44 protein-coding genes and 2 pseudogenes are annotated in these 46,186 nt (G+C 41.8%); 15 read left to right on the top strand and 31 right to left on the bottom strand.

Annotated features, from left to right (window positions below):
- Positions 1–53: 53 nt before the first annotated feature.
- From APA_RS00235 to APA_RS00220, 4 genes are all read right to left on the bottom strand, one after another.
- Positions 54–233 (bottom strand): hypothetical protein, encoded by a 180-nt coding sequence (locus APA_RS00235; protein WP_201320314.1) that lies wholly within the window; start codon positions 231–233, stop codon positions 54–56.
- A 579-nt stretch (positions 234–812) separates the two neighbouring features.
- Positions 813–1,493, bottom strand: a complete 681-nt coding sequence (locus tag APA_RS00230) for a DUF1345 domain-containing protein (protein ID WP_236579337.1) — start codon at positions 1,491–1,493, stop codon at positions 813–815.
- Positions 1,494–1,498: 5 nt separating this feature from the next.
- Entirely contained in the window at positions 1,499–2,416 is a 918-nt protein-coding gene (locus tag APA_RS00225; RefSeq protein WP_201320313.1) for a diguanylate cyclase domain-containing protein, read from the bottom strand.
- A 231-nt stretch (positions 2,417–2,647) separates the two neighbouring features.
- Entirely contained in the window at positions 2,648–2,920 is a 273-nt protein-coding gene (locus tag APA_RS00220; RefSeq protein WP_201320312.1) for a hypothetical protein, read from the bottom strand.
- Positions 2,921–3,019: 99 nt separating this feature from the next.
- Here APA_RS00220 and APA_RS00215 point away from each other — a divergent pair, with 99 nt between their 5' ends.
- Positions 3,020–3,985, top strand: coding sequence for a hypothetical protein (locus APA_RS00215; RefSeq protein WP_307837144.1), 966 nt, complete (start codon positions 3,020–3,022; stop codon positions 3,983–3,985).
- Between the two features lie 220 nt (positions 3,986–4,205).
- Here APA_RS00215 and APA_RS00210 read toward each other — a convergent pair whose 3' ends face one another.
- The 13 genes and pseudogenes from APA_RS00210 to APA_RS25625 form a co-directional block, all read right to left on the bottom strand.
- Positions 4,206–4,790, bottom strand: coding sequence for a hypothetical protein (locus tag APA_RS00210; RefSeq protein ID WP_201320311.1), 585 nt, complete (start codon positions 4,788–4,790; stop codon positions 4,206–4,208).
- A gap of 25 nt (positions 4,791–4,815) precedes the next feature.
- On the bottom strand, positions 4,816–5,304 hold the full coding sequence (locus tag APA_RS00205; protein ID WP_201320310.1) for a hypothetical protein: 489 nt from the start codon (positions 5,302–5,304) through the stop codon (positions 4,816–4,818).
- An 88-nt stretch (positions 5,305–5,392) separates the two neighbouring features.
- The gene (locus APA_RS00200) at positions 5,393–6,265 is read right to left on the bottom strand and encodes a DUF6544 family protein (RefSeq protein ID WP_201320309.1); all 873 of its coding nucleotides are present in this window, start codon (positions 6,263–6,265) and stop codon (positions 5,393–5,395) included.
- A 65-nt stretch (positions 6,266–6,330) separates the two neighbouring features.
- Positions 6,331–6,996 (bottom strand): GIN domain-containing protein, encoded by a 666-nt coding sequence (locus APA_RS00195; protein WP_201320308.1) that lies wholly within the window; start codon positions 6,994–6,996, stop codon positions 6,331–6,333.
- A gap of 58 nt (positions 6,997–7,054) precedes the next feature.
- Complete coding sequence (locus APA_RS00190) at positions 7,055–7,405, bottom strand: hypothetical protein (protein WP_201320307.1); 351 nt, start codon at positions 7,403–7,405, stop codon at positions 7,055–7,057.
- A gap of 11 nt (positions 7,406–7,416) precedes the next feature.
- Positions 7,417–7,848, bottom strand: coding sequence for a hypothetical protein (locus APA_RS00185; protein ID WP_201320306.1), 432 nt, complete (start codon positions 7,846–7,848; stop codon positions 7,417–7,419).
- Between the two features lie 5 nt (positions 7,849–7,853).
- A complete protein-coding gene (locus tag APA_RS00180; RefSeq protein ID WP_201320305.1) occupies positions 7,854–8,375 on the bottom strand; it encodes a DUF3122 domain-containing protein in 522 nt (173 codons plus the stop codon).
- A 104-nt stretch (positions 8,376–8,479) separates the two neighbouring features.
- Positions 8,480–9,166, bottom strand: coding sequence for a hypothetical protein (locus APA_RS00175; protein ID WP_201320304.1), 687 nt, complete (start codon positions 9,164–9,166; stop codon positions 8,480–8,482).
- A gap of 108 nt (positions 9,167–9,274) precedes the next feature.
- Positions 9,275–9,526 (bottom strand): hypothetical protein, encoded by a 252-nt coding sequence (locus APA_RS00170; protein ID WP_201320303.1) that lies wholly within the window; start codon positions 9,524–9,526, stop codon positions 9,275–9,277.
- Between the two features lie 255 nt (positions 9,527–9,781).
- Complete coding sequence (locus tag APA_RS00165; protein WP_201320302.1) at positions 9,782–12,721, bottom strand: cation-transporting P-type ATPase; 2,940 nt, start codon at positions 12,719–12,721, stop codon at positions 9,782–9,784.
- Positions 12,722–12,728: 7 nt separating this feature from the next.
- Complete coding sequence (locus APA_RS00160; RefSeq protein WP_201320301.1) at positions 12,729–13,727, bottom strand: permease; 999 nt, start codon at positions 13,725–13,727, stop codon at positions 12,729–12,731.
- 12 nt (positions 13,728–13,739) lie between these two features.
- Positions 13,740–13,982 (bottom strand): thioredoxin family protein, encoded by a 243-nt coding sequence (locus APA_RS00155; RefSeq protein ID WP_201320300.1) that lies wholly within the window; start codon positions 13,980–13,982, stop codon positions 13,740–13,742.
- Between the two features lie 105 nt (positions 13,983–14,087).
- Positions 14,088–14,420 (bottom strand): annotated as a pseudogene (locus APA_RS25625) (DsbA family protein); the annotation flags it as partial.
- A 280-nt stretch (positions 14,421–14,700) separates the two neighbouring features.
- On the opposite strand from APA_RS25625, the gene APA_RS00145 reads away from it, so the two are divergent.
- From APA_RS00145 to APA_RS00135, 3 genes are read left to right on the top strand one after another with little or no spacing between them, the layout of a single operon-like run.
- Positions 14,701–16,452, top strand: a complete 1,752-nt coding sequence (locus tag APA_RS00145) for a VWA domain-containing protein (RefSeq protein ID WP_201320299.1) — start codon at positions 14,701–14,703, stop codon at positions 16,450–16,452.
- Entirely contained in the window at positions 16,452–17,192 is a 741-nt protein-coding gene (locus APA_RS00140) for a hypothetical protein (RefSeq protein ID WP_236579334.1), read from the top strand. Before APA_RS00145 ends, APA_RS00140 begins: the two co-directional genes overlap by 1 nt.
- Before the next feature lie 30 nt (positions 17,193–17,222).
- Positions 17,223–18,368, top strand: a complete 1,146-nt coding sequence (locus APA_RS00135) for a substrate-binding domain-containing protein (protein WP_201320298.1) — start codon at positions 17,223–17,225, stop codon at positions 18,366–18,368.
- A gap of 27 nt (positions 18,369–18,395) precedes the next feature.
- On the opposite strand, the gene APA_RS00130 is transcribed toward APA_RS00135, so the two are convergent.
- The 4 genes from APA_RS00130 to APA_RS00115 all read right to left on the bottom strand — a co-directional run bounded on the left by APA_RS00130 (position 18,396) and on the right by APA_RS00115 (position 23,824).
- Positions 18,396–19,070, bottom strand: a complete 675-nt coding sequence (locus tag APA_RS00130; RefSeq protein WP_201320297.1) for a DsbA family protein — start codon at positions 19,068–19,070, stop codon at positions 18,396–18,398.
- Positions 19,067–19,618, bottom strand: a complete 552-nt coding sequence (locus APA_RS00125) for a rhodanese-like domain-containing protein (RefSeq protein WP_201320296.1) — start codon at positions 19,616–19,618, stop codon at positions 19,067–19,069. The genes APA_RS00130 and APA_RS00125 overlap by 4 nt, the downstream gene beginning before the upstream one ends.
- A 151-nt stretch (positions 19,619–19,769) precedes the next feature.
- On the bottom strand, positions 19,770–20,201 hold the full coding sequence (locus tag APA_RS00120) for a hypothetical protein (protein ID WP_201320295.1): 432 nt from the start codon (positions 20,199–20,201) through the stop codon (positions 19,770–19,772).
- A 137-nt stretch (positions 20,202–20,338) separates the two neighbouring features.
- On the bottom strand, positions 20,339–23,824 hold the full coding sequence (locus tag APA_RS00115) for a PAS domain S-box protein (protein WP_201320294.1): 3,486 nt from the start codon (positions 23,822–23,824) through the stop codon (positions 20,339–20,341).
- A gap of 216 nt (positions 23,825–24,040) precedes the next feature.
- On the opposite strand from APA_RS00115, the gene APA_RS00110 reads away from it, so the two are divergent.
- Entirely contained in the window at positions 24,041–26,236 is a 2,196-nt protein-coding gene (locus APA_RS00110) for an EAL domain-containing protein (protein ID WP_201320293.1), read from the top strand.
- The gene (locus tag APA_RS00105) at positions 26,190–27,377 is read left to right on the top strand and encodes a DNA double-strand break repair nuclease NurA (protein ID WP_201320292.1); all 1,188 of its coding nucleotides are present in this window, start codon (positions 26,190–26,192) and stop codon (positions 27,375–27,377) included. Before APA_RS00110 ends, APA_RS00105 begins: the two co-directional genes overlap by 47 nt.
- 73 nt (positions 27,378–27,450) lie before the next feature.
- Here the strand turns inward: APA_RS00105 and APA_RS00100 are convergent, their stop codons facing one another.
- The 3 genes from APA_RS00100 to APA_RS00085 all read right to left on the bottom strand — a co-directional run bounded on the left by APA_RS00100 (position 27,451) and on the right by APA_RS00085 (position 29,584).
- The gene (locus APA_RS00100) at positions 27,451–27,855 is read right to left on the bottom strand and encodes a type II toxin-antitoxin system HigA family antitoxin (RefSeq protein WP_201320291.1); all 405 of its coding nucleotides are present in this window, start codon (positions 27,853–27,855) and stop codon (positions 27,451–27,453) included.
- On the bottom strand, positions 27,836–28,138 hold the full coding sequence (locus APA_RS00095; RefSeq protein ID WP_201320290.1) for a type II toxin-antitoxin system HigB family toxin: 303 nt from the start codon (positions 28,136–28,138) through the stop codon (positions 27,836–27,838). Before APA_RS00095 ends, APA_RS00100 begins: the two co-directional genes overlap by 20 nt.
- A 378-nt stretch (positions 28,139–28,516) precedes the next feature.
- A complete protein-coding gene (locus APA_RS00085; protein ID WP_201320288.1) occupies positions 28,517–29,584 on the bottom strand; it encodes a D-alanine--D-alanine ligase family protein in 1,068 nt (355 codons plus the stop codon).
- 243 nt (positions 29,585–29,827) lie between these two features.
- Between APA_RS00085 and APA_RS00080 the strand changes: the two genes are divergently transcribed.
- From APA_RS00080 to APA_RS00070, 3 genes are all read left to right on the top strand, one after another.
- Positions 29,828–30,979 carry an ABC transporter substrate-binding protein gene (locus APA_RS00080; protein WP_201320287.1) on the top strand — a complete coding sequence of 384 codons (1,152 nt, stop codon included), beginning with the start codon at positions 29,828–29,830 and terminating at the stop codon, positions 30,977–30,979.
- A gap of 101 nt (positions 30,980–31,080) precedes the next feature.
- Entirely contained in the window at positions 31,081–31,905 is an 825-nt protein-coding gene (locus tag APA_RS00075; protein ID WP_201320286.1) for an ABC transporter ATP-binding protein, read from the top strand.
- A gap of 68 nt (positions 31,906–31,973) precedes the next feature.
- Complete coding sequence (locus APA_RS00070; protein ID WP_201320285.1) at positions 31,974–32,783, top strand: ABC transporter permease; 810 nt, start codon at positions 31,974–31,976, stop codon at positions 32,781–32,783.
- A 61-nt stretch (positions 32,784–32,844) separates the two neighbouring features.
- Here APA_RS00070 and APA_RS00065 read toward each other — a convergent pair whose 3' ends face one another.
- From APA_RS00065 to uraH, 3 genes are all read right to left on the bottom strand, one after another.
- Complete coding sequence (locus APA_RS00065; protein ID WP_201320284.1) at positions 32,845–32,994, bottom strand: hypothetical protein; 150 nt, start codon at positions 32,992–32,994, stop codon at positions 32,845–32,847.
- 264 nt (positions 32,995–33,258) lie between these two features.
- Complete coding sequence (locus APA_RS00060) at positions 33,259–35,139, bottom strand: iron uptake porin (protein WP_236579333.1); 1,881 nt, start codon at positions 35,137–35,139, stop codon at positions 33,259–33,261.
- 197 nt (positions 35,140–35,336) lie between these two features.
- Positions 35,337–35,696 carry a hydroxyisourate hydrolase gene (uraH, locus tag APA_RS00055; protein ID WP_201320283.1) on the bottom strand — a complete coding sequence of 120 codons (360 nt, stop codon included), beginning with the start codon at positions 35,694–35,696 and terminating at the stop codon, positions 35,337–35,339.
- A gap of 205 nt (positions 35,697–35,901) precedes the next feature.
- Between uraH and APA_RS00050 the strand changes: the two genes are divergently transcribed.
- On the top strand, positions 35,902–36,294 hold the full coding sequence (locus APA_RS00050; protein ID WP_201320282.1) for a gamma-glutamylcyclotransferase family protein: 393 nt from the start codon (positions 35,902–35,904) through the stop codon (positions 36,292–36,294).
- Positions 36,295–36,434: 140 nt separating this feature from the next.
- On the opposite strand, the gene APA_RS00045 is transcribed toward APA_RS00050, so the two are convergent.
- Positions 36,435–38,447 (bottom strand): NAD(P)H-quinone oxidoreductase subunit 5, encoded by a 2,013-nt coding sequence (locus tag APA_RS00045; RefSeq protein WP_201320281.1) that lies wholly within the window; start codon positions 38,445–38,447, stop codon positions 36,435–36,437.
- A gap of 218 nt (positions 38,448–38,665) precedes the next feature.
- Here APA_RS00045 and APA_RS00040 point away from each other — a divergent pair, with 218 nt between their 5' ends.
- From APA_RS00040 to arsS, 3 genes are all read left to right on the top strand, one after another.
- Positions 38,666–39,823: a pyridoxal phosphate-dependent aminotransferase gene (locus APA_RS00040; protein ID WP_201320280.1), complete on the top strand. Its 1,158-nt coding sequence runs from the start codon at positions 38,666–38,668 to the stop codon at positions 39,821–39,823.
- A gap of 214 nt (positions 39,824–40,037) precedes the next feature.
- Positions 40,038–40,469: an Hpt domain-containing protein gene (locus APA_RS00035; protein ID WP_201320279.1), complete on the top strand. Its 432-nt coding sequence runs from the start codon at positions 40,038–40,040 to the stop codon at positions 40,467–40,469.
- Positions 40,470–40,495: 26 nt separating this feature from the next.
- Positions 40,496–41,488, top strand: a complete 993-nt coding sequence (gene arsS / locus APA_RS00030) for an arsenosugar biosynthesis radical SAM (seleno)protein ArsS (RefSeq protein WP_201320278.1) — start codon at positions 40,496–40,498, stop codon at positions 41,486–41,488.
- A gap of 150 nt (positions 41,489–41,638) precedes the next feature.
- Here arsS and argJ read toward each other — a convergent pair whose 3' ends face one another.
- The 3 genes from argJ to APA_RS00015 form a co-directional block, all read right to left on the bottom strand.
- Positions 41,639–42,850 carry a bifunctional ornithine acetyltransferase/N-acetylglutamate synthase gene (argJ, locus tag APA_RS00025; protein ID WP_201320277.1) on the bottom strand — a complete coding sequence of 404 codons (1,212 nt, stop codon included), beginning with the start codon at positions 42,848–42,850 and terminating at the stop codon, positions 41,639–41,641.
- Between the two features lie 69 nt (positions 42,851–42,919).
- Positions 42,920–43,402 (bottom strand): thioesterase family protein, encoded by a 483-nt coding sequence (locus APA_RS00020; protein WP_201320276.1) that lies wholly within the window; start codon positions 43,400–43,402, stop codon positions 42,920–42,922.
- Between the two features lie 31 nt (positions 43,403–43,433).
- Positions 43,434–43,811: a DUF3110 domain-containing protein gene (locus tag APA_RS00015; RefSeq protein WP_201320275.1), complete on the bottom strand. Its 378-nt coding sequence runs from the start codon at positions 43,809–43,811 to the stop codon at positions 43,434–43,436.
- Positions 43,812–43,899: 88 nt separating this feature from the next.
- On the opposite strand from APA_RS00015, the gene APA_RS00010 reads away from it, so the two are divergent.
- Both APA_RS00010 and APA_RS00005 read left to right on the top strand, forming a co-directional pair.
- Positions 43,900–45,648, top strand: a complete 1,749-nt coding sequence (locus APA_RS00010) for a carbamoyltransferase C-terminal domain-containing protein (protein ID WP_201320274.1) — start codon at positions 43,900–43,902, stop codon at positions 45,646–45,648.
- A 383-nt stretch (positions 45,649–46,031) separates the two neighbouring features.
- Positions 46,032–46,186, top strand: a pseudogene (locus tag APA_RS00005) (SAM-dependent methyltransferase); the annotation flags it as partial.

Genomic DNA, 46,186 nt, shown 5'->3' with positions numbered 1-46,186 from the left:
GCCCGCCGCAACATTTTTGGTTTTTATTATTTTGTGTAAGTCCCTAAAGCAATCTAGCTAACGCGCTCCATGAAACCATCTTGCTTAACAAGCATTGTAAACATCGCTTGCTGTCCTAAGTAGAGCAGATGTAAATCGGCTAACAATTTTTTAGCGGTATCTATGTCAATATTTTCAACCTGTTGGCAAAACATGGCATGGGAAAATTGTTTTTCAAAAGTTAAGTCACTCATTTATTTAATCCTCATAACTTGCTACAAAGTGTAAAGTAAGTAGGTAAGCACAATTAAATATAAAATCTTGAACCCATACCTCCTGCTGTGCGGCAGCATAAGTTTTGAATCTGGGTTTTAATTGCGCCAAGGTACTTATTGATGATTTTTCGTTGCAGACTGAATACTATCCTTTTAAAGATATAAATATTTTGCAGAATCTTCAATCACTTCTAAATTATCAAGAAGTAGTTTAGTAAAGCTGTCAACTGGTGTATTCATAATGCCTCCCTGTAATTACGCTGAGCCTCTATTGCTCTTTTCAAGTAAGCGAGGTACTTCAGTTTGTTTTCTTACCTTCTGCTGGGAAAGAAACCTGCACTTCAACGCTGTATATTTATCTTGACATCTTACGGTTTTAGATAGTGTTTAACCATCGTATAAATTGAATGGATTGTACTAGAATCATACAAGTCTTTACAATTAACTATATAGCTATAGCTGGCGCTATTAGGGCAAAGCCAAAAACCAAAAGAGAGTTACGGTGCAAAGCACCGTAACTCTCTTTTGGTTTTTATATCTTGACTTGATTGGCTATAGTTACTGAGTTAGTCCAGCAATAATATTAATACTCATTGCCACAATTGCAGTATTGAAGAAAAAAGAGAGCACACTATGCAATAAAGATAAACGCCTCAGCGATCGCGAAGTAATCTGGACATCTGAAACTTGACTAGTCATACCGATCACAAAAGAGAAATATAAAAAATCCCAATAATCTGGCTCAATATCCTCAGGGAAAGCTAGTCCTCCTGCTTTACATTCACTTTGAGTTTGGTGATCCTGATAATATTCATGAGCATAGTGCATTGCAAAAATCGTGTGAACGAGTAACCATGAGCCAATAATTGTGACCACGGCAAGAATTAGATGGGGAATTAAGATACTTATATCTTTTCCTTTTGTTTCTTTTAAGATAAATGCGATCGCAAATATGCTGGCACATGAAGCAGTGGTAACTATGCTCAAGATTACTAATCGTCCTTCATCTTGGCTTTGAGCATTACGGCGCATTGTTTTTGGCTTTGCTTGCACCATTAACGCCCAAGTTGCGGCTAAAAAACTGATCATCCCCGCATCCCATACACAGAGAATCTTTGTGGACAGGCTAAACCAAGATGGAAGTAAAACTAACACGATTAAAGCAACAAGGATGGATAAAATTAAGCGCGATCGCACTCTCCATCTGTGAGAAAGTTTATCTTTGACTATACTATCCAAAGTATTTATCCATCGTCAGGACTATCTAAAATAGATGCGTTAAACAGCATTACTCGCTGATCTGTGCCTTTAGATTTATACATAGCTCTGTCAACCTGTTTAAAAAGAATTTCAGCCGTTTCTCCATCTCTAGGACATATGGCAATTCCAATAGTGGCACTTATTGAAAGAACAATTCCGTCAAACTCACAAGTCTCAGAAATCCGATTAACCATCTTTTCAGCAAGACTAATCACATCGGATTCAAGATTGATATTTAATAAAACGCACACAAACTCATCTCCTCCCCATCGACTAACGATATCTTCTCCCCTAATAAAAGCTTGTAAACGTTTTGCCACAGTAATTAGGACTCTATCCCCAATGGCATGACCATAGGAATCATTAATGTTCTTAAATTTATCTAAGTCAATAAACATGAGGGCAAGCTTTCTATCATACCGTCTTGATTGAGTCAATCCATGCTCGAGACGCTGTTCTAGTAACAAACGATTTGGAAGTCCCGTTAGTGGATCGTGAAGTGCAATATGTATTGCACCTTTCTCTTTTTCTTGGGATTTTGATAAATCTGCACGTACCTCAAGTAGGTCATTTTTTGTTTCCCGCAGTTCAGATTCGATGTTGATTCTCTCAGCCACTTGCTTGGTGAGTTCGGCATTAACCTGTTGCAGATCTTCCGCAGCTTTTACTACCTTTTTCTCGGCTTCTTCGTTCTGAGCGATCACCTCATCGATAGTCGGAAATGGGGGCATGACCTTAGCATCATTTGTAAGGACTGCATTCACCGAACCAATTTGCCCAGCAGCCTCCTCTACATTTGCTTTGATTTCTTCGCTTTGATCGAGTACATTTTTAAGAGGAACTGCTTTGGCACTTATTGAATTATCTAATGCATCTGAACTAGCTTTAATCTCTTTATCCATATTGATTTTCCTATGCTAATAAAATTAAAGTAGATCTTCTGAGATTCCTACTAAGTCTCATTTACAACTACTATCGTAGTTATTCTGTTGTTTAAAATCGTGGTTTAGTTCCGTATAAATTGTATAAGTTGCATGAAAACATAACAAATATTTACAGTAAAAACAATCGGCTATGCAAAGCACAGCTAATCATTTCTTTTTTTTCGTGTCGAGATCGCTAGTCTCGCCAAGCTACTGAATTTTTGACACAATCAGACCAATAAGCACCAAAAGCCCTAATGCTCTCCGAAAGTAATTAACTCCTTGAAATAATTCTTCCCAAGCCCAAGTAAACAGAGAGCCAAAAGCGATCGCTTCTAATCCAATATTAACTTTGCCTGTTGTAAAAACTAGACGCAATAAACTAGCCACAATCCAAACTATGAGAGGTAAGTTGGGCATCTGAGCGAGAACGACTTTGCCTTCGCGATCGCGGAATATTTTATCGAGCAATGTGTTTTCCAAGTGTTTGATTTTGTTAAAAAAATATATATATTGAATCACTAAAGCATTAATTAGAGATAATATAATATGAAAACGAGTTATAAATAGGAACTTACTACTATCTCTAAGCGATCCCTACATGCATCACCAGCAGGAATTAAACAAGCCAAGCAGCAGTTTAATAGTAAAGGTTGGACTCAAGAGTATCTTGCCATTGAAGTCGGTATAAAAACACGTCAACCGATTTATCGTTTTTTTGCAGGGAAAGCAGTTGAGCGGTTTACCTTTTTTGAAATTTGTGCAAAATTAGATTTAGATTGGCGAGAGATTGCTTCCAATCCACCAGCAGAACCTAAAGATACTACTGCTGATGAACTTACGGTAGCTTCTAAGAGTTCTAATCTTGCTACAGTCCCTTCACTTCCTATCGTTCCTGTAGATGTTGATCAACGACATTTTGGACTTAATGAAAGCGTTCACCAGTATTGCGCTGAACGAGCTGCCCAAATCTTAGAGCGCAATCTCAACGAACTGCGTCTGATTACTTGCAATTTAGACGGTGGTTGTTCTCTTGCCGCAATCCACAATGGTCAGATCATTGATACGGCTAAAGGATTCACGCCTTTAGAAGGTTTGATGATTGATTATAGCTCTGGCTCAATTGACCCAAGTGTTTTGAGTGAAATGATGCGGCAAGATAACAACAAAGATGATTCTTCAAAGCGAGAAGTGGTTAAAGAATCGAATTTAATGGATGTTGCTCAAGCGTCAGAAGACCCGCGATCGGTAGCATCTGAGATTGAAACGGATAATTCTAGAGCAAAACAAGCCTTGGATATTTACATTCAGCGTTTGCGATCGTGCCTTGGTTCCATGTTGATGAGTTTAGGTGGTATGGATGGTTTGGTATTTACAGCTGAATTAAGTGAGAATACAGAGATCATCCGCGAACTTATTTGCCAATCCCTGAATTTTCTGGGATTAAGACTTGACTTAGAACAAAATCAAAACGATCCAACAGATTTAGATATTGCCACAACTAATTCTAAAGTCCGCGTGTTGGTGATTCAGCCTCAAGGAACTTAGAGCTTTTCCGCTCATTTTTACCCCGTAAAACTTCGCAAACATACTTTTAACTTCAACTTTATCTTCGCGATCGCCAAATATTTTATCAATCAACTTGAAAAATTCTGTTTGTTCTTAATGTGCATTGTGGAGACTCCTGTATCGTAAATAGACAAAATCAACAATCATTAGATGGGTAAGGCAAGACGGTATGCGGATATTGTTCCTATCCTGAAAAAAACTATCTTAGTGATAGCCATCGAGAGATGATAGATAAGCAATACAAAGGCTTACTAATACAGTAAGAACGAGATATTTTTTGATCGTAATAATTGATCGCATCGGGATTAATTGGAGCAATATATTTTAAATTGGCTCTCACATAGCATTCTCCTAAATCATCGAAAGTTAGAGGTCGGACGGGATAAGCTAACTCCTCTCTTGTGCCGATTACCCGCAACCAAGGTGAGCCATTATTATCTAAAACAATGGCATCATCGGCTGAGGTATGCGGATTGGGTACGCGACCATTTGCAGTTTGATTAAAAACAGCCGTAAGAATAGCCCCTCTAGGAATGCGCGACCTTATCTCTCCATTCGGGGTGTATCGACAATTTACAACGCCACCATTCATTTCTGATTCTACAAACTGAATAACTAGCCATTTTTTAACAGCATAATAACCACGATTTCCTTGTAAAAATATGCTATTAAAGTCTCCGTTACCATTAGGTTTCGGCACATCGGCTTCTTGTGCGATCGCCTTATCTTTAAAAATAAGCAAAGAAGAAATAATCGCTACTAACAAAATTGGTAGTTTGTACAAATTTAATTTTATGCTTCTTCTTCCTTTATTCATGTGCATTGGGGTGACTCTTATATTGCAAATAGACAAAATTAACAAGCATCAGGAATGTAGGAGCAGCAAGCCATAACCAAAAACCAAGTAACAACTTAGTTAATAGAATTTGACTATCAGGGCTACTTCCATTAGGTAAAGCAAACCAATATGCAGATATTGTTCCTATAAATCCGAGGATAGTTGCGGTAAGGGCAGCAGCTATAGCAAACTGATATTTCTTCTTTACAAAAAATACGCAGGAAAGCCAATAGAGTGGATTTGCTAACCAGCCGATCGCGGGTATTTGCAGAAATAACAATCCGAGTACACCCCAAGCGGTAACTTCAATCCCTCTCATATCAATCATGACACCTGAATGTGATGTTTTGTAATTGACGATCTCAAAGGCAAGTGCTGGGAAAATTAGTCCCATTATATATAGCGATAAAGATACTCCTAATAGAAATAAACGATGCTTGAAAAAAGGTGTTTTTTTCATAAAATGTAACCTAATTAGAATCTTCTAAACTATGCTGTGTGGGAGGGGCAGCGCGAAGCGCTGCCCCTCCCACACTCTAGATCAATACCTACGCTGCAAATTCATAGCTAATCTTGGTGATTTCCCCCTTAAAATAGAGTCGAAGCCCTTCTGGATGCTCCCAGCCCACTTCACCTTCTAAGGGAATCCGCATTCCATTACGAACAGAATATTCCCTGAAATTACCTACCCAAGGCATAAACATCAATTTGTCACCAACTACACTATAACAACGGGATTCAGCTCGCATACTGGTAATTAACCCTTCAGCATCAAACTGAAACACGACCGAGGCAGTTGTTTTGCCATCGGTCAAAGTGGCTCGGCTAGAATGCTGATCGATCGCTTCCCAGACCACACCCTGACTAGGCAGCAACGATGTCGGATACCAAACTGCTTCCGCAAAGAAACGCAATAATTCGCCTTGGTTTAATTCAGGAGTATTGTGCATTTTGGCAACCGTGAAAAGACCAAGTACTGAAGCTTGCAGAGTTCCTTCTCCTAGCAGATATGTATCATGGACAAATACCTTTATGAATGGAATCATCTGAATTTTTGCATCCCAGTCAAAGCCTAGTCTTTGTGTAATCACAAGTTGCGTAGCAGTAAACTTATGCCATTTATCTTCTGTTTCATTCATATGAAACTGTCCATGCTGAGAGAGTTCAACCTTTGCTACGATCGCTTGTCCAGCCTGAAGAACAGCTTTAAAAAATCGCTGTACAGGCTCTGGTAGACCTGTAATCTCTTTTGGATCGTAGGTTTTGGGCTGAATCGGTTGCTGTCCATTTGTCATTTTGACTCGTAATTTATCAGTCTCAGACTGCCAGCGATCGCTACCGTACATCGCAACGATCGCCAACAAAGCGACGATCAAGACGAGACCAATGACTATTGGTGGTAATTTCAACGAATAGCTCATAAACAGACCTAAGCTTATGCTAAATCCAGCTAGTATGAGGACTACAAATTTCCATGTGATTGATATCATTTTTTCTTAATCACTCCCATTCCTTTAACAGATTCTTTGACTTGGGGAGAACCGATATATTCTATCGACCCTATTCCTGATGCAGATGCATCTAACTGTTCACTCGCATTTACTACAACGCTGCCTACTCCTTTATTGCGAACTCTAGCCTCTTTTGTTTTTAAATCCACACCATTAAAGCTTCCTACTCCAGAAAGTTCGAGATCTAATACATCAACATTTCCTGCGATCGTTACATTGCCCACGCCATCAAGCGAAACCGCCAAACTTTTACCTTGAATCCCATTGACTTCGATGCTACCAACCGCTTTTGCGGACAATCTCTCTAGATTCTTAACCTCTACAACAAACTCAATAGGCTTAGTCGGATCGATGCTTGACTTGTTCTGATTGTTAATATACAGAGTTTTGTCAGACACGCGACTCTCTAGCATTGGCAGGATATTTTCCTCGGCAACGATCGTAAGAGACTCTTTTCCATTCTGTATCACCTTAAGCTTGCCTACGGATTCAAAGGAAATAGACGAGAACGTAGTTACTTCTCTAGACTCAGTTTTGAAGACCCCATCTCCTCTAATTCCAAACAAGCTAAAAGAGCAGCCTGTAAATACAATTAAAGATACTAAAAATAAAGTCAAACGGTAAATCAACTTGTTTTTCATTGAATTTCTCGATTAGTAACCATAATGAATTGATGTGTTTCTATAAGTGTCATGTTTCTCAATTTAGAAGTTGATAGAAGGTGATGGTGATAACAATCACAAAAATAGTTGTGTAGATTAATTTCGTGTACTTGGCTAGCCAATCTGGCAGATAAATATCGAAATTGACATTTGTTGAACTTGTGTACTTTCGTGCCATCAGATTTAATGGGCAGTGGGATTTAAATGCGAGTAAGATTAGCCCTTCTAGAAATACAAAGCCATAACTAATCCAGAGCCAGATATCGAGCTTATTTGCGATCGCGGCATAAAGCATATAGAAAATTACAAAGTTAAAGAATATCCAGATTGCAGTGTGAATGATTTTAATCAACGCTAATTTAGTCTGAATCAACGTTCCAAACACCATGATTTTCAATCTTAAATTTTGTCTTTTATTCTTGTACCTAATATTATTAATCCGACATAAATAATTATTGCAATTAGATCGGACAAAGTATCTGTGAGACTGTTTATATTTTTAGATAATGTGCTCCCAAAAATGACTCCCCAGCGAGCAATGATTATGACTGCGATGAACCAAGCCGTAAATTTTACTTTTGATAAATCTTTGTAAAATGCCATCACAAGAAATGAGACACCAAAAATAAAATTTTCAGCCGTAAGAATATGCCAAACATAAAAAATCGTCGTTTTTGTAGCCAGATCAATATTGCTTACATTAACTATAGGCAAAACAGTAGTTTGTCCATTCCATGCATGTGTGAAAGAGAAAAGAACTGAGAGAATCCCCACTATTAGATAGTAGTAGTTTTTAATCATCGACAATATTGATTTATTTCTACTTTCCATTTGATTTATCTATAGTTACCAACTGTTTGCCATTCTTCGACAAAAGAGGGTGGCACAGATAAGCTAATAGCTTCATCCCCAATAATCGGCAGTGATAATTTTAACGGTATTTCGGCTTGCAACTGCGATAAAAGGGGCTGGAGATTATACTGTCCGACATTAGGCTGAGGCTCGAATGAATCAGTAAAAATATCATTGGAAGAGTCGCTAGCTGTGAGGATTTTTCCGAGTGAATCAGTCAGTGTAAGCGGTTGACTGCGATCTATCTCAGCTACGTTAGGAAATCCCACCAAGCGCAGAAAAATGCTTGTTTCCCCATCATTTCTGATGCGTTTAAAGGCGATCGCTTGCCAATTATTTCCATGCTGATCTTTAAGGTTTTGCCGAGATTGATAGACTATCTGTTCAGGTGCTTCCTCTAGTTGTCGAATGGCGGCTAGACTTTGGCTTTGATCAATACCAATCAAGAGACAGAAACATATAGCTAATCCCAGCAATATTCTTTGAATTATATTTCTGAATATCATAGATCTCTCCATGCAAAGCTTTAACTGTGACAGGCGATCGCTTGACTTCCTGAATGAGTTGATTGAATTGATTGAAAACGATACAAAATGCAACCTGAGATGCTTTATTTTAGATATTTACGGAAGAAAATACTTAGCAAAATTGTGGAGATCGGAAAGGCGAGAGACCACAGTCCCAATCCTGCAAATATGAGATATGGCTGGTTAAATGGAGCAACTAATACGCCAAAGATTCCCACCGCCCCACTTACGATAAATAGCGATCGTATCCAAATCTCTAATTTTCCACTAGTAAAAACCAAACTGATAAATATGGTTGCCAAACTTAGAAACCCATAACCAAGAGTCTCTAAGGCAAAAAATATGGAATGTAAGTTGGGCTGAGCGAGGATGCTTAATCCTCCCAATGTGCCGCTTTGCAGGTTCAGGCGCACTACAAATATCTGGAGGTAGTAATTGGTCGGGATAATAGCGGCATAGACGATCGCAAATGCTAAACCGATTTGGCTAAAAATCTTCTTCGATTCAGGTGCGATCGCGTTGATACAAGCTATCAAGATGACCATAGTCGGGGCAAGAAAGAAGGCGGGGATAAAGCTTGCCATATCGAACAAGTTAAAATTCTCGGCATAAGTTTGTATTCCATTCCATGCTTTCATTGGGAACATGAGGCTCGTCCCGACAGCAATCAAGACAAATAAAATCGTAAACACACTTGCAAATATTGCCGACCAAAAGCCCAATGAGATCGCTGTTTGTCGAGTTATGGGTGAGTTGAGTGTCGCGTTCATTTTTAATCTCCATTTTTAATCTCCATTTTTAATCTCCATTTTTAATCTCCTAATGGGTTGTCGGTTAGATCGCTTCCGCATTGATTATCTGTTGGCTCACCAGACACCTCATTGCGTGGCTGGAATATGCATCAGAACCTCATTTACCATCACATCAATGAATTTGGCTGACTCATTCACCCAAGGACTCTGACCTGAATGTTCAAACCAAATCAATTCTTTGTGGGGTGAAGTCAGGAGATTAAAATACTCCTCGGCATGATAAATCTCACTATTTGGACAAACGCTACTGTTTCTTGACCCGCACCACGCTTTCCACAGATTCTTTAACTCGATGTGAGCCAATATACTCAATTGCATCTATTTGACTCTAGCAAGCGATCGCTTGATTTCGAGAATGATTTGATTGAGTTGTTTGAATACGATATATAACGTGATTGAAACCTTATTGATTTTCAATGTTTTTTACATCATGTGTGGCAAAGATAGAGATGCTACTACCATCGCGAAGGATAGCACCGTTCCCAAAGGTATTATCTTATTTACTAAAGCATCTCCAATGGGAAGTACTGCCGCAACATTTGGATAGAATGGTACGCAAATCAAGTAAAAAATTTATTTAGCATTGCCTCGTCTCCGATTACGAAGTAGTAGCTTGCGAAGCTCTTCTAAACCAATCAAGATCGGCGGACACGCTAGCAAAAACAACCAATGCCAATTGGCTAATGAGGCAGTTCCAAATACTTGTCTGAAGGGAGGGAAATCGATGAAGGCGAAGAGAGCCACCCATTCCACAGTGATTCCTAACCAGATCAAACTGTTATTTGATAAGGACTGACGGAATATGGAACCCCAAGATGAACGACAGGCGAATAAATTGCCGACTTGACAAGCGACGATCGCGGCTAGAGTCATGGTTGTTGCTTGGCGATAGATGCCCGTCACCGTGGGATCGGCAGTATGATTGAGAATCATCGGTGTCACTTGTTGCAAATCTGCTAACGAGTAACCATAGCTCCACCAAACGATAAAGAATCCCAACATTGATAGAACTGACTCAATTACACCTAGAAATAGATAGGCGCGAATTAGTACGGGGACATTGAGCAGAAATTCCTGCTTAGGACGGGGTGGACGATCCATAATCCCTGCTTCGGGAGTTTCCGCTCCTAATGCTAGCGCGGGAACCATATCAGTTCCCAAATCCACCGCCAGAATTTGCATAATCGTTAGCGCAGGCGGAATCTTGAAAGCAACCATTCCTAAAAACGGCACAATTTCTGGGGTATTTGAGGCAAGGATATAGGTCATGAACTTACGAATATTTTGATAAATTGTGCGACCCTGCTCGATCGCTACCACAATCGTGGCAAAGTTATCATCGGTCAGCACGATATCCGCCGCTTCCCGTGCGACATCCGTACCGTTCTGTCCCATTGCAATACCGATATTCGCAGCCCGTAAGGCGGGGGCATCATTTACACCATCCCCTGTCACCGCCACAATTTCACCAACATCTTTGTACGCTTGCACCAATCGCAATTTATGCTCAGGCGACATCCTTGCAAATACTAAACCAAAGCGATATTTCACCACTTGCTTTAATTGTGCGTCCGAGAGATGTTCCATACCTTCACCCGTGACCACCCGCACCTTGTCGCTGACTAATCCGATCTGACGGGCGATCGCTTCCGCAGTTAGTCCATAGTCTCCTGTAACCATTGTGACTTTGATGCCAGCTTGATGACATTGGGCGATCGCCTTGGGTACTTCCTCACGCGGTGGATCGAACATGGCAACTAATCCGATGAAGATCAGATCCTGTTCTAAATCCTGAGCCTTGAGATCGAGAAGTTCCTGTCCGCCTTGCCGCGCCGCCAGCCCTAACACTCGAAACCCTTGCCTTGCCAAGTCATCATTGGCTTTGACAACTTCATCCCAATAGTCATGGGTTAACTCTTGAGATTTGCCATCGAGTAAAATCCAATGGCAATGTTTGAGAACTTCTAATGGTGCGCCTTTAGTGAAAGCAAGATTAGGGGATGGACTTGACCATAGTTCTGAATCTTGCCAATTCAAAACCACTGTCATCATTAATCGGCGTGAGTCAAAGGGAAGTTCGCGTAAGCGTGGATATTGCTTTTGAAGATCTTCTAAATTCAATTCTGCTTTTCCTGCCGCCACTAGGAGCGCCGCCTCGGTGGGATCGCCAATTTCTTGCCAACGACTTGGAGAATTAAGATGCACTAATTTAGCATTAGAACAAAGCGCCGAACCAATTAGTAAAACTTTGGCTTTCCAAGCAGTTTCCGAATCGTGAGGAATATTTACCTTGCCGCTACTAGGATCGTAACCAGCACCTGTAACTTCAATTAGCCTGTTTGTTAGGACATCATTAGCGCCATTAGGCTTGGGATTTGGATTGTCAGATTGCGTTGGCGCGGTAGGTAGCCAGAGATAGCGCACGGTCATTTCATTTTTAGTTAATGTGCCAGTCTTGTCAGTGCAAATTACGGTAGTCGCGCTCAGAGTTTCCACTGCCGATAGCCGTCTCACAAGGGCATTACGTCGCGCCATCCTCTTTACGCCGAGGGCTAGAGCTAGGGTTACAGTCGGCAATAAACCTTCAGGGACATTCGCCACAATAATCCCGATCGCAAAAATAAAGCTCTCGGTCACATTCATTCCAATCAGCAAGTAGCTGAGTGCAAATACTGTTGCTCCCATACCGAGGGCGATCGCTGTAATTAGCCGCACAATCCGCGCTACTTGGATTTCTAACGTACTGGGTTCGCGCTTTACCACCGTAGTTAAATGTGCCACCTGTCCAAACTCAGTTTCAGAACCCGTCGCATAGACCACCGCGACAGCCCGACCTGCGGCTACGGTCGAACCTGCTAAGACAAGATTAGCGATTTCCGATGGATTCACCTTTTCTTGCATCGGTTGTTCGCCTTGACGCAGCATAGTTTTACCGCCACGTACTGAAACCGCTTCACGCAGGCGCACAGGGTAAGGACTGCGGGCTACAGGTAAAGATTCCCCTGTCATCACGGAGACATCAAGATATAAACTTTCTGCTGATATCAACCTTGCATCTGCGGAAATGCGATCGCCTTCTTCCAATTGCATGACATCGCCGCGCACCAATTCTCTCGCAGGAATTTGCTTTAATTCTCCATCTCGATACACTTTCACCTGCATCGGCAAAACTTTCTTTAAAGCTGACAGAGCTTTCTCTGCTTGAAACTCTTGCCAAAAGCTAAAGATGGCATTAATCCAGATTACTGCCCAGACTGCCCACCCCAGTTCAGGGGTACGGGAAATAAACGCAAGAATCCCTGCTACCCAAAGCAACAGAGCCATAAAATGCGTCAATTGATCGGCAAATCTTAGCCACAACGGGCGCTGCACAGGTTCTGGCAATTCATTTGCGCCAAACTTCTCTAATCTCTGTTGAGCTTCATTTTGTGATAATCCTTTGGCAGTAGTACCTAAAGATTCATAAACCTCTTCAAAGGTCAAAGCCCATAGTGGTTGGTGTGATTGTGGCATCTTTTTTTTACAGTAAAATCGCGTTGAAGATGTAACCAATACTAATTATGCCAACTGTCATTAGTCCAACAAATACGGCTAATAGTTGAGGACGCAGCACTTTTTTGAGAATTACCATTTCAGGGAGAGATAGAGCAGTTACAGCCATCGTGAAGGCTAAAACTGTACCCATAGGCATTCCTTTATTAACTAAGGCTTCAGTAATAGGCATTACCCCCGCAATGTTGGCATAAAGTGGTACACCCAAAATTACGGCGATCGGAACTGCTAAAGGATTATTTGCACCTGCATATTTAATAATGAAATCGGTGGGCACATAACCATGAATTCCAGCACCGATCGCAATACCAACCACAACATACAGCCATACTGATCGCACAATTTCGCAGGATTGATATTTACCTTGCTCAAACCTTTGATTCCATGTAATTGCCACAGGTTCTAGGTTATCTTCATTTTCTAAAGGCAATTCTTGACGAGATTTTTGTAGTTCCCAAACAAATGGTTCTACCCATTTTTCTAATTTTAGTAGTCCGATGATGTATCCAGAAGCAATCGCTAAGCTCACACCAAAACCGATGTAAATTAGCGTTACTTTAATTCCAAATAATCCCCATAGCAAAATCACCGCGACTTCATTCACCATTGGCGCAGCTATTAGATAAGAAAAGGTCACACCTAAAGGAACACCTGCCTCTAAAAATCCAATAAACAAGGGAACTGCCGAGCAGGAACAAAATGGAGTGACAATTCCCACCATTGCCGCCAAGACATTTCCTGCAAAGGTGCGCTTTCCTTCTAATAATGAACGCACTCGCTCTGGTTCTAAAAAGCTCTGCAATGTGCCAACAATAAAGCTAATCACAATTAGCAATGTTAAGACTTTTGGTACATCGTAAAGAAAAAAGTGCAGACTCGATCCTAAATGTGAGGCGATTTCTAATCCCAAAAGTTTTGTAACAATTTGAGTGGCTAACCAATCAAAGGGATAAAAGGGATCGAACATAGCTTTGTCCCTTTAACGTTGTAATAGTGGCTGAATTTGCTCTGTACTGATTAATTGACCTTTACTGACAACCCTGCCATTGATCGCCATTGCAGGAGTAGACATCACCCCCTTTTTAGCAATTTCAATGGGATCGGTGATATGTGAAACCTCTGCACTTAAATTGAGATTTGCGACGGCTTCTCTAGCATTTTCTTCTAACTGTTGGCATTTTTTGCAGCCTGTACCCATGATTTCAATTTTGATTGTGTCCATAAGAGGCTTCTTTTTTATTTACTCAGATTTCTAAAGTATTACTATGCTTGGTAGTTGTCTGATTTCGTGTATGAATTGATTGAATACGATATACAACGTAACGGGCTAACACCAAGATTGTTTGTTGGGTGGATTATTCAGTAATTCCCGAATATTTGACTCAATTACTCGATAACCGACATTGCCATTTAGTCGCTGTCTTCCTTCATTAAAAATCATCGTCGGACTGACAGAAACCTGATACTCTTTGATTAAGTCAAAATCCTTAGACAGCAAAGCATAAGCCACACCGTTATCAATCTGCTCTTGAATTAGAGTGACATCTAGCCCTAATCCCTAGGCAATTTCATACACCTTGCGATCGCTAACATCAGCAGTTTCTACAAAAAAGGCGAGGCGAACCTTCCAATTGGCTTTATCAAATAGTTTTTCTGATTTACTTTCTTCTCAGTTTAAAAATAGACAGTAAAACCCAATAATTAGCGGTGCGGCACTTCGCGCCGCACCGCTAATTATTGGGTGGGAAGGGAGTAGGAGGCAGATTAGTATGCTGCGATACATTTACAAACTTGATGAAGTCGATTAAGATCAGAGTATTTTAATGCTGAATTTTAATATCTAAATTAACACCAAAGTTAATATTCGAGTTAATCGCAACATTTATCTGCTTATACCCTCAAGTTTGCCACAGAATCCAATTCTTCCAAGCCAACCAAATATGCAAACAGCAATACTTTCTACTTTATTTGTAAAGCTAAATACAAGAGCAGTCATTTCCGCATTTCTACTTCCCTCTGTATTATTGTTTTCATCTTGCAAAGAATTCAACAAGCTGACCAATCAATCGACAGGTACGAATACGGGAATTCAAGTTAAGCTTTTATTTGGGAGTGCTCTCAGCGATTTCTGTCAGCAAGCCGCCGTTAAATTTAATCAACAGAAACCCAAATTAGATAACGGTCAAGAATTTTATATTTCCTGCGAGAATAAAGGCAGTGGTGACGTTGTAGCTGATGTGGTGGCTCAGTCACAGATGTTTAAAGCAGGTAAGTTAGCGGCAGGTGCGCCTGAGTTGCCTAGCATAATCTCCGTGGATGGCGAGATTTATCAGAATCAGTTAATTTTTCAAATCGATCAAATTTTCCCAGGGCAGAATTACATCCCTGCGATCGCCGATTCGCCACTAATTGCCAGCAGTCCAATGGTATTTATGACCTCGCCAGAAGTGGCTCAAGGTTTGAGCAAGTTGGATACTCCTTTTAAGACATTTGTGAACGCCAATGTTCTTAAAGATCTTTCGCCAACCGCAGGCGCGATTCCCTTTACCTACGTGCATACTGCGCCAACTCGTTCCAATTCAGGGCTGCAAAGTTTAGTCGCTCAATATGCCGAAGTTTCTGGCAAACGCCCCGAACAGCTCACTGTTGCTGACGTGCAGGCTTATCAAAATCAAGTCAAACAGATTCAAAGCAAAGTTACTCGCTACGGAATTTCCACCAATGCCCTAGCTAAAGCTATGGTTACTAATGGGCAGTTTTGGGCGGCGATCGGTTCGGTATATGAATCTTCGGTAATTATCGCAAACTCCAATCTGCAAGCAGGGCAACCACGCTATCAGGCGGTCTATCCCAAATCAACCTTCTCATCGAATATGCGGGCGATCGTTCCCAATGCTCCTTGGCTGGATGCCAACAAAAAAGCCGCCGCCCAGAAAGTTGTCACTTATTTGCAATCTAATGAAGCCCAACAAATTCTTACGGAGTTAGGCTTGCGTCCTGGCACTCCAGGTGTGGCGTTAGGCGCGAAGTTTACTGCTGATTTTGGGGTCGATCCGCAGGCTAAGTACGATTCTTATCGTCCACCGCAGCCGCAAGTTGTGGAAGCAATGATCAAAAGTTGGCAAGAACAAGCCAAAAAGCCATCTTTGGTGATGGTGGTAATCGATACTTCGGGATCGATGAAAGGGACGAGAATTGCAGCTATGCAAAGTACGCTGCAAGCTTATGTCAATAGCTTGACTCCAAAAGATACGATCGCGATGATGGATTTTAATACTGTAATTAATCCACCAGTCCTAATAGAAGGAACCCCAGAAGGGAAAGCCAAGGGTTTGCAATATGTTGCTTCGCTAAAGGCGGCTGGACAGACAAAACTCTATGATGCGACCTTAGCGGGACGGAATTGGCTGCAACAGAATCTCAGAAAAGATAGCATTAATGCGGTTCTCGTTCTGACTGATGGCGCAGACTCTGGTTCGACTGTCAAAATCGACCAATTGCTCGGAGAACTGAAAAAGAGTGGCTTTGAAACCGAGCAGCGAATTTCAGTTTTTACAATTGGTTATGGTGATGAGAAAGAGTTTAATCCTAAGGCTTTGCAGGATATCGCTCAGCAAAATGCAGGTTACTATACCAAAGGCGAACCTGAGACGATCGCCCGTCTTTTAGCCGACATCCAAGTGGAATTTTAATGAATAATTCTCAAAGCATGAAACTAGCAAATCCTCTCTACTATCCGCTTGCAGTTGCTATTGGCGGTGTTTTTTTAGTACTCAGCGTGCGGTTAGCCAGTTTGCCGATCGCGGTGGCGCTCCCGATTTCGGCGGCAATCTCCACTTCTGGCGCGGTCTTTCTCAAGCGCCATGAGCCTGAATCCTTAGGGATTGGCGATCCCGAACTCGAACTGGAAATTATTGCTGTCAAGCAACAAGCAATAACGCTAACCCAACAGGCTCAGGTACTTAGGGCGGAGTCAGGCAAATTACTCACCGAAGCTGAGCAGATGGATTTGCTGGTCGCCGTGCAGTACGCCTGCGATCGCGCTTCTGAATTCCCCAGTAAAATTGATTTTCTGGTGCAAAAACTAAAGGGAGGCAATGCTTTGCTATCGATTCAAGATTTAGAACAGCAACTGATGCAAGTCAAGCAAAAGCTGCGAAATAGTTCGGGTATTGCCGAGACGCAATTGCAAACCCTTGCCGCAGGTTTGCAACGCAACATCGATCTGGTGCGTGGCGGCGAGAGTGCGCGTCAGGCTCAGGTGGCAAGTTTAGCCACCTTAATTGTCGATGCATCGGGCGTATTACAAGAATTACAAAATAAATTGCGCGTGGTAAATCTTACAGATTTACAGCAAACTGCGGAACTGCGATCGCTGACCGACGAGTTAAGTTGTTTCCAAGAAAATGCTGAATTATTACTAGCAAAATAGAATACTCAAAATAAAATACTCAAAACAATTATGTCAACAAATTCCTTTAGTTCCAAGCTTGCTCCTTTTAGTTCGGCACAGAAAAAAAAGCATCTATTTGTCTCGTTAGGGATTACCGCTTTTTCTATAGCTATAGCGATCGCGCCAATTCCGTGGCTAAGCCAAAAGATCGTGGTAGTGACTGGAACTGAGTTACAAGAACCCCTACAAGCATTGCAAGAAAAATTTAAACAAGCCAACCCCAATATTCAATTAGAACTAAAATTTCAAGGTTCTCAAGATATTGTCAATCGCTATATTGATAATAAGAATGACTTTACACCGACAGTTCTCATTCCCGCGAATGCTGAAAGCCTCAAGGAACTCCAAACCCGTTGGCAGTCACAAAATGGCAGTGAAGCATTCTACGAACAGCCCAAAGCGATCGCCAAAACCATGTTAGTTGGCATCTCATGGTCGGAACGGGGGAATGTTCTATTTCCTAAAGGCAACTTTGAGTGGAGTCGGGTTGAACAGGCGATGCAGGTCGGCAATTGGCAAGCGATTGGCGGTAATCCTAGTTGGGGTAGTTTTGATTTTGTAACCACCGATCCCACTCGCTCCAATAGCGGACAGCTTACGCTTGCATTGTGGGCGCAGTCTAAGCTAGGGACAACTCCAACCGCCGCCAATCTCAACAGTGCCAATATCACATCTCTATTTGGTCTCGCAAAGCGATCAATATATCAACCGTCAGCATCGACTGATACCTTACTTAAAGAATTTATTGCAAAAGGCCCTAACGACGCTGATTTGGGCATTGTCTATGAGAGCGTGGCTCTCTATCGCTGGCAACAATCTAATACTTCGCAAGGTAAACCCTATCAGATCTATTACTTTAGTCCTACCGTAGAAACCGTTTCCACTGCAGCGATCGCCAAGCGCAATATTGATAATAACCAAGCGGAAGCAGCGCGTAAGTTTATTGATTTCCTAGTCCAACCCGAACAACAATCGGTATTTGTGCAATACGGATTTCGACCTGTCAGTGGCAATATTGATTTAAAAGCCGCTCCCAATAGTCCTTGGAATCAGAATATTCCTGGCGTGGAAGTCAAACCCAATGTCCAAGCGATCACTTCGCCTAATACTGAACTTTTATCAGAAATCAAACGTCTGTGGGAACGCGCTAACTAACAGCAAGTTTTGCAAACCAGCGATCGCCTAACACCAAGATTGTTCGTTGGGCGGATTATTCAGTAATTCCCGAATATTGGCTTCAATAACTCGATAGCCCACATTTCCGTTCAGTCTCTGCCGCCCTTCATTAAAAATCAACGTTGGGCTTACCGAGACCTGATGCTCTTTGATTAAGTCAAAATCCTTGGATAGCAGAGCGTAAGCCTCACCACTATCGATCTGCTTTTGAATTAGCGTGATATCTAGCCCTAATTCTTCAGCGATCGCAAACTGTACCTTGCGATCGCTAATATCGGCAAGCTTCGTAAAAAATGATTCTCGAAACGCCCAAGCGGTTTTTTCTAAAACCTTATCGGATTCTGAAACTAAACCTTTTATCTCTAACATCTGAACAGCCTTCAGAAATAAATGGGCTGATATTGAAGAAGCGGGAACTCGTGACCAAACATCAGAATGCACAGAAATATGCTCAAACTTACTGGCGATTGCCTTGACATGATTTTGATAACCCGTTAATCCGCCGCGATCGCGCCATCCATGCTCTAGCTTCTCACGCGTATTGCCAAAAACAGAGACGAAGTGGTAATCAATGACAATATCTTCGGGAAAAGCTATTTTTAGTTCTTCTAACCGAATTTGAGCAATGTAAGCCCAAACACAAAAAACATCTGAGAAATAGAAAATACGAATTGGTTTCATGATTGTAAAGTTCTTTGATTGTAAGGAAGTTTCATCAAAAGTATCCCCATAGCGCAGGTATTAGTAACTCCAGCAAATACCAAGCCACAGCCAACAAACCCACTCATTAGTAAAAACCAAGGGGATACAAATATACCCAATCCAGTTCCTAGGGCAACAAGGGAACCAGCGACAATTTGCACTTGACGAAATAGACTGATGGGAGCATTGCGATTGCCTTGTACTGTGAGTCCTGCGGCTTTCCAGCTTAATAGACCACCTTTAAGCTGTATCACACGATCGTATCCATTCTCTAATAATTTCTGAGAGGCTCCACTAGAACGCATTCCCGATTGACAACAGATTACTAGGGTTTTGCCCTCAATGTTAGCGATCGGATTTTGGTCAAATGTTGATAGAGGTCTAGAAATAGAACCCACGATATGTTCAGTTGCATATTCGCCCGACTCACGGACATCGACCAAGATAACCTCTTGTAAATCGAGCTTCTGTTTGAGCGATATGGCATCAATCTCGGTTAATTGCGCGGTATTGGATAAGTTAATCATGTATTTTTATAGATGACGATTGGCGATCTTTTCTTGATTATATCACTATATGGTAATATAATATCCTGTAATTATCAAAATCATAACTGTGACAGGCGATCGCTACGATTGATTTGTAGAAAAGAAGAAGCGCTAAAACGCTTCTTCTTTTCTAGTTTGAGCGCAATTGCTCTAGTTGCGATCGCAAACTTGCTAGCTGTTGCGTAAGTTCTTGAATCTCATCACGCATACTTGCTTTAACTGATTTATCAGGTTTCTCAGATGAACTCTCAGGTGCATTGTCATCGACGGTCTTAGCAGTTGTGGTTACGGTGGTTAAGCCTGCCGATTCAGAGTTAGTAGTATTACCAGTACCACTTACTTGCTGCGCAATAAAATTATCAACATAGCTACGAGCCTCAGCTTCAGTGGTTACACCCTTTTCAGCAAGCTCTTGAGTAATTTCATCAAAACTGCGCCCCAACCTTCTGAAATTTTCTTCGCGCTTAGAGGGGTCTTGGATTACTTCAAGTAATGATGAAGTTGCTCCTAGTGTAACGTAGTAGCCTCTTTGAAAAAGCTTTTCTAAGTCGATGGTATCCATAAAATTCCTGCGAATGTGTAGTTTTGTAATATATTCTAGCTGATCTCCTCTTTATCAAAACAAACCAAAATTAATATTCGGTAATTCTAACTAATACCAAAACATAAAAAAGAGGCAACAAATGATTTCCCTCTAAACTACAGTGGATTTGGGAGTAGAGGTCGAATCAACTCCATAATTTGGTCAGAATTAAAGTTATTGATGGAATCGTTCAAAGCCTTGGATAAACTTGCTTTCGATTCGGGAATTTGCGCGATTAAATCGTTCATAACTTCGGTGTCAAGATAGTAAGCGGCTTGATACATTTGTTCTAACCACTGAGATGACATCACAGCTAGATCTTCTGGAGAGAGCCTTTCCACAAATAGTTTTTGGGGATATTGTCCTACGCCTTCGTAGATAAACTGCACTCCTAAATGTTGAGTTAAAACGTTAAAGATAACGCTTTCCTGAAATGGCTTGCCGATAAAGCCGTCAAAGCCAGCCGTGAGAACTTTCTCTTGCTCTGCTTCTAAAACGCTAGCAGTTAGAGCAATAATGACTGTTTCTTTGCTTTTAGGATGTTCTCTAATGCGCTTGGCTGCTATATAGCCATCCATGACAGGCATCCGCAGATCCATCAAAATCAGATGTGGCGACCAGCTTTCCCACAGTGAGATAGCTTCGAGTCCTTGTGTTGCTGTGTTCACCTCAAAACCAACTGAGGTAAGGAGTTTGACCAATAGGCGGCGATTTTCTTCTACATCTTCAACGATAAGGATGCGATACTTTGATTGACCAAGAGCTAAACCGATCGCTCTTTGTTTTAGAGGTTCTGCGGTAAGGTAGACTGCTTGAGGTAGCTTGACCCGAATCTCAAAGGAAAAAATGCTGCCCTGATGCAAAGTGCTTTGAACCCGAATCTGACCACCCATAAGTTGGACAAACTTTTGACTGATAGCTAAACCTAGCCCAGTACCTTGATTCAATTTATTTCCAGCTTGAGCCTGCACAAATGACTTAAATATGCTCTCAATTTCTGTTGGCGCAATTCCCACGCCTGTATCTTCAATCTCAAAAAAGAGTTGAGATTGATCGAGATTAGCTATTCCCACTTGTCTAACCCTTAAAGTAATGATTCCTTCCTTGGTAAACTTAATCGCATTACCGAGCAGATTGACTAAGACTTGATACAGTTTTCTCTCGTCGGTATTCACAAATTTGGGAAGATTGGGATCTAAATCGACAATTAATTTTAATCCTTTAGATTGGGCGTTAACTTGAAACAGTTCTTCAATAGAATTTAACAAGTTTTCTAGTTCAAAGTCAGAAGGATTAAGGATTGACTTTCCGCTCTCAATTTGGGTTAAATCTAAAATGTCATTAATCAATTCTAATAAATGCTTACCGCTACGATTAACGATCGCCAGATCTTCTTGGTTCTCAGGACTCAGAGAGGGATCGAAACTCATCAATTCAGTAAATCCCAAAATGGCATTGAGAGGAGTGCGGAGTTCGTGGCTCATATTAGATAGGAAAATACTCTTGGCTTTGTTTGCCTCTACAGCGGTTGCTTTAGCTTGTTGAAGCTCTACCTCGACTTGTTTTCGGTCGCTAATATCGATTAAATACCCCAAAATTTCTGCTGGTCTACCTGCATGATCGCGAATTAGTCTAAGTTGACCGAGTATCCAACGATAATCTCCATCAAAGTGAAGAAGACGATATTCATGGGAATAAAAATCACCGACGAATAGATTTTTTATGCCATTAAGTACTCGTTCTGTATCATCTGGGTGTAAGTGATTCACCCAAAATTTAGAATCTTCTAAAAATTCGCTGGTTTCGTAGCCCAATATGTCCTTGATATTTTCACTAATGAATGTTGCGCCATAATCACCATCAGGTTTACTACTAAAAATGATGACTGGGCTATAGTTGAGAAGAAAATCAAGGCGATTTTTATTAGCTTGCAAGGATTTCTGAGCTAGTTGCAGCTCGGTTACGTCCTGCTGAACAGCAACATATACTGTTCCGTATTCAGGATGATCGAACCTAGATGTATGGACTCTACACCAAAAAAGTGTGCCATCTTTTTTTCGATTGTGAACCTCATATTTCGCTTCCCCATAGAGATCGAGTTGAGTGACTATATCCATGACAGTTGCATCTGGTGTAACCTGTGTATCGACATAATTCAAGATGCCAACGGATTGACCCGCTAGTTCGCCTTCGGTGTAGCCAAACATCGCATCATATTTAGGATTGGTGTAACCGATCGTCAGATCTGCGGCTTTGACTAAACAGACTCCCCCTGCCATGTTATTCATGATGATACTTTGAAGTTCTAGCGTCTTTTGAGCTTCTTTTCTCACCGTAATATCTTGGATTTGAGCAATAAAATGTAGCGGATGTCCCTGTTCATCTTGTACTAGCGATCCATTTAGAAGAGCCCAAACAATATGTCCTTGCTTATGGAAATAGCGTTTTTCCATTTGGTAAGTTGAAATCGTTCCAGCTAATAGCTGATGGACATAACTCATATCCACATCTAAATCGTCAGGATAGGTAATATCTTGAAAAGTTAGCGTTAATAAATCTTCTGGCGAGTAGCCAAGAATCTGACATAATGCAGGATTGACCCTAAGAAAGTACCCGTCAAGTGCGACGATCGCCATCCCGATCGAGGCATCTTCAAAAGCATGGCGAAACTGCTCTTCACTGGTTCGCAAAGATTTTGTCCGTTCCGCCACAAGAATTTCTAAGGTCTCGTTAAGTTTTTTGAGTTCTTTTTCGGCTTGTTGGCGTTTTCTATCTACTTGATTGAGAAATCGAGCCGTTCCCAAAATTAGTACTGAGAAAGTAAAAACTAAAAGAGTTACCCGCAATGCATAGCCAAATTCACGGTTATACCAGCCTAATTTTTGCCCATGAAAAGTAGATAATTCTAATATTACTGGAATGATAATCGCCCAAGGCAACAATCTGCGAGCAATCTCTCCGCCGACTAGAGGACTGGTTAATGTTTGCATTAATCCTTCCTTAGGTCGAAGATACAAAATCCCTACATAGAGGATAAAAAAGCTGAGGATTGAGTTTACTGCTTGAGTCGTTGCCAGTGCGCCAAGACTTGTCAGAACGCCGACATTGAAGATATGTCCAAATAATGCTAACAGAGAAATTAAAGCCGCAATACTACTACAAATCTGCGCCCACCAAGTATTCCGTTGACAATTGCGACCTAGCAGCAACAATGCTACACCCATCAGTACGAAATTGAAGGCTGTATTTATACCCATGCGTCCTGCGTAAGGAGTCACTGAAGACGCAACATCTCGAAAGATTAATTGATCAATGTGCAGTTCCCACGCAAAGAGATACTCGCCCAGAGTCAACAGCCCGATCGCAACAATCGTACACGCCAGCCCTTGAGAAACTCGATAATGCGATCGAGCTGATCGTTGACGCTGCAACAAAATCAAAGACAGTCCCGCAAATAAGAAGCAAATCGCTGTATTAGCCTTCATGGTTGCGGGTATGAAAGGAAATCCACTTTTGAGTGGGGATATGTCAAATTGCCAACCGAGAATTACACTTACCCCGATGGAAATTATGAGCAGCCCTGCGATTTGAGAAATACGCATATTCATATAATGTTCATAAGTTAGGTCGCATGGGCTAGGAAATTGTTCTCAAACAAATCAATTTTTTTTTCGGTTTTTATTGGGATTTGTTGTTTGGGATGCGATTAAAGAGAGTTTTGGCTGTTGAACTACGTTTAAATTCTATTACTTAACTACATTACTTATTTATCGATCTATACTTAATATGTACGTACTATTGCTTTTTAAGAATTCAGTATGGTTAGCGATCCACCGATCATATATCGAGGTGACATTTTAATCGTTGACGATTTACCAGATAACCTGCGACTTCTTAGGGATACGTTGAGCGGACAAGGATATAAGGTTCGTAGTGCTACGACAGGGGCTATGGCACTTAGAGCCGCTCTATCTCCATCGACGGAGTTGATTTTGCTGGACATTAAATTGCCCGATCTGGATGGCTATGAAGTTTGCCGAAAATTAAAATCTGACGAACGCACCGCAGGGATTCCCATAATTTTTTTGAGTGCCCTCAATGAATCTTTTAATAAGGTGCAAGGGCTGGCTGTGGGAGGGGTAGATTATATTTCTAAGCCGTTTCAAGTCGAAGAGGTATTGGCACGTGTCGAAATCCATCTAACCATCCAACGACTCCAAAAAAGCCTCCATACACAAAATTTACGCCTCATCCAAGAGATAGAAGAACATCAACGCCTCCAAGATATGTTCTTTGACGAAAAAGAGTTGGCTCAGGTAACATTGCAATCGATTGGTGATGCTGTCATTACTACTGATGTCCAAGCGAATATTAGATATTTTAACCCCGTTGCTGAGCGACTAACAGGTTGGCAAGCTAAAGATGCAGAAGGAATTCCTGTGTCTCAAGTTTTCCAAATCGTTAATGAAATAACGAGAAAGCCAGCAGATAATCCCGTGACCAAAGCCCTATTATATGGGGAAATTGTGGGCTTAGCTAACCATACTATTCTCATAGCTCGTGATGGGACAGAGTATCCCATTGAGGACTCAGCCGCACCAATTAGAGACCGTCAAGGTCAAATTATTGGGGCAGTTATAGTCTTTCATGATGTTACTGAATCACGCTATCTTGCCAATCAACTCTCTTGGGAAGCTAGTCACGATGCTTTGACGGGTTTAACTAACCGTCGAGGATTTGAGAAGGAACTAGTTAATGCGATCGCCTCTGTCCAAAATAGCAATCAACAGCACGCACTCTGTTATTTAGATTTAGACCAGTTTAAAGTCGTTAATGATACTGCAGGTCATGTTGCTGGCGACGAACTACTGCGCCAAATTACTGCACTTTTACATAAGGGAATCCGTGCGAATGACATGCTGGCTCGTTTGGGAGGTGATGAATTTGGTCTTTTGCTCACTCATTGTCCAATCTCCCAAGCAACCCAGATTGCGGAAACCCTCAAGGATTTAGTACATCAGTTTCGGTTTGTTTGGAATAACAAAACCTTTATCATCGGTGTCAGTATTGGAGTTGTTGCCATTGACCAAGCTAGCCAAGATTTGATGGAGATTATGGGTGCAGCTGATGCAGCTTGTTATGCCGCTAAAGCCAAAGGACGCAACTGCGTTCATGTTTATAGTCTAGATGATGACGAACTAATTAGACAACGTGGCGAGAGGCAGATGATTGCTAAAATCAGTCGGGCGTTGGGGCACAATCGTTTTTGTCTCTATAGTCAAAAGATTATCTCTATTACCGCTAAACCCCCAGTAGAGCATTATGAGATTTTGATAAGAATGCTAGACGAAAATGGAGAATTAGTTTCTCCAAATGAGTTTATTCCTGCTGCCGAGCGCTATGGCTTGATAACCCAGATCGATTGCTGGGTAGTCGAAACTTTTTTCTCAAATTATCAAAATTTAGACCAGCAAGGTTTGCCCGAAAGCTTATACACGATTAATCTTTCGGGCGCAAGTATTGGCAATAATCAGTTTCTAAGGTTTTTAATCGAACAATTTCCTCGCTACCAAGTTCCCCCACAAACTATTTGTTTTGAAATCACCGAAACCGCCGCGATCGCTAATTTTGACCAAGCGAGACATTTTATTAGCGAAATCAAAAAGATTGGCTGTAGGTTTGCTTTAGATGATTTTGGAAGCGGGTTGAGTTCCTTTGCTTATTTGATGAATTTACCAGTTGATTATCTAAAAATTGATGGCATTTTTGTTAAAAATATTAGCAATAATTTGATCTCCCAAGCGATCGTTGAAGGTTTTAATCGTATTGCTCATGCCATGAATCTTGAAACTGTGGCTGAATTTGTCGAAGACGAGACTATCTTAGAAAAATTGCGGGAGATTGGAGTAGACTATGCTCAGGGTTATGGGATCTCCCGCCCCGCTCCCATTAACTTTAAAGGCTATTATGCTGGATTTACAGAAATTGATGGGACAGATGCAAGGGATGTCTGAACAATTGCAGAGAGAAACTCAGCAATTGACAGTCAAACTCGATCGCGCAGAAACCATATTTCATCAAGCAGTTGTAAATCAAGCATCGCTCAATCAACAAATCGAGCAATATCGCGATCGCCTAATTTTTACTTGCGCCGAACCAGTTGAGCCGCTTTCGCAAATTCAAGCGATATCTCCTATCTCTACACCCCATATCGTATTAGCCACCGATGGATCGCAAATAGCACCAAGCCGCCATGAAATCGCCTATTGCTATTTGATTAATATTGGTCGAGTCGCAATTTACTATAACTCTGGAATTTATCCATTACTCGATAATATTCCTGAGGTATTTTATAAAACGGAAGATCTATATAAAGCTCGTCAATGGGGAATTCAGACTGAGCAATGGATGACTTTTAAGCGCACGGTTGCAGAAAATGTTGCCCTAGCGAATTTAGCTATTGAAACACTTGCTAGTTATCCTAATCTACCGATGTTAGCTTTCACCGATGGAGCTTTAGTTCATTGGGAATTTGATGAGATGCCTGCTGATGCGCGATCGCAACTTTTGCCAGATATTCTGACTGCTTGGGATGACCTAAAGGCTCAACGAATTCCATTAGCAGGATATATCAGCGCTCCTCGTGCTGCGGAAGCCACTAATTTTTTGCGCTTGCAAATCTGTCCTTTTGAGCAACCTGATTGCAAGATCCATTGTGATGCTAAGCCTCTTGATTCTGCGCCATGCAGTCAAATTCAACCATTGCGTGACGGGACTTTATGGAGTCGGCTGTTAAAAGTGGGAGAGTGCAGTCCTCTTTGGAAAAGCCATGCAAGGATTTTGCAGGAATATGGAGAACATCAAATTTATTTTTGCTATCTCCATGTCGGGACAGAAATCGCCCGAATTGAGATGCCAGCTTGGACTGCATTGGATATAGAACTGCGATCGCAAGCTTTGCAAATCATTCTCGCTCAAGTCCAAAAAGGCTATGGCTATCCTGTTGCCCTAGCTGAGGCACATAATCAGGCGGTTGTCACTGGTAGCGATCGCCGCCGCTTCTTTGCAATTTTAGAGCAGCAAATGGTGAAGTCTGGTTTACGCAATGTGACCACTTCCTACAAAGAGTCCCGCAAGCGTAGCAGCATCGCCTGATTAAAAGAACCAATAAATTTTTCAAAAGTTTTGCGAAGCAAAACTTTTGAAAAATTTATTGGTTCTTTTAATACTAAAAATCAATAAACAAGCTTGGATCAACATGAAAGAACTCACCAAGTGATTTAGCTTGACTTTTGCTAATAGTTCTTTTGCCATTGACAACTTCAGAAACTACGCCACGAGAGCCAATTAGACCTACAAGGTCAGTTTGTCTTAGTCCTCTCTCTTCCATTAGGTGCAACAAGATCGAGTGAGGAGTTGAAGCCGCTAACTGATAATGTTCATCTTCAAATTTCTCGATCAGCGAAACTAAAAGTCGAAGTATCTGCTCTTTTTCTGGAGACAGATTTTTCTCAGCTAGCAGACTTTCAACAATACCTAAAGCGCGATCGTTTTCGTCTTCAGTAGTAATAACTCGTGGCTGAATATCTACTAATAGCGCTCCATATTCTGATTTATTTAAAGTAAGGGTCATTTTTCCAACTTCCTGAATCATATTCAGTATGTGTTAGGACGTATTTGATATAAACGTCCTGCGTTTTATAGGAAATACTGACTATCAAGCGATATTTATTTCCTTTGATATTGAAAACCGTGAAATTGCCAACAGCATCCGCAGATGGATAGGCAGATTTAACATCATTAATATGCTGCCATTTCGCCTTACGAACAATTCGATACCAATCATCTAAAGCAACTCTGGAGTCACCATAGCGCTCACCAAACTCAAGCAGCGCTTTTCTTGAAATAACGTGCATTTTTTCCTGCCATTCTGTTTCATATGGGTTTCTTGATTGCTCCTTCTTGATTTAGTTGATTAATTTGTTTTAGTTGGTTTAGCTTACTTAGCTGATTAATTTGTTTTAGTTGGTTTAGCTTACTTAGCTGATTAATTTGTTTTAGTTGGTTTAGCTTACTTAGCTGATTAATTTGTTTTAGTTGGTTTAGCTTACTTAGCTGATTAATTTGTTTTAGTTGGTTTAGCTTACTTAGCTGATTAATTTGTTTTAGTTGGTTTAGCTTACTTAGCTGATTAATTTGTTTTAGTTGTGCAAGATGCAATCAATAACCAACATTATGTTCTCAAAACGAGAACTTGTCAAGTAGTATATTTTGATGGTTATCTTTGTGGATTCTTAAGAGTGCTTTTCAAGTGCCAACGCTACAAGCCGATCGCATAATTCTGTAAAAGGAATACCAGAGTATTCCCATAATTTGGGATACATGCTTAGCGAGGTGAACCCTGGGAAAGTATTAATTTCATTGATTAAAACCGTTCCCGTTGCTTCTACATAGAAGAAATCAACTCTGGCTAAACCTGAACCAGCTACAGTTTGAAATGCTTTTACTGCCATTGACTGCACTGCTTGAGTCACGTTGTCAGGCAGCTTACTGGGAATGATCAGATCTGCCATACCAGCAGTGTATTTAGTTTCATAATCGTAGAAATCGCTAGCGAAAGTAATTTCGCCGATCGCAGAAGCTTGGGGTTGTTCATTGCCAAGGACAGCACATTCGATTTCACGGGCAACTACGCCTTGCTCGATGATAATACGCGGATCGTAGCTCGTGGCACTAGCGATCGCTGCTTTTAATTGTTCGCGATCGCGTACTTTGGAAATACCAACTGAGGAGCCAAGGTTAGAAGGCTTCACAAAGCAGGGATAGCCGAGAGTAGCTTCGATATGTTCACTCCATGCTGGCTCATCTTGTTGCCATTGCCAACGATTTAGCGCCACATACTTGACCTGAGGTAAGCCAGCATTTGCAAAGATCGCCTTCATTGCAATCTTATCCATTCCCACCGAAGAGGCAAGCACCCCATTGCCAACATAGGGCTTGTGCATCAACTGTAATAGCCCCTGCACCGTCCCATCTTCACCATTTGGCCCATGTAAGACAGGAAACCACAGATCAACTTGCTGAACTTCTGTTGGCAAGAAAAAGGCTGCGTTGGTTAATAGTTCTGAATCCTGTAAACCTTTACCAGCATCTAAAACTTGTTTTGACACATCGGGGCTGCGCCAAGTGCCATCGCGTTGGATATAGAAAGGCTGAACGTAATAACGAGGATTTTGGCTGAGGGCTGAGGCGATCGCTTTTGCCGATGTAATTGACACATCATGTTCGCCTGACTGTCCACCAAATAACAAACCGACATAAAGAGGAGACTTTGCCGCCAAATCTATCGATATACCAGTCATTAGTAAACATCCTCATCAAATTGATATCAAACTTTTAGTACTGAATACTTTACATCAAAGTTTTGAAGTCTTAACAAACCGTTGCGCTTAATTACAGCAATTAATTGCCTCTATATCGGGATTAAGATTGCTTTGAGAGGGAAAATTCTTTGTATTGAGATATACAGAAACTTCTTTTCTACTCCCCTTAAATAAAAGTTAGTTTTGTATACAGTATACATTTTCAAATTTAACAGGGCAATAATGCTTCATACTTTCCAGAAACAGTTAAATAGAATTCTCCTTATTGCCGTCTCAACAGCATTGCTTGCTGCTTGTAATTCTGCACCTCCAAGTACTACAAGCACTACTTCTGGAGACAAGACTACTGCTCCTACTACTGCATCATCTCCCCAAACTGGTAGTACGGACAAAAAGGAAAAACAAAAGATTCGCGTACAACTGCCATTTTTGAAACAAAGCCTTGATGCACCTCTGATTTGGGCGATCGAAAAAGGTTACTTTGCTGAAGAAGGATTGGATGTCAGTTATGAGCGCGGTTTCGGTAATGCTGACACAATCAGTAAGCTTGGTACTGGCAAGTATGACATGGCTTTTAGCGATGTCTACAATGCCATGGAATTCAATGACAAAAATCCTAATGATAAGATACTTGCCGTAGCATTTTACCAAAATAAAGCTCCTTTCTCCATTGTTACTTTTAAAGCAAATGGAATTAAGACCCCTGCCGATTTGGTTGGCAAAAAACTCGGTGCACCAGCAGGTGATGGACCTCGAAAACTTTTTCCACTTTTTGCCAAAGAAATAAAAATTTCTCCTGATTCGGTAACTTGGGACACGATGGAACCCAAGCTGCGTGAGACATTCTTGTTGCAGGGTAAAGTTGATGCGGTCAGTGGTTTCTACACTTCGGTCATTCCATCTTTGATCAAAGGTGGTAAGACTATGGATGACATCCAAATTTTCTTTTATGACGAATTTGGGCTTGACTTCTATGGCAATGGAATTTTAGTCAAGCAAGACTTCATGAACAAGAATCCTGAAGCAATCAAGTCTTTCCTCAAAGCCTACTTCAAAGGAATGCAGGAGGTCGTCAAAGATCCTAGTGCAGCTCTTGACCTAGTCGTTTCCACCGATCAAAGTAAGTTGATGGATCGCGATGCTGAAAAACTACGTCTGAAATTGGCGATCGAACGGATGTATGTGACTCCAGAAGTCGAAGCGGCTGGCTTCGGTGGTGCGGACATGAAACGTCTAGAAAAGAGTATTAACCAGACAGTTGAAGGTTTTAAATTGAAACCCGCTACTGTGGCTGATGTCTTCACAGATAAGTTCTTGCCTGCGAAAGAACTACGCATGGTTCCACCAACTAGCGATCGCAAGCCTTTGCAGTAAATCGAACCCAAATACATGAAAACGATTGGCTTAGTCAATCGTTTTCATGTACTTGATAATTGGCTTAAAAAAGTCCACACTCAATAAATTGGTACAGAAAAATGGTTCAGCCTGTAACGTCTTCATTTACTGAAACATCCGTTTCTCCTAAACCCATACTAGAATTTGATCGCATCGGCTTAGAATATCCGTTTGAAGAATCGATGCGGACGATCATTCAGGAAATTACTCTTAGCGTGCAACCTGGAGAGTTTGTTACATTTGTTGGTCCTAGTGGATGTGGTAAAACCTCGATTTTGAGAATGGTCTCAGGATTAAGTCCTACCAAAATCGGTGAGCTGCGCTGTCATGGACAAGCCGTAAAAAAGCCGCTCAAGAATGTTGGCATCGCCTTCCAAAATCCTGTATTGATGCCTTGGCGACGCACCATTGATAATGTCTTGCTACCACTAGAAATCGTATCACCCTACAAGCGAGACTTTAAAGTTAATCGCGCTCGCTATCTAGAGATGGCTGAAAAACTATTGAAAGCAGTGGGATTAAAAGATTTTCAGAAGCAGTTCCCTTGGCAGTTATCAGGTGGGATGCGTCAGAGAGCTTCACTTTGCCGATCTCTGATTCACCAACCAGAGATTTTGCTATTAGACGAACCTTTTGGCGCACTTGATGCGTTTACCCGTGAAGAAATGTGGGTGATGCTCCAAAACCTATGGATGGAAGCAAAGTGCGTGGGAATGCTAATCACTCATGATTTACGCGAGGCAGTATTTCTGTCTGACACCGTATATGTAATGAGTCCTAGACCTAGTGAGATTGCTTTCGAACTGAAGATCGATCTACCTCGTCCTAGAACCTTAGAAATGTGTCTTAGTGATGAATTTGCTCATCTCGCCGCCCAGTTGCGTCGTCATATCCATAAGAGTTAGACAAAGAATCTGGCTAAACCAGATTCTTTGTCTTCACAAGTTTTTGCAATTAGTAATGAGGAAAATATATGCAGGGAACTGTTGACAATTCAAGGCGGGTGAATAAAAAGTTTGATTTTGAGGCTTTTCTAAATACAAAAACTGCGACGATTATCTTGCCTGCGATCGCTACGGTTGTACTGTTTGTACTATGGGAATTGGCAGTAATCATATTTAAAATTCAACCTTTTAACTTACCTGCCCCTTCTAAAATTCTCGAAGCGACAATCAAATTTGCACCGCAACTTGCAGAAAACTCTTGGAGAACCGTCTGGACGACCTTTGCGGGTTTCGTGCTTGCCAGTGTAGTTGGCATCATATTGGGATTCCTGATTGGTTATTCCAAATTTATTTATCTAACTTTCTATCCATTACTAGTTGCATTTAATACCATTCCTAAATCAGCCTTAGTTCCCCTACTAGCTGTATGGTTTGGTGCAAACGCTATTCCTGCTATCGTAACTGCATTTGCTCTAGCTTTCTTCCCGATCGCTGTGAACGTAGCGCTAGGACTAGAAACCATCGAACCTGAAATGAAAGATGTTATGCGAGCCTTGGGTGCTTCAGATCTTGAGATATTCATCAAGGTTGGCTGGCCACATACTTTGCCATATGTGTTTGCATCTCTCAAGATAGCCGTTTCTTTTTCCTTTATCGGAGCGGTTATCGCTGAGTCGATCGCATCTAATGCGGGTTTAGGTTATCTAATCGTACAGGCTGCCTCAGACTTTAATGTCCCTCTTGCTTTTTCAGCGCTGATTACACTAGCGATATTAGGTGTAATGCTCTACACCTTATTTGTTGCCATAGAGAAGAAGGTTATTTTCTGGGCAAGATAAATAGTTTTGCAAACAATAAAAAAAGGCTCGCTTAGCGAGCCTTTTTTTATTGTTTGCAAAACTATTTAGGTTTTGGCAACCATGCCCAATGGCAATAGTTTGGGTGTAAATGGTCTTTTGGTTCATGGCTCTCTAGCACATCTTCAGATATTTGGCGATCGCGGTAATCGCTATACTTTTGCTGTTGCTGATCTTGACGAGTAGTTTTCATATTGTCTTCCATAAATTACGATTCATATTTGTATTATAAACTACAATTTAATCCAATATATAAAAAAGTCATCATTTGATGACTTTTTTATATCCTATTTTTGTACATAACAGCTATAGCAGAGAGATTCAAAACAATATAGCTGTCGCTATCCGAGCTAGGGCAAAACCAAAAACAAAAGAGAGAGTGGTAGCGCTTTGCGCTACCACTCTCTCTTTTGGATCTCAAAATGGCATTGCCATTTTGAAAATTGGTATTAGTTAACTAGAAACTAAACTGAGTGCGAATATTACCTACAAATACAGCTGGATTTGTAGAGAAGCTATTTGGATTGAAAATCGCGTAGAACGCAGGCACGATCGCAATATTTTTACTGATTGGATAATAGTAAGAAAGCTCTAACTCGTATTGAGTAGCGCCATCACCACCACCAGAAGAAAGGAAATTGCGTCCACTGCTATAACTATGCGGCACCACAAAAGACAGTACAGCTAATGCACTTTCTTTAAATAGATCGGGGAAAGCTAGACCAAATTGAAATGCATTAACATTAACGCTACCGCCTTGTACCGCAGGGTTTAGAGGTGAAATATTAGTGCTACCGTAGGAATAGCGACCAAATACACCAAAGCCTTTAGAAAGCAACCAGTCAAAGTTCAAGATAATTGTATCGGCTGTGGCATTGTTGATTCCACCACCTTGACCATCATCAGCAACGCCGTATGGAAGAGGTTCGGCAGTTGCACCAGTAATCCGATTATTAGCAGCTCCAACGTTAGTCGTTTTAATATTGGATCGCGTATATAAGAATCGGAAGTTAGCATCTTTGCTTGGCGAATATACTAACTCTGCTGTCAGTGTATTTGTGCCGCCAAACAAACCTTGCTGGGGATTGCTGGAAGTATTGAAGTTAGGATTCGCAGAAGAAAGAAATTCCGTGTTTTCACCAAGATAAGCAGCCGTTAGTCTAAACTGCGGATTAATAGTCCAAATGACAACCGCACCCGAACCGCGATCAACAGCATTTGATAAAGTGCTTCCATTCGAGTTAAAGCTGGTTGTGCCTGTTAGGAAACTAGTAAATCGATTTTGATCAAAATAGCGATAGAAGTTTACACGAGGTCCAATCGCGACATTGACATTACTTGCAACAGGAAAACTATAAAATAATTCACGGATATTGAATTGATTTGCTGTCGGAACTCCTGTCTGATCAAGAAATGGAGTTCCCCAAGAATTGAAGAAACCATTAGAGACAAAGTTATTGGCTGGAGAGTTACCGTTTCCTGTTACCAGTTGAGTTACTAACGCATCTTTGCCAGTAAAGGATGTGGTCAGGTTGAGAAATAGATAGTAACCAAAGGTTACATTAGGGCGCGTTGCCGTGGCAGTTATAGGTCGTCCAGTTATAGGATCGCGTGCACCTGTCTCTCTGATCACATCGCCTGAGGCTGTTGCTCCAGTAACGTTAAAGAAAGCAAGACCACTTAGCTTCGTAGTAGTTGAGAACTGTTGTGCTTCGAGCTTTGCAGTCTTCGCATCAAGAGCATCTACGCGACCTCGAAGAGTAGCTAGTTCAGCCGCAAATTCTTCTTGGAGCTTCTGCAAAGTGGCAAGATCTTCTTTAGAAACCTTATCGGCTAATCCTGCGGAAATAATCTCATTGATCTTATCCAAACAAGCATTCAATCCAGCCGCAAACTCATATCTCGCTAAAGCTTTAGCACCTCGAAAAGTACTGTCTGGATAACCTGCGATACATCCATAACGCTCTACCAAGGATTGTAGCGCCGTAAAAGCCCAATCAGTTGAGCGCACATCAGATAGCTGTGAAACAGATGTTACTTGAGCAACATCCGCAGTCTCAGCAAGTTTATTCACCTCTAAATTGCTAATTGGTGAACCAGTGGACAGATTCTGCTGAAGATTGACAGCATTCTCTTGGCGATCGATTAAGTTACTAATCGATGAAGTAGTCTTTGGAGACGAATTTATTGATAAATTTGTCGTCAATAAATTAGCTGATGAATCCTTAGATAAATTATCTGAAGCTTGAGGCGCAGCCTTTGCGGGTGCGTCGTACAAACTAGAGAGCGCGACAAACATCGCTAGACATGAAAGCGAACTATTGAGAGCCTTAGACATAAATCCTCAAACCAATTACATGAGCGACAGACGGGAAATCGCAGTAATTTGGATACTGTATACAGTATCCAAATTACTGCGATTAAACTTTAGAGTTGCGATCGCTTTCTGTATTGCAGATTACAAAGCCCTTTCGCGAGTTAAAACCCAAATTAAAGAAAGGCGGCGCTTCGCGCCGCCTTTCTTTAATTTGGGTTTTAACTGCCGCGATAGGTGCTGTAAGCCCAAGGTGATACTAGTAAAGGAACGTGGTAGCGATCGCTCTCATCGGCAATGCCAAAGCGCACAGGAACAGTGGTTAAAAAATTAGGCTGTGGTAGGGATGCTCCACAACTTGCAAAATAGTCACTGACATAAAAGCAAATTTCGTAGATACCAGCTTTGATCTCAGTTTCATTTAGTAATAGTTCATCTGTCCTGCCATCTTGGTTGGTATATAGGGTTTTGAGTAAGTTTTTTTGTCCATCATCTGCGATCGTAGATAGGTCAATTTGCATATTTCGGGCAGGGCATCCATTTACCGTATCAAGGACATGAGTTGAGAGTTTTCCAGACATGTTTTTTTAGCAATAAGTACTTGTACTCAACAAAATTACCTAAACCCGTAAAGTTTTGCCCCTGCGGGGCGAAACTTTACGGGTTTAGGATTGTAAGAGTCATTGATTTTCAATGGCTCTTAACAATATTGCACCTTGCAGCTGCATACTGTATACATTAAAGTAATATATTCAAGACTAATCCATAAATTCAAAAGCCCTATTTATGACTGTATCCAATGGGACAAGACGAGTATTTATTTGTGGTTCGGCTCTGCGCGGACAACCTGATCATGGGAATTTACAGGACGCAAAGTTCATCCGTCCTGCACAGACTCAGCCACGTTATCGACTCCATGCTGCAGGTGATGGCTGGCATCCTGCAATCTGTGAAGTAGAGACAGGTGGAATTTCTATACCTGGTGAAGTCTATGAGATGAAAGATGATGAATTTGAATATCTCGCCAGTAATGAACCTCCACATATGTATCCTACGGATGTTTACTTAGAAGATGGAGAAGTTCTCACCGCTTTTTTCTATCCTCAAGAATTAATTAAAAAGTTCAACTGGATTGATATCTCTCACCTCGGCGGTTGGGCCGCCTACAAAGGTACATAGACCTATAAAACCTAAAGAAACAAATCGTCTACTTAGCAGGCGATTTGCTTCTGTGTCTAAATAGTAAAAAGAGCGATCGCCTATTAATTAAAATCAATAGGCGATCGCTCTTTTTTGCTATTTAGAAGTCAAATCAGAAATTAAATCGAAGTAACAATTACGAAACCAAGAACTCCGATGAAAATAACAAGAGCGTAGAATTGTGCTTTGCCATTTTCAAAGTACTTCAGACCTTCGCCACTCACTACAGTCACGAAACCTGCAAGGTTGACCACACCATCGACGATTTTGGCATCGACTTCTAGCACTTGACGTGCTAGACGGCGTGAGCCGATTACGAACACAGCTTCGTAAATTTCGTCAATATACCATTTATTTTTCGAGAGCTTATAGAGAGGCTCGATGGATTTGGCGATCGCACTGGGATCGATTTTCTTTTGCATATACATCAAGATGGCAAGAGAAATCCCAATCAAACCAATACCGATAGAGCTACCACCCATCAACAGAAATTCAGGCGTAAAGCCCTCAACTGGAACTTCGGTGATTTTTTCGGATGGGGCATGGATAAAGTACTCGAAGTAATTGCCTAGTGGTGTACCAACTAGACCAATCAGCATCGAAGGAATTGCCAAAGCCATCAGAGGGAAAGTCATCGTAATTGTTGATTCATGAGGCTTGCTGGCGTGATGAGCCCCATGTCCATCGTCTACTTGAGCTTCTTTTCCAGCAGAGTTTTCGGCTTTGACCATTGCTAATAGCTTCTTGTCAGTACCGCGAAAATCCCCTTCAAAGGTGGTGAAATACATACGGAACATATAGAAAGCTGTGATCCCCGCCGTCGCAAAGCCGATCGCCCAGAGTGCAGGATTGGCTCTAAAGGTGGAAGCGAGAATTTCATCCTTTGACCAGAAGCCAGCGAACGGAGGAATACCACTAATCGCCAGAGTACCAATGAAAAAAGTGATCGCGGTAATTGGCATGTACTTGCGTAAGCCGCCCATCACGCGCATGTCCTGAGCAACATCGGGATCATGTCCCACGACTCCTTCCATGCCATGAATGACGGAACCAGAACCGAGGAACATCATCGCTTTGAAATAAGCATGAGTCATCAGGTGAAATAAGCCTGCACTATAAGCACCTACTCCCATACCCATCACCATGTAACCCAACTGGGATACGGTGGAGTAAGCCAAACCTTTTTTGATGTCATTTTGGGTGATCGCGATGCTTGCACCCAGAAAGGCAGTGAAGGCTCCCGTCCAAGCGATCGTATTCATCACCGCAGGAATTTCCTCGAATACTGGAAACATCCGCGCAATAAGGAATACACCAGCTGCAACCATCGTCGCCGCGTGGATCAAGGCTGAAATCGGTGTGGGACCTTCCATTGCGTCGGGAAGCCACACATGGAGAGGGAATTGGGCTGATTTGGCTGCGGGCCCCATGAATACAAGAATTGCAAAGAGGGTGGCGAGAGCGACACTTATTGCTCCCGACTCAACTAGTTCGCTGAGACGTGCTCCCATTTCGGTGAATTCAAACGTACCTGTTGCCCAATACAGACCAAGTAAACCAAGTAGTAACCCAAAGTCACCAACGCGGTTCGTGACAAATGCTTTTTGGCAAGCATCGGCGGCTCCTTTACGATCGAACCAAAAGCCAATCAGCAAGTAGGAACACATCCCCACTAGTTCCCAGAAAATATAAATCTGTACCAAGTTGGGACTAACGACTAAGCCCAACATGGAGGATGTGAATAAACTCAGGTAAGCATAAAATCTGACATAGCTGGGATCGTGCGCCATGTAGCCATCGGTGTAAATTTGCACCAAAAATGCGACTGTGGTGACGATCACTAGCATAAGAGCAGTGAGGTGATCGATCACAAATCCCATGTTCAGATGAAAGCTACCTGCTTGAGCCCACTCAAAGGTGTAGAGATAAGGATCGTGCCCTTGAATCTGACTCCAGAGTAGGTTGATAGCCATCACCATTGCGCCGCCTGTGGCGGATACGCTGAGGACAGACCAAAGCGATCGCAGTTTGTTGGTGGATTTGTTAAAGGTAATCAGTCCTGTGCCGATGATCAATGCTGCGGCGAGTGGCAGCAAGGGAATCAGCCATGCGTATTGATATGCAAAGTCCATAGGTCGCGTTTGAACGCAAAGTTTATTGTAGAGATCCTTTTAAAGTCAGTTTACTACAGGGCGATCAGGTGCGATGTGTTAACCATGAGCATTGTTACTTAAATAAGCCAAAATTTTAGAAAAATTCAATCCTTGACCAGCCATAGCAATTTCGCTTAGGATTGAGTAAAGGCGGCGCATCGCGCCGCTTTTACTTTTTGAAGTTTAGAGATATTACCTTGACTACTGTTTCGCTATCACAACGCGCTATTCAAATTAAAGAATCACAAATTCGCGAAGCTTCCCGCTATTGTGAAAAGTTTGGGGCAATTAACCTTGCTCAAGGATTACCCGATTTCCCTGCTCCAGAAGCGATCAAAGAATCCGCAAGAGCAGCGATCGCATCGGATTTTAATCAATATGCTGATAGTTGGGGCTGGGACAAGTTGCGCATGGCGATCGCTGCAAAAATGCAACGCGACAACCAAATCACCATTGACCCTGATACAGAAGTCACCGTTTGTTGTGGTGCGACTGAAGGGCTAAATATTGCCCTGATGACACTGATCAATCAAGGCGATCGCGTCTTAATTTTTGAGCCATTTTACGAAAATTACATCCCCAATCTGGCGACTGTTGGCGGTATTCCTGAATTTATTACGCTGCAACCACCTCAATGGGAAATCACCCAAGAAATCCTTGAGCCTGCATTTAAGAAGGGAATTAAAGCTGTAATCATTAATAGTCCAGCCAATCCCACGGGCAAAGTCTGGACGAGGACAGAACTAGAACTAATCGCTAAGCTCTGCCAACAGTATGATGTCTATGCAATTACTGATGAAATTTACGAATACATCATCTATGAAGGCGAACATGTTAGCCTAATGAGCATTGAAGGAATGCGCGATCGCACGATTGTCGTGAATGGATTCTCAAAAACTTTTTGTATCACAGGCTGGCGGCTAGGCTACACCGTCGCAAATCCAGAACTGACGGCAGCGATGCGGCGGATTCATGACTTTATTACGATTTGCGCCCCCGCACCTTTGCAACATGCAGCCTTGACTGCCATGGAGTTTGGACGCGAATATTTCACCAAGTTAGCATTAGATTACAAACGTAAGCGAGATATGCTTTACCCAGCCTTAGTGGAACTAGGGCTATCTCCTGTAATGCCTAGAGGCGCGTATTACATCTGGACTGATAGCTCCGCGATCGCGCCAGATGCAGAAAGTGCAGCTTTTCGCCTCGCCAAAGAAGCCTTAGTTGCTGCTGTCCCAGGTAGTTGTTTTAGTCAACCTGATCGTGACAAGGTAAATGGCTTAAGGTTCTGTTTCGCCAAAAAAGATAGCACAATTGAAGCTGCGGTCGAAAACCTGCGTAAATTCAATCTATAGGATATAGCGATTTTCATTTTGCCTACGGCAAAATGAAAATCGCTATATCCTTAAATTCGGATTACTGGATTTAGCAAAAATAATTAAGTTACACAAGCTTTCGATCAAAAGAACTACAATTAATTTCTTAAAAAGTTTATTGTTTCAGGTTTGATTGCAAAGCGGGGTAAGTCTTGCCAAATACCATTTAATTGTTACATCAGGGAACAAGACCATGCTTGAGAATGTGGCGGATAATGCGATCGCGAAGGCAATTAATCTGCTGCATGATTATCCAGAGTTTATAGATTTACAAACACTGGATATCGCCTTGTTTCAAGACTTGAGAGAAACAATTGGCGACGATTTAATCTTTTCAGACATAGTGACGATCTATCTTAATTCAGCCGAAAATTTGATGGATGAAATTCAGGCTGCTTTTACTGAACAAGATGCTTATAAATTTACAATTGCTTCACATTCTCTAAAATCGACTAGTACCAGCATTGGGGCAACTAGACTGTCTCAAATCAGTAAGTATTTAGAAAAAGTTGGCAAAACAGGAGAAATCACAGTTTCTGCTGATGTTTTAAATCTCCTGAATAATGAATATGATGAGGTAATTAAGGCGATCCAAGCCCTTATCCTTGAGTTTATGGCACAATGATCACACATTAACTAGATTGCTAATCTATGCAAGTTCCTGCGATCGCGATCACGCCATTTTCTCAAAAACTGAAAGCTCCATTTTTAAAACATCAGATTTCGATATTGCAGATCAATTTAGGTAAAATTTGTAATCTTGCTTGTACTCACTGTCATGTCGAAGCTAGTCCGACTCGTACCGAAGAATTAACGCCAGATATTTGCCAACAGTTAATTGAAATCATTCATCGGTTTCCACAGATTCAGACAGTAGATCTGACGGGGGGCGCTCCAGAGATGTTGTATGGATTTCGTGCATTGGTTAAGGCGGCGAGAGAACTTGGCAAAGAAGCGATCGCACGTTCTAATTTGACAATTTATTTTGAAAAGGGATATAGCGATGTACCTGAATTCTTTGCTCAAAATCAAGTGCGTGTTGTCGCTTCTATGCCTTGCTATCTTGAAGACAATGTAGATAAGATGCGAGGCAAAGGTGTATTTGATCAATCAATTCAGGCTTTGCAATGGTTAAATCGCCTTGGCTATGGTTCTGATCCTGACTTAATTTTAGATTTGGTATACAATCCACCACTTCCCAATTCTAATAAATTTGCCCTTGCTCCCAAGCAACAAGGTTTAGAAATAGCTTATAAAACCCATCTGCAAGAGCATTTTGGAATTGTGTTTAATAACTTATTTACAATTGCCAATCTTCCCATTGGCAGAACTAAGTTTCATTTGCGTCATCGCAAATTAGAAGAAGAATATTCGCAGTTTTTAGAATCTCATTTTAATCCTGACACTCTCGATCGCTTAATGTGTCGAAACCAGCTTTCCGTTGATTATCAAGGCAATATCTATGATTGTGATTTTAATCAAATGGAGAATTTGCCAGCGAGATCGCCTAATGGTGAATATCTGACCGTGGCAAAAATTTTAGAACTAGGCTCTTTAGATATCATTCAAAAAATTCAAACCGATGATTATTGCTATGGTTGCACCGCAGGAAGTGGATCTAGCTGCGGTGGGGCATTGCTATGAACTGCTTTCCCCAAAAGCAGTTCTCCGAAAGGGCTATTTGTACCAAGTACATTGCTATATTAGCGATCTCAAAAACCTTAATTTTCAAAAAGCAACCCACGATTGTTTGTGGTGTATAAAAAAAAGAGGCGTGCTTGGCACGCCTCTTTTTTAAGTTGTATATTCAGCGTTGATCTTGACGTAATCGTAGCTGAGGTCACAGCCCCATGCAGTGCCATCGCCATTACCATCACCGACACCAACATTGATAATTACAGTGTCATTTTTGAGATAGTCACTAGCGGCGCTGCGATCGTATTCCTGCGGTGTGCCATCCTTCATCATCACAAAATCACCCAGTTGAATATTCAACAGATCTTGATTGAAATCAACGCCCGATCGCCCTGCGGCGGCGGCAATTCTGCCCCAGTTAGGATCGTTCCCAAAAATTGCGGATTTTACCAGCGATGAACCGACAATGGTCTTGGCGATTTGACGAGCAGCCTCAGTGCTAGATGCACCTGTAACATTAACCTCGATCATGCAGGTTGCCCCTTCACCATCACGGGCGATCTCCTTGGCTAAACTCATACAGACTTCCTTTAGCATGGACTGTAGTTGCTGTGCTGCATCAGAATTTTCATCATCAACAGTTACGCCAGACTGACCATTGCAGAGCGCCAACACCATGTCATTGGTGCTGGTATCTCCATCGACAGTAACTTGGTTGAAACTCGCATCGATAGAACTAGACAACATTTTTTGCCAAAGCTTCGGCTCTACAGCAGCATCACAGGTAACAAAGCCAAGCATCGTCGCCATATTCGGGTGAATCATCCCTGATCCTTTGCAGATGCCGCCAATTCTAACGGGTTTGCCATCGATCGCAGTTTCTAAGGCAATACTTTTGGGCACAGTGTCAGTGGTCATGATCGATCGCGAAGCATCTTCACCACCATCGGGCGAAATTAATGGCACAATTTTGGCAATGCCTGCCCGCATCTTGTCCATCAGCAATTGCTTGCCGATGACACCAGTAGAAGCCACCAAAACGCCGTCTGCGGTATTCAAAGCTTTCTTGACAAGTTCTGCACATTCAACGGCATTGCGCCAGCCCTCTGCGCCTGTGCTGGCATTGGCTTGACCCGCATTGCAAAGGATCGTGCTAACGTAGCCGCCCTTAGCTAATACTTCGCGGTTAAAGTCCACACAGGCGGCTCTGACACAAGACTTGGTAAATACACCTGCGGCGATCGCAGGGACATCGGAGGCGATCAAAGTTAGGTCAGGTGCGCCCGATGGTTTTAGTCCTGCTGTAATCCCTGCGGCTTTATAGCCCTTTGCTGCGGTCACGCCGCCTGTAATTACTTGCCAATTTGCCATGATTTGATTGATTTCCTCAATGAATTAGCTATGGTGCGGCGCTTCGCGCCGCACCATAGCTTAGTGTTTTTAAATTCCTGTAAGTTTGGCGATCGCCCCTTCTAATGAACTTGGTAGCGATCGCAACAACTTACGTTTTTCAAAATCTACAGGTACGAGGGTAACCACTGCTGTTACACATAGATCTGTTTCAGTGCGAATTTGATATTCCCAGTTCAGACGCACTTTATCTGGCACAAGCCTAGTCATCACTAGCACATCATCTCCCATCCGCGCTGAACGGTGATAGCGCAGGTTCATCTCGGCAACGGGTAAGTCCACACCTGCTGAGACTAACTCTTCAAAGCTCATGCCAACAGTTCGCAAGCATTCTACCCGTGCTTCTTCCATCCAAGTTAGATAAGTGCCATGCCACACTACGCCTGCATAGTCGGTGTGATGTGGATAAACACGCACTGCATAGTTAAACCAACCATCACTTTCATTGTCTTCAGTAGGTGGTTCAAATTTGGTAATGACGTTGGTTAAAGTATTGGAAGGCAGATCTGACATAGTGGTAATACCTATAACAAATTGAGAATCACTACAGTAAATTCTCTAGACGACGACGCATCATGGCAATTACGGGATCTTCTACCTCATCCTCATCATCAGATTCTGGTAAATCGCGATCGCTAGACCAATCAGTTTTATCAACATTTTTTTCAGGAGGAACCAACAGCGCATCAGTTGGCACGATGTTTAAGTCATAGCCTGCCTCTTCACAAAATTCTTCTAAATCTTGCTTGTCGATGCGTTCAACTGTAGGCGACAAAAAATCTTGTGCTTCCAATAGACCTGCATAACGAATCGCGTCATCCTCTTGCTCAAAGGCGACAATAATGTTGTTGCCCTCAATTTCTAGAGTATAAATACCTTCGTTATCGGTGTTAGCGTTAAACAGCAATACCCAAACTTGCATAGAAAAAACTCGACCATTCAAAAAGCTCTAATATTGTATAGCAATCAACATTGATTGCGACAATAACTGCTGTAGTAACGAAATATTAATGAACATCTTAGGTGTCAATGCATATCACGGTGATAGTTCTGCAAGCCTAATCCAAAATGGACAAATGGTTGCTGCCATTGAAGAAGAGCGCTTTACCAGAATCAAACATTGGGCAGGATTTCCCTCTGAATCAATTCGTTATTGCTTACAAGTTGGTGGTATTGATGCTACCCAGTTAGATCATGTTGCGGTGTCTTATAACCCCAAAGCTAACTTAAACCGCAAACTATTATTTACATTACAACAACATCCTTCTCTATCTTCATTAATCGATCGCTTCGGCAAACAAAGTAAAAGCTTAGGGATTCGAGATAATTTGGCGATCGCCTGCAATATATTACCTGAGAAAATTAAAGCTGTAATTCACACCCTAGAGCATCATTCCACTCACTTTGCAAGTACATTCTTTGTTTCCCCATATGAAGAAGCCGCCATTCTATCAATCGATGGTATGGGAGATTTTGTCAGTACTCTCTCTGGTATGGGGAATGGAAACCAATTGCAATATTTTGAGCGCACTTATTTTCCCCATTCCTTAGGATATCTCTATAACGCCATTACTCTTTATTTAGGATTTCCTAATTATGGGGATGAGTATAAAGTTATGGGACTTGCTCCCTATGGTGAACCTGCGTATTTAGAAGAATTCCGTCAAATTGTCTATCCTAAAGGAGATGGTCTAGAACTAAATCTTGATTACTTCAATCATCATAAAAAGGGGATATCAATGAATTGGACTGGAGGAAGCCCGACCGTTTTACCATTCCATAGTCAAAAATTAGAAGAACTGTTTGGTGCTCCACGCCATCCTCAAGAGGAGATGACGGAAAAACACCAGAATATTGCGACATCATTACAGGTTGTTACCGAAGAAATCATTTTTCATATCCTCAATCGTTTGTGGGAACGCACCAAAAGCGATAACCTTTGCCTTGCTGGTGGCGTGGCAATGAATTCAGTCGCCAATGGCAAAATCACGCAAAAGACTCCATTTAAGCAGGTATATACCCCCGTTGGGGCTGCTGATAATGGGACTTGCTTTGGTGCAGCTTTTTATGTGTGGCATCAGGTTCTGAAGCAGCCGCGTGATTTTGTACTGGAGCATGGCTATTGGGGTTCAGAATTTAGTGAGGCTGAGTGTCTAGAGGCGATCGCTAAACAGAATTTACGATCGCATTATTTGCCTTTAAGTCAACCAAGCGATCGCCAAGCTATGTTAGAGAAAGTTGTGGACGCGATGTGTGCTGGCAAGGTGATTGGCTGGTATCAGGGTAGGATGGAGTTTGGGGCAAGAGCATTGGGGAATCGGTCTTTGGTTGCCGACCCGCGCCGTCTTGATATGCGAGATATTATCAATCTAAAAATTAAGTTTCGTGAGAAATTTCGACCTTTTGCTCCAAGTATTCTTGAGGAAAAAGTTAGTGAATATTTTGAGATCGATGCGCCTGCCCCGTTTATGGAAAAGGTATTTAAGATCAAATCTGAAAAGCGATCGCAAATCCCTGCGGTGACTCATGTCGATGGAACTGGTCGCTTACAGAGTGTTAGCTATAAAACTAATCCACTGTATTGGGACTTAATTAATACTTTTGCTCAGCGCACTGGTGTACCCATGATTTTAAATACATCTTTAAACGAAAATGAGCCAGTGGTCAGAACTCCCGATGAGGCAATCGCCTGTTTCTTGCGTACTGGTATGGATGCGATCGTGCTTGGTTCATATTATGTCGAACGCCCGAAAGTGTAGTCATGCTTCAGAACCCATTTAAGAATTACTTTCTGCGGTCAAAAGCTCTAAGAGATCCCCCTCAATCCCCCTTGTAAAGGGGGAAGAATTTAATTCTCCCCCCTTTACAAGCTGCCGTGTACACACAAGTCTAATTGTCTACGTTTCGATCTCTTTAAGCCCCCTAAATCCCCCAATTCTGGGGGACTTTGAAAGAATTTTATTTTCTTGTTCCCCCAGAATTGGGGGCTAGGGGGCAGATAATTGTTGACTTAGCTAGGTTTTATGACTTGTGTGTACACCGTAGCCTTTACAAGGGGGGCTGGGGGGGATCTAGCTCAATTCTTAAATAAGTTTCTGATCAGATTGGTATAATGTCTGCGGTTATAATTAAAAAATTTAAAATGACTGTTACCACTTCAGCTCCTAACCCCAAAATTGGATTAGCTTCTCGATTAGTAAATGGCATCTTAGCGATCGCGCCTTTATTCAACATAGCCAAGCAACGCGCTCGCAAAATGATGATCGAACGTGCTGAGTCGATGGGCGTAAACTGGCT

It is taken from the genome of Pseudanabaena sp. lw0831 (assembly GCF_016584665.1).
In the GTDB taxonomy this organism is placed as follows: Bacteria; Cyanobacteriota; Cyanobacteriia; order Pseudanabaenales; family Pseudanabaenaceae; genus Pseudanabaena.
The sequence above is the reverse complement of the archived record's forward strand: the minus strand, read 5'-3'. Positions and strand labels throughout refer to the sequence as shown.

Bases quoted from the DNA above. Each gene is read 5' to 3' on its own strand.
- APA_RS00235 (WP_201320314.1), bottom strand. From the start codon at position 233: ATGAGTGACTTAACTTTTGAAAAACAATTTTCCCATGCCATGTTTTGC.
- APA_RS00225 (WP_201320313.1), bottom strand. From the start codon at position 2,416: ATGGATAAAGAGATTAAAGCTAGTTCAGATGCATTAGATAATTCAATA.
- APA_RS00205 (WP_201320310.1), bottom strand. From the start codon at position 5,304: ATGAAAAAAACACCTTTTTTCAAGCATCGTTTATTTCTATTAGGAGTA.
- APA_RS00200 (WP_201320309.1), bottom strand. From the start codon at position 6,265: ATGAGCTATTCGTTGAAATTACCACCAATAGTCATTGGTCTCGTCTTG.
- APA_RS00195 (WP_201320308.1), bottom strand. From the start codon at position 6,996: ATGAAAAACAAGTTGATTTACCGTTTGACTTTATTTTTAGTATCTTTA.
- APA_RS00190 (WP_201320307.1), bottom strand. From the start codon at position 7,405: ATGGTGTTTGGAACGTTGATTCAGACTAAATTAGCGTTGATTAAAATC.
- APA_RS00185 (WP_201320306.1), bottom strand. From the start codon at position 7,848: ATGGAAAGTAGAAATAAATCAATATTGTCGATGATTAAAAACTACTAC.
- APA_RS00180 (WP_201320305.1), bottom strand. From the start codon at position 8,375: ATGATATTCAGAAATATAATTCAAAGAATATTGCTGGGATTAGCTATA.
- APA_RS00175 (WP_201320304.1), bottom strand. From the start codon at position 9,166: ATGAACGCGACACTCAACTCACCCATAACTCGACAAACAGCGATCTCA.
- APA_RS00170 (WP_201320303.1), bottom strand. From the start codon at position 9,526: ATGCAATTGAGTATATTGGCTCACATCGAGTTAAAGAATCTGTGGAAA.
- APA_RS00165 (WP_201320302.1), bottom strand. From the start codon at position 12,721: ATGCCACAATCACACCAACCACTATGGGCTTTGACCTTTGAAGAGGTT.
- APA_RS00160 (WP_201320301.1), bottom strand. From the start codon at position 13,727: ATGTTCGATCCCTTTTATCCCTTTGATTGGTTAGCCACTCAAATTGTT.
- APA_RS00155 (WP_201320300.1), bottom strand. From the start codon at position 13,982: ATGGACACAATCAAAATTGAAATCATGGGTACAGGCTGCAAAAAATGC.
- APA_RS00145 (WP_201320299.1), top strand. From the start codon at position 14,701: ATGCAAACAGCAATACTTTCTACTTTATTTGTAAAGCTAAATACAAGA.
- APA_RS00140 (WP_236579334.1), top strand. From the start codon at position 16,452: ATGAATAATTCTCAAAGCATGAAACTAGCAAATCCTCTCTACTATCCG.
- APA_RS00135 (WP_201320298.1), top strand. From the start codon at position 17,223: ATGTCAACAAATTCCTTTAGTTCCAAGCTTGCTCCTTTTAGTTCGGCA.
- APA_RS00130 (WP_201320297.1), bottom strand. From the start codon at position 19,070: ATGAAACCAATTCGTATTTTCTATTTCTCAGATGTTTTTTGTGTTTGG.
- APA_RS00125 (WP_201320296.1), bottom strand. From the start codon at position 19,618: ATGATTAACTTATCCAATACCGCGCAATTAACCGAGATTGATGCCATA.
- APA_RS00120 (WP_201320295.1), bottom strand. From the start codon at position 20,201: ATGGATACCATCGACTTAGAAAAGCTTTTTCAAAGAGGCTACTACGTT.
- APA_RS00115 (WP_201320294.1), bottom strand. From the start codon at position 23,824: ATGCGTATTTCTCAAATCGCAGGGCTGCTCATAATTTCCATCGGGGTA.
- APA_RS00110 (WP_201320293.1), top strand. From the start codon at position 24,041: ATGGTTAGCGATCCACCGATCATATATCGAGGTGACATTTTAATCGTT.
- APA_RS00105 (WP_201320292.1), top strand. From the start codon at position 26,190: ATGCTGGATTTACAGAAATTGATGGGACAGATGCAAGGGATGTCTGAA.
- APA_RS00100 (WP_201320291.1), bottom strand. From the start codon at position 27,855: ATGACCCTTACTTTAAATAAATCAGAATATGGAGCGCTATTAGTAGAT.
- APA_RS00095 (WP_201320290.1), bottom strand. From the start codon at position 28,138: ATGCACGTTATTTCAAGAAAAGCGCTGCTTGAGTTTGGTGAGCGCTAT.
- APA_RS00085 (WP_201320288.1), bottom strand. From the start codon at position 29,584: ATGACTGGTATATCGATAGATTTGGCGGCAAAGTCTCCTCTTTATGTC.
- APA_RS00080 (WP_201320287.1), top strand. From the start codon at position 29,828: ATGCTTCATACTTTCCAGAAACAGTTAAATAGAATTCTCCTTATTGCC.
- APA_RS00075 (WP_201320286.1), top strand. From the start codon at position 31,081: ATGGTTCAGCCTGTAACGTCTTCATTTACTGAAACATCCGTTTCTCCT.
- APA_RS00070 (WP_201320285.1), top strand. From the start codon at position 31,974: ATGCAGGGAACTGTTGACAATTCAAGGCGGGTGAATAAAAAGTTTGAT.
- APA_RS00065 (WP_201320284.1), bottom strand. From the start codon at position 32,994: ATGAAAACTACTCGTCAAGATCAGCAACAGCAAAAGTATAGCGATTAC.
- APA_RS00060 (WP_236579333.1), bottom strand. From the start codon at position 35,139: ATGTCTAAGGCTCTCAATAGTTCGCTTTCATGTCTAGCGATGTTTGTC.
- uraH (WP_201320283.1), bottom strand. From the start codon at position 35,696: ATGTCTGGAAAACTCTCAACTCATGTCCTTGATACGGTAAATGGATGC.
- APA_RS00050 (WP_201320282.1), top strand. From the start codon at position 35,902: ATGACTGTATCCAATGGGACAAGACGAGTATTTATTTGTGGTTCGGCT.
- APA_RS00045 (WP_201320281.1), bottom strand. From the start codon at position 38,447: ATGGACTTTGCATATCAATACGCATGGCTGATTCCCTTGCTGCCACTC.
- APA_RS00035 (WP_201320279.1), top strand. From the start codon at position 40,038: ATGCTTGAGAATGTGGCGGATAATGCGATCGCGAAGGCAATTAATCTG.
- arsS (WP_201320278.1), top strand. From the start codon at position 40,496: ATGCAAGTTCCTGCGATCGCGATCACGCCATTTTCTCAAAAACTGAAA.
- argJ (WP_201320277.1), bottom strand. From the start codon at position 42,850: ATGGCAAATTGGCAAGTAATTACAGGCGGCGTGACCGCAGCAAAGGGC.
- APA_RS00020 (WP_201320276.1), bottom strand. From the start codon at position 43,402: ATGTCAGATCTGCCTTCCAATACTTTAACCAACGTCATTACCAAATTT.
- APA_RS00015 (WP_201320275.1), bottom strand. From the start codon at position 43,811: ATGCAAGTTTGGGTATTGCTGTTTAACGCTAACACCGATAACGAAGGT.
- APA_RS00010 (WP_201320274.1), top strand. From the start codon at position 43,900: ATGAACATCTTAGGTGTCAATGCATATCACGGTGATAGTTCTGCAAGC.